The sequence below is a fragment of the Streptomyces hazeniae genome, assembly GCF_031845485.1.
GTDB lineage: Bacteria > Actinomycetota > Actinomycetes > Streptomycetales > Streptomycetaceae > Streptomyces > Streptomyces hazeniae.
This window is the reverse complement of the sequence record NZ_JAVREQ010000002.1, coordinates 1-57,094: the sequence shown is the minus strand read 5'-3', so window position 1 is coordinate 57,094 and position 57,094 is coordinate 1. Positions and strand designations below refer to the sequence as shown.

Below are 57,094 nucleotides of genomic sequence, written 5' to 3'. Positions count from 1 at the left end.
CGGCGGAACGCCCGCAGGCACCGTCCTGCTCGACCCCCGTTCGCAGGGTCCTTGATGTCTCCTAACCAGGCAGCGGGAGCTCGAACCAGACTGTTTTGCCCAGCGGGCCGTGGCGGGTCCCCCACCTGCGGGATTCCCGGGCGACCAACTGGATGCCGCGGCCGCCCTCGTCCTCCTCGGTGGCGCTGCGCGGCTGCGGCGGGTCGGGCAGCGGGTCGGACACCTCGACCAGCAGCGAACCCCCGCGGACCATGCGCACACCGATCGGTCCATGCGCGTAGCGAAGCGAGTTGGTGACCAGTTCGCTGACCAACAGCTCGGTGCTGTCGATGAGTTCGTGCAGGTTCCAGTCCCGCAGTGTGTCGCGGACGACCGAGCGGGCACGGCGCACCGCGTAACTCTCGGCGGAGAACGTCCAGGAGGCGGCGCTGCCTTCGGGGAGGCCGCCGAGCTGCGCCATGAGCAGCGCCGCGTCGTCGGCCGGCACCGATGGCGAGGCGGACCGGGAACGGTGCGGCTCGTCCCCGAGGCGGACACTTCCGGCGAACGCACCGCGGGAGCCGTCGCCGCGGGCGCCGCTGGAGGCGCGGGTGGCGACGACGGCGTCGCAGGCGTCGTCGAGTGAGGGCGCGGGCGTACGGGCGCAGAGCAGGTCCCGGAGGCGTTCGATGCCGTCGGTGATGTCCTCGCCGCGGTTCTCGATCAGGCCGTCGGTGTAGAGGACGAGCACCGCGCCGTCCTCCACCTCCAGTTCGGTGGTCTCGAAGTGGACGCCGCCGACGCCCAGCGGCGCCCCGGACGGCAGGTCGAGGACCCGGGACCGCCAGCCTCCCTCCGGTCCGGGCATCAGCAGCAGGGGTGGCACGTGGCCGGCCTTGGCGAGGTGGCAGCGGCGGGTGGAGGGGTCGTAGACGGCGTAGAGGGCGGTGGCCAGCAGGGGGTCGTCGGGCCCGGGCGCGAGGTCGTCGGCCAGGTCGTTGACGCGGCGCAGCAGTTCGTCCGGCGGCAGGTCCAGGCCGGCCAGCGTGCGGACGGCGGTGCGGAGCCGGCCCATGGTCGCGGCGGCCCGCAGGCCGTGCCCGGTGACGTCGCCGACGACGAGCGCGACCCGGCCGCCCGCCAGCGGGATGACGTCGAACCAGTCCCCGCCGACCTCGGTGCCGCTGCTGCCGGGCACGTACCGGTAGGCGACCTGCACGCCGGGCGGCGAGGGCACGGACTGCGGCAGCAGGGTCCGTTGCAGCATCAGGGCGCCCTCGCGCTCGCGGGCGTAGAGGCGCGCGTTGTCCAGGGAGGTGCCGGCCCGGTCTGCCAGCTCCATGGCGAGCGCGAGGTCGTCGTGGTCGAAGGGGTCGCTCTCGGTGGCGCGGCTGACGACCAGCAGGCCCAGCACGATGCCGCGGGCGCGGAGCGGGACCACCATCAGCGAGTGGATGCCCAGGTCCAGCGCGGCGACGACCTTGGGGTCGTCCGCGTAGGTCGCGGCGCGCAGCTCCTCCTGGGAGGTGATCAGGTGGGGGGCGCCGGTGGAGAGGGTGCGGCCGAAGTAGGAGCCGGACTCGAAGGCGATGTCCTGGCCGACGCGGAGCATCCGGCGCACCGACGGGCCGCGGTCGCGGGCGGCGACGCCGAGCTGGAGCAGGGGGGTGCCGGAGGTGGGTGTACGACCGGGCAGGTCGCCGCCGTGCGCCAGGTTGCCGACGAGCATCACGCCCGCGTAGTCGGCGAAGCGCGGGACCAGGGCGGTGGCCAGGGCCTGGGCGATGTTGCGGACGTCGAGGAAGTCGCCGAGGGCGACGCCGACGTGGTCGAGGAGAGCGAGACGCTGCCGGGCCCGTTCGATCTTCTCCAGGGCGTCGCGGCGCTCGGAGACGTCCATCACGGCGCAGCTGAGGCCGAGGACGTGACCGAAGTCGTCGGTGAGGCGGCTGTAGGACACCGACCGTGCGCCGATGCCGTCGGGGGCGTTGGTGACCAGGTCGATGACCGAGCGGCCGGTGCGGAGCACGGTGGACTGCACCTGGGTGATCTCCTCGGCCATGCCGGGCGGCAGCACGTCGTGCACGGTCTTGCCGAGGTGTTCCCCGGCGGGAACGCCGTTGAGCCGGGCCAGGGCCTCGTTGACGCGGACGTAGCGCAGTTCGGTGTCGAAGAGTCCGATGCCGAGCGGGGAGGAGCCGAAGAGGGCGTGCAGAGCGGCGAGGTCGTGGTCGATGGCGCGGAGCTGGCCGACGTCGGCCAGGCTGAGTGCGACGTAGGGGGCCGCGGCGCCGTCGGAGAGCAGGAACGCACGGCTCTCCACGGTGACCGGGTGGCCCTCGGCGTGATGGACGCGGAGGATGCCGCGCCAGCGGCGTTCGCGGCGCAGGCAGGCGAAGATGTCCTCGGCCTGCTGCTCGGGGCTCATGCCCTCGAAGGGACGCAGGAACGTTTCGACGGGCTTGCCGACGAGGCGGCCCGGGAGCCAGCCGAGGATCTCCTCCGCCGTGCCGCTCCACAGCATGACGCGGCGGCGGGTGTCGAGGATGACGACCCCGAGCCGCAGTGTGTCCAGCAGGGAGGACATCGCTTCGTTGGGTGAGACGCCGCGCGGGCGCCCCGGAGCCGCACCGAGCGCGTCACCCCCGTCCGCGGGCGCGGCGCGGACACCGTCGCGCGTCGTTTCGCTGTTCACGCCCTCCGGTCCCGCGGTCTCTGCCACGCCGCCCACGTCCCTGATCGGGTATCCGCCCTGGCCGGACATCCTGGCCAAGTGAGACTAATCTCTACATACCCGATTCTGCACGTGCTCAGCCTCGCGCACCGCTCCCGCCGTCGCGCGATTCCACCAGGTAGGCGCCCGCGTCCGCGCCGGAGGTCACCGTGCCGGATTCCAGCCGGTCGGCGACCTGCTCGGCCTCGTCACGGGTGGCGTAGCTTCCCACGCGGTACCGGTTGCCGAGGCCGTCCTGGCGTATGAGCAGCCAGGGCAGCACGGCACCGCCGTCACCGTTCGCATTCCGCATATGCCAAAGCCTATAACCCGCCCCTCACGCACCGCATTCATCATGGCACCAAGGGCGAACGTTTTCGGCCGCTCGTTCGGACTTCTCCCCGTTTCCCCCTCCTCCTCCTGCGTGTCTCCTGAGCCGGTCTCCCTGCCCTGCGGCAAGCCCTCGGCTCCGCGCCTCGCGGACCTCAGCCCACGGGCATCCGGTAGGCGAGCCGGAAACGGCCGGAGGGCACCACGACGTCCGCCGTCTCGACCGGGCGCCCACCCGCGTAGAACGTGCGGTGCGCGACCAGCACGATCTGGCCGGGAACGCCGCCCAGCGCCACCGCTTCGTCGGCGAGACAGGGCCGCGCGCCGACCTCCTCCGCGATGTTGTCCACGACCAGGTCGACACCCGCCATGCGTTCGACCACTCCGCGCCCGCCCAGCGGCCCCTCCTCGGGCAGCATCACCGGAGTGCGACCCGTGACCGTGAGCGGCTCCCAGGAGGTGGAGAGCATCACCGGCTCCCCCTCCTCGCGGAAGAGGTAGCGGGTGCGCATGACCCGCGCCCCGGGCTGCACGCCGAGCCGCTCCGCCGTACCCGGGGACGCCTCCTCCTGCTCGCTGTACGCCTCCCAGGTGCCCTTGACCTCGTCGTCCCCCTGCTCCTGCCGGAACGGACCGGACTCACTCCCCGGCACCCGGTAGCCGGTGCGGACGACGCGGCGCGGCACCGGGTGCTCCCGCACGTACGTCCCCGAGCCGGAACGGCCCTCCACCAGACCCTCCGCCATCAGCACCTTCCGTGCCTCCAGCGCCACCGTGTCGGAGACGCCGTACTGCTCCCGGATGCGGGCCTGGGACGGCAGGCGGGTGTGCGCCGGAAGGCTCCCGTCGACGATCTGCTGCCGGAGATCGCCGGCGACGCGCAGGTATGCGGGCTGCTCACCGAATGCCACGTACCCTCCCGGGGTTTGACCGTGAGCAACAGCTTGGCAACCGTGGGTCGCAGCGCGCAATATCCGGCCAAGGATTCACCCGAAGTGATGAACTGCAGCTCAGAGGCCCGGAGAAGTCGGCGGAGCGGCCGGAAAGCGGGCGGTGGCCCGGGGCCGGTGGGCCGGAGGGCCGGAGGGCCGGAGGGCCGGGGCGTCAGGAGGCCGGGGGTCAGCGGGCCCGGTCGAAGTCGACCGCGCTGTAGGCGCGGAGCTTCGCCAGCCGGTGGGTGGAGTCGATCTGCCGGATGGTGCCCGACTTGGACCGCATCACCAGCGACTGCGTGTAGGCGGTCTCCGCGCGGTAGCGCACCCCGCGCAGCAGGTCCCCGTCGGTGATGCCGGTGGCGACGAAGAACACGTTGTCACCACGGACCAGGTCGTCGGTCTCCAGCACCCGGTCCAGGTCGTGGCCGGCGTCCAGCGCATGCTGCTTCTCCGCCTCGTCCTTCGGCCACAGCTTGCCCTGGAGCGTGCCGCCGAGGCACTTGATCGCGCAGGCCGCGATGATGCCCTCGGGGGTGCCGCCGACACCCAACAGCATGTCCACACCGGTGCCCTCGCGCACCGCCATGATGGCGCCGGCCACGTCACCGTCCGAGATGAACTTGATCCGCGCGCCCGACTCGCGGATCTCCTTGACGATGCCCTCGTGCCGCGGCCGGTCCAGGACCACGACCGTGACGTCCTCCGGCGCCAGCCCCTTGGCCTTGGCCACCCGGCGCACGTTGACCGAGGCCGGCGCGTTGATGTCGACGAACTCCGCCGCCTCCGGACCGGTGACCAGCTTGTCCATGTAGAAGACGGCCGACGGGTCGAACATCGCGCCGCGCTCGGCGACCGCCAGCACGGACACGGCGTTCCCCATGCCCTTGGCCGTCAGCGTCGTGCCGTCCACCGGGTCCACGGCGACGTCGCACTCCGCACCGTGCCCGTCGCCGACGCGCTCGCCGTTGAACAGCATCGGCGCCTCGTCCTTCTCACCCTCGCCGATGACCACCACGCCGTTCATCGCCACGGTCGAGACCAGGGTCCGCATGGCCTTCACCGCGGCGCCGTCCGCGCCGTTCTTGTCGCCGCGCCCCACCCAGCGACCCGAGGCCATCGCCCCGGCCTCGGTGACACGGACCAGTTCCAGGGCCAGGTTGCGGTCCGGCGCCTCGGGGCCGGGCTCGAGCTGTTCGGGCAGGTGGTGGTGTTCCGTCATCGGAGCGCACCTTTCTGTACGGCGACGGCCGTGGACGAGGGTTCCCCCGACTCTATACAGCACTCGAAAGAGTGAGCGGCATGGCCCACGTTTGAGCGCTCTCCGGGCGGGCGGCGTCCGAGTGCCCCCGCCTCGGGTGTTCTCCCCCGCCGGAATGCCCCTCTCGTCCCGGGGCGCCCCACCCTGCCGGCCGGGGGCACCTCGTCAGCCCGGGACGGGGCGCCGCCGGTCCCGGGCCGCCCCGGTCTCGGGCCGCCGAAGGCCGTGAGAGACCATGGCGGGGTGGCAGCAGAGAAGAAGCGCGGCACCCAGACGATCCGGGACATGGTGTTCTCGGTCGCCGTGGTCGCCCTCGCCGCCGGGGTGATCTACCTGTTCATCCCGCACGACGGGAGCAAGGACCCGGTCCGGGTGGTCGACTACTCGGTCGAGGTGAAGACGGCCTCCCGCGCGGCGCCGTACCCGATCGCCACCCCGGAGGGGCTTCCGCAGGAGTGGCGCGCCACCTCGGTCCGGTACGAGGGGGCGGGCGGCGACGGAGCCGCGTGGCACCTCGGCTTCATGGCACCGGGCAACGAGTACGCCGCCGTGGAGCAGAGCGACGCGGACCCCCGCGGATTCGTCGACGACGTGACGTACGGCGCCGAGAAGACCGGCCGGAGCGTGCACATCGAGGGCGAGACGTGGACGCGGTACGCGGGCGAGAAGTACGACGCGCTGGTGCGCGTCCAGCCGGACGTGACGACCGTGGTCACCGGCACGGCACCCGCGAAGCAGCTCGAACGGCTGGCCGCAGCGCTCGAGCCCCGCACCGCGAAGAGCTGACGCCCGGACGCGCCGTCGCCGCCGCGGCGGCTCAGACCGTCGTAACGGCGGCTCAGACCGTCGTGACGGCCTCGGCCGCCGCGAGGCGCGGGTTGCGCGGGCGATAGGCGTCCGGCCCGGGGCGGCCGATGTTCACCACCAGCAGCGCCTTCTGCCGCCCGTCGCCGAAGAACTCCTTGTCGACGCCGTCCGCGTCGAAGCCGGTCATCGGGCCGGCGGCGAGACCCGCCGCGCGGACTCCGAGCAGGAAGTAACCGGCCTGGAGGGTGGCGTTGAAGGTTCCCGCCGCCTCCCGCGGCCCCTGCTCGGAGAAGTGGGCGTCCTTGATGTGCGGCGCCGACGGGAGCAGTTCCGGCAGGCGCTCGTGGAAGCGCAGGTCCACGGAGAGGATCGCGGTCATCGGGGCGGTGGCCGTCCTCGGCCGGTTGCCCTCCGCCATCTGCGCCACCAGGCGCTTCCGGGCCTCCGCGCTCTGTACCAGCGTGATCCGCAGCGGCGACTGGTTGAAGGCCGTCGGCGCCAGCTTGATCAGGTCGTAGACCGCCGCGATCTGCTCCTCGTCCACCGGTTCGCCGGTGAACGTGTGGGCGGTGTGGGCCTCACGGAACAGCAGGTCCTGAGCGGTCGGGTCGAGGGCGAGTGCCATGGTGCGAAGCCTCACGTGCGGGGGTCGTCGGTTCGGACGCTCCCGTCACCGTAGGAAACCTTGAAACTTCAATCAAACGTTCTCGGTGTCCTCTTCGTCACCCTCGCCCGGTCCGGCCCCGTCGTCGGAGGCGCCCGCCGCGTCCTCGTCCTCGGCGTCCTCGGCCTCCCCGTCGGCGCCGCCCAGCACCGCGTCCAGCCGCGCCCGCGCACCCTCCAGCCACTCCCGGCAGATCCGGGCCAGCTCCTCGCCCCGCTCCCACAGGGCCAGCGACTCCTCCAGCGTCGAGCCGCCCGCCTCCAGCCGCTGGACCACCTCCACCAGCTCACCGCGGGCCTGCTCGTAGCTCAGCGGGGATTCCTGCGTCTGCGTCATGCCGACAGGCTAAGCGCCGTCACCGACACCGCCCGCGCCGCCCGCGTCCGCACCGCCGGCCGCGTCCACGGTGACCCCGAACGCGCCCTTCGCGACGCGCGCCCGCAGCGCCTCCCCCGGCGCCACCTCGGCGGGCTTGCGCACCACGCCGCCGTCCGCCCGCTGGAGCACGGCGTACCCGCGCTCCAGCGTCGCGGCCGGCGACAGCGCGACCACCCGCGCCCGGGTGTGCGTGAGGTCGTCCTCCGCCCGGTCCAGCCGGTGCCCGAAGCAGCGGCGGGCGCGCCCGAGCAGCATCGCCACGTCCTCCGCCCGGTCCTCCAGCAGCACGTGCGGGTCGGCCATCGCGGGACGGCTGCACACGTCGGCCAGCCCGCGTTCCTCCCGCTCCAGGAACCCGGCCATCACCCGCCACGCCCGCTCGCGCAACGCCCGTACGCGCTCCCGTTCCTCGCCCACGTCCGGCACCGTGCGCTTGGCCGCGTCCGTGGGCGTGGACGCCCGCAGGTCCGCCACCAGGTCCAGCAGCGGCGCGTCCCGCTCGTGCCCGATCGCGGACACCACCGGCGTACGGCAGGCCGCGACCGCGCGGACCAGGCCCTCGTCCGAGAAGGGCAACAGGTCCTCCAGGCTGCCGCCGCCGCGCGCGACGATGATCAGGTCCACCTCCGGGTCGGCGTCCAGCGCCCGCACCGCCTCGGTGACCTGCGGCACCGCGTGCACGCCCTGCACTGCCACCTGCCGCACGTCGAAGCGCACCGCCGGCCAGCGGAGCGCGGCGTTCCGGAGCACGTCCCGCTCGGCGTCCGAAGCGCGGCCGGTCACCAGGCCGATCCGCTGCGGCAGGAACGGCAGCGGCCGCTTGCGGTCCGCGTCGAACAGGCCCTCCGCGCCGAGCGCCCTCCGCAACTGCTCCAGCCGGACCAGCAGCTCGCCCACGCCCACCGGCCGTATGTCGGTCGCCCGCAGCGACAGCGAGCCGCGCGGCGCGTACCACGACGGCTTGGCGTACACCACGACGCGCGCGCCCTGCGTGACGGTGTCCCCCACACGGTCGAAGACGTCCGGCGGGCACACCACGGACAGCGAGACCTCCTGCGACGGGTCACGCAGCGTCAGATACACCCAGCTCTGCCGCGAACGGCGATTGAGCTGCGTGATCTGGCCCTCCACCCACACCGCGCCCAGCCGGTGGACCCACTGCCCGATGAGCTGCGAGATCTTCCCGACCGTCACCGGAGTCTCGGCCGTCGTCTGGAGTGCCATGCGGACGAGGCTACGGGGTCCCGCCGACAGGCCGCCCGTACGATGGGGGTCATGACTGCAACGCCTGCCCGCGACCGCCGCGTCCTGCTCGCCGCCCCCCGTGGGTACTGCGCCGGCGTGGACCGCGCCGTCATCGCCGTCGAGAAGGCCCTCGAGCAGTACGGCGCCCCGATCTACGTGCGGCACGAGATCGTCCACAACAAGTACGTCGTGCAGACCCTGGAGAAGAAGGGCGCCGTCTTCGTCGAGGAGACCGAGGAGGTCCCCGAGGGCGAGATCGTCATCTTCTCCGCGCACGGTGTCGCCCCCGTCGTCCACGAGGAGGCCGAGCGCGGCAAGCTGGCCACCATCGACGCCACGTGCCCGCTGGTCACCAAGGTGCACAAGGAGGCCGTCCGGTACGCCAATGAGGACTACGACATCCTCCTCATCGGCCACGACGGCCACGAGGAGGTCATCGGCACCAGCGGCGAGGCCCCCGACCACATCACCCTCGTCGACGGCCCCGACGACGTGCAGAACGTGGAGGTGCGCGACCCCGACAAGGTCGTCTGGCTGTCCCAGACCACTCTTTCGGTGGACGAGACGATGGAGACGGTCGACGCGATCAAGGGCCGCTACCCGAACCTGCTGAGCCCGCCCAGCGACGACATCTGCTACGCCACGCAGAACCGGCAGACCGCGATCAAGAAGGTCGCCGCCGAGGCCGACCTGGTCCTCGTCGTCGGCTCGAAGAACTCCTCCAACTCGGTGCGCCTGGTCGAGACGGCCCTCGCGCACGGCGCCAAGGACGGCCACCTGGTCGACAACGCCTCCGAGATCGACGAGACCTGGCTCGAGGGCGTCACCACGGTCGGCCTCTCCTCCGGCGCCTCCGTGCCGGACGTGCTGGTCGACGGCGTGCTGGAGTGGCTCCAGGAGCGCGGCTGGGAGGACGTCGAGCTGGTGCAGCCGGTCGAGGAGCACATGCAGTTCTCCCTCCCCAAGGAGCTGCGTCGCGACCTGCGATCCGAGGCGGCCGACAAGGTCCGCTGACGCGGACCGCGCACGCGGCGGGCGGACGCCGACGGACGGGCCCCGGCCCACGCAGTCCGCACACCGCCCCGCCGTCGAACGCCCGCCCCGGCCGTCAGCCCGCCTGGGGGCGGCGGGCGGGCCGGCCGCGACGGACGGCGCGTCCCACTCCCGCGGGCGCCCCGGCGGGCGCTTGTGCGCCCAGCGCCGTGGCGCCCGCCGGCAGCGCGCCGAAGCCCGCGCCGCTCTCGACACGCTCCGCACGCCGGCGCGCGGCGTCCAGCCCGCGCCGCACCAGCACGATCAGCCCGGCCAGCAGCGTGCCCCCGTACACCCAGGCGGCCTCCGTCGACAGGCCGGTGAACAGCCCCATCATCACCCCGGCGAAGCCGCCCGACCCCGGACTGACGAACAGCAGCCCGGCCGTGAACGCGAGCGGCGCCGCCACGGGCGCGGCGTACAGCTCCGCGGGCCGCACCCAGCACGCGCCGGCGGCGGACACCATCACGAAGCACACGCCGTAGCTCGGCCTGTGCCCCTCCAGCAGCAGCGCGTCCAGCGCCCCGAGCAGCAGCATCAGCACGACCACGAGCACGCCGACGCCCAGCGCCGTCAGCCTCGGCCGGGGCAGCCGCTCCACGGCCTCCGCCAGGCGTCCACGGCGGACGAACCGCCCGGTGGGCCCGCCTCCGGGCGGCCTGCGCAGCTCTCGCATGAACCTCGCCTCTCCGCTCAGGCTCCGCTGATCCAATCCATCACGGTAGGCACGTTCTCCCCCGCCACGCCCGCATGGACACGCACGGGCGCACCTTCATCCCCCAGTTCGATGGCCGTGACCACGGGCCCGTGGCATCGTTGAGGCGGGGTGGAGGTGTTTGACCATATGACTGCAACGCTTCCGGAGGCAGCAGTGGCGACGACGAGCCTGCGCGAGGTCGCCCACGGACTCCCGGTACCCGAGGGCTACCGGGTGGAGATCATCGGGGGGGTCATCGTCGTGACGCCTGCACCCGCCGGCAAGCACGGTCGGATCGTCCGCCAACTGGGCAGGGCTCTGGAGCGGGATCTTCCCGAGGGGTACGACTTCGAGGTCAACCTCGGCGTCGACAAGGCCCCCGGGAGCGACGACTACGCGATCCCCGATCTCTTCGTCGCTCCCGTCGCGACGCTCGACACATGGGCGTCCACCGTGCCGTCCCTCGAGGTGGTCTTCACCGCCGAGGTCGTCTCGAAGTCCAGCCAGACGATCGACCGCGTCGCGAAGCGCAAGCAGTACGCCGTGGCCGGTATCCCGCTCTACCTGTTGGTCGACCCGTTCGCCGAGGAGATCACTCTTTTCTCCGACCCCTCGCACGGGGAGTACCGGGCGCGGCACACCGTCCCCTGGGGCGACAAGCTCCAGCTCCCGGAGCCGCTGCCCGCGCTGCTCGACAGCTCGCTCTTCCCGTCCCTGGACGGGCGTCCGCAGCCGTAGCAGGGCGCCCGTAGACTGGTGGACTGGCCCGCACCTCACCGGGCCGTCGAAGCCACCCACACCGCTACGGGAAGTCGCCACGTGTCGCTCACGATCGGAATCGTCGGCCTGCCGAACGTCGGCAAGTCGACCCTGTTCAACGCCCTGACCAAGAACGACGTGCTGGCGGCCAACTACCCGTTCGCCACCATCGACCCGCACGTGGGCGTCGTCGGCCTCCCGGACGCGCGGCTGGACAAGCTGGCCGAGCTGTTCTCCTCCCAGAAGGTCATCCCGGCCAACGTCGACTTCGTCGACATCGCCGGCATCGTGCGCGGCGCCAGCAAGGGCGAAGGGCTGGGCAACCAGTTCCTGCACAACATCCGCGAGTCGGACGCGATCTGCCACGTCATCCGCGCCTTCAAGGACGACAACGTCGTCCACGTCGACGGCAAGGTCTCCCCCGCGGACGACATCGAGACGATCAACACCGAGCTGATCCTCGCCGACCTCCAGACCGTCGAGAAGGTCCTTCCCCGGCTGGAGAAGGAGGCACGGATCAAGAAGGACAAGCAGGCGCAGGTCAAGGCCGTGCAGGAGGCCCAGGCGATCCTGGAGGACGGCCGCACGCTGTTCTCCGCCGGCATCCGCCAGGGCACCGAGGCCGCCGAGCCGCTGCACGAGCTGCACCTGCTGACGACGAAGCCGTTCATCTACGTCTTCAACGTCGACGAGGACGAGCTGACCGACGACGCCTTCAAGGACGAGCAGCGCGCCCTGGTCGCCCCGGCCGAGGCCGTCTTCCTCAACGCCAAGCTGGAGGCCGACCTCGCCGAGCTGGACGAGGAGGACGCCGTGGAGCTCCTCCAGTCCGTCGGCCAGCACGAGCCCGGCCTCGCCACCCTCGCCCGCGTCGGCTTCGACACCCTCGGCCTCCAGACCTACCTCACGGCCGGCCCCAAGGAGTCCCGCGCCTGGACCATCGCGAAGGGCGCCACCGCCCCCGAGGCGGCCGGCGTGATCCACACCGACTTCCAGAAGGGCTTCATCAAGGCCGAGGTCATCTCCTTCGAGGACCTGGTCGAGACCGGCTCCGTCGCCGAGGCCCGCGCCAAGGGCAAGGCCCGCATGGAGGGCAAGGACTACACCATGCAGGACGGCGACGTCGTGGAGTTCCGCTTCAACGTCTGAACTCCACGACGTCGCGGCGGCGTGCCCGCGGGGGTGGGACGGCTGCCGGGGCTGCGCGCGGGGTGAGGGGCTTGCGCGGCGCGGGTACGGTGGTGCCAGCCACGCCCTCGACGAGCTCGGACGCCGAAGGAGAAAAGGTCTATGCCACAGCGCGAAACGGCCAGCTGGAACCCGGACAAAGGCTATGTGGCGCTTCTCGGCTGGAGTCTCAACGCGGTGGAGGCCCTCGACCGGTTCGACCGGCGCTATGTCGTCGTGGCGCCGGAATGGGCCGAGGAGTACTGCATCGAGCACGACATACCATACGTGCCGTGGAATTTCGACCGGCTCAACGACCGCTCGATGGAGATCGCCGAGACGCTGCAGAAGGAGGGCGTCGACGTCGCCATCCCGCTGTTCGAGGAAACAGTGGAATGGGCCGGGGCGATCAATTCTGTCCTGCTGGACAATCCGCGTCTGTACGGTCAGGCCATGCTGCTGCGTGACAAGGCGCTGATGAAGCGCCGCGCGCAGCTCGGCGGCATCCGGGTCGGCATCTTCGAGGAGGCCCACGACCGGGACGACGTGATCCGCTTCCTCAAGCGCGTCAACCAGACCCTGCTCAAGCTGGACGGCGACCCGAACGACCCGATCCACCTCAAGGCGTTCGACAAGGCCGGGTGCCTCGGGCACCGCGTCATCCGCACCCCGGACGAGGTCGACACGATTCCGGACGAGGAGTTCCCGGTCCTCATGGAGTCCCACCTCGACGGCTGGGAGTTCGCGGTCGAGGCGTGGGTGCACAACGGGAAGATCAAGTTCCTCAACATCTCCGAATACGTCACGCTCGGCTATTCGGTGTTCGTTCCGGCGACGCCGGAACTGGAGAAACACCGCGCGCAGATCACGGCGCAGATCGAGAAGCTGATCAAGACGTTCGACATCGAATTCGGCTTCGTGCATCCGGAGTATTTCGTCACCAGTGACGGCGAGATGTACTTCGGGGAGGTCGCGTACCGGCCGCCGGGCTTCAAGGTGTTCGAACTGCTGGAACGGGCCTACGGGTTCAACGCCTACCATGGGCTGGTGCTGGCCTTCGACCCGAAGACGACGGAGGAGGAGATCGACGCCTTCTTCCCGCGCGAGGTCGTCGACGCGTCCGGGGTGGCCGGCTGCTTCGGCGTCTACCCGCGCCGTCGCGTCGTCAGCGAACTGCAGATCCCCGAGGAGACCGAGGACGACGACTACTACGAGTCGCACGACCTCTCGACGCCGCTCGAGGAGACCGTCACCAAGCGGACCGCGTTCGGCACGCACTGGGGTCTGGTGTACTTCTTCGGCGATGACCCGTACCGGATGCGCGACCTGTTGAAGAAGCAGGAAGAGCTCGACTTCTACGTCTGACGGCCCCATGGACGCAGGAGACCTACCCGAGGACGACCTAGTGGAACCGACCGTCGACGTCAGCGGTGCGGCCACGACGCTGGACAAGCGCGTGACCTCACTCGACGACGCCCTCCAGGCCATGGCCGAGACCCGCGACTTCGGCAAGCACACCAAGCTGCGGCGGGTCCTGGAAGCACTGCGGCGCGTGCTCCTCCAGCCGGGCGGCGCCGCGGCGGTCCAGGCCAGGGCACAGGCAATCGAGGAGGCCGGGCTCTTCCTGGAGACGGACTGGGCGTCCCCGGAGATCCTCATCCCGGCGCTCGTCGGCCCGAGCCTGCACAGCGGAGACGCGGACACCGTCGTCATGGAGGCGACCAGCGAGCTGCGGATGCTCGCGGTGGCCCGCGGCGACTACGCGCACCCGACGCTGCCCGCCGAGGACGCCCGCCAGTTCCTGTCTCAGGTGCTGGCGACGAACCTGGAGCTGCTGTTCACCCCGCCCGGTGAGGCGGAGCGGACCCGGCAGGGCCGGACCGCGCAGCTCGTCCGGGACCTCTTCCACCACCTCGCCGACGAGATCGGCTACGACAGCGTCCTGGACAACCTGGTCGACGAGATCTGGCGGATCCTGCGCCAGCGCCCGATCCAGGTCGAGGCCGTGCAGTCGCTGATCACCCGGATCGCGGGCTACCGCGAGGACCCCGACGTGGATCTCGGCACGACGTCGGGGCAGGGCATCGACCGGCTCATCACGAGCCTGTTCGGGACCACCGAGGCGTGCCGGGAGGACCCGGGCGTCGACGTCTTCCGCTCGCGGCTCGAGGCGATGGACAACGGCGGCCTGCAGTACGAGGCAACCGGGTTCGCGCGGGCGATGCACGACACCGGCCTGGTATCGCCCTACCACGCCGAACTGCTCCGCTTCCTCCTGCGCGAGAGCGACTACCTCGTCGGGGAGGCGCTCGGGCTGTCCGACACCGGCCGCAACTGCCTGATGCGCTACAGCCCCCTGGTGCACCGGCTGATCGAGGTGGCCGTGCACCCGCAGACCGCGCAGTGCATCTACGGGCTGGCGCTGCTGCTCGACCGCGGCATCCTCTACGAGCCGCCGATCGTGCCCGCGCTGTGGCGTCAGCTGGCGCTGGAACTCTCCCCGGTCGCGCGGGAACGGTTGACGACGGTGTTCGGCGACGTGCCGGGGCCGGAGGCTCGGCTGGTCGCGGGGGTGCTCTCGATGCTGGGCCAGCCGCTCGGCGTCGGCCAGGGCGACAATCCGACCTGCCAGTCGGCCCGCGCGCTGTCGATGTGGTCCTACAACGACCCGGACTACCTGCTGCAGATGGTCGTCTGGGCGGCCCGCGACGACGAGATCATCATGCACTTCGAGGGGCAGCCGATCTCGTCGAAGGAGAGCACGGCCGGAGTCGCGACGACGCTGCCGATGGACCTGGACCCCGTGTCGCTGATCGCGGTACCGCACCTGGACCGGATCTACGCAGAGATGGGGCGGCGCTGCGCCGCGCGGCCGGGGGACCCGCACCGGTGGGTCAACCCCGAGTTCCACGGCTGGTGGTCGGCCCGCGGGTTCCACATCAACGTCGACGTCGCGACCGGGAACCTGGTCGACCTCGACGAGTTCCTGCGGCAGTTCCACGCCGGCTACCACCCGTCCTTCAACGGCGACCAGCCGCTGATCCATCCGCAGCCCGCCGGCGTCGCCGTCACCGACAGCGCGGCCCGTTACGTCGGCTGGCACGCGATCACGATCCTGCGGGTCGCGCCGGACCCGCAGGACGTCATGCGGGTGTACTTCTACAACCCGAACAACGACAGCGGCCAGGACTGGGGCGACGGCGTCGTCGTCTCCACCGCGGGCAACGGCGAGCGGTTCGGCGAGGCCTCGCTGCCGTTCGACCAGTTCGCGTCGCGGCTCTACATCTTCCACGCGGACCCGCTCGAGCACGGCGAACCGGAGCGGGTGCCCGCCGAGGACGTCGCGCGGATCGTCGGCTACGTCGAGCGCAGCTGGGGCGGCGACCGGCTCCCCGCGGGCACCCTGCAAGCTCTCGAAGGCCCCCCGACGCTGGAGGCCTGAGACCCCACACCTCCACGAGGTCTCGTCGGCGTGGGGGTCGATCAAGCCTGATCGAGGGCCACCGCGGGCATCCACGGAACTGCCGACACGACCCCTAAGCCGACATCTCACTAACATTCACGTGAGTAACATTGACGTTAGTGACATGACGTCGTCCGCCGACCGGGCCCCCGTCGCCAAGCGACTCCTCTTCGTCGGCTCGGTGAAGTGGCTGGAACAGTCGCCGTTCGACCGGCACGACCTGGCCGCTCTCCATCGACACCGGGCCGCCCTCACCGACGCCCCCGTGCCCGTCGTGGCGGTCTCGCGCTCCGGAGTCGACTGTGCAGGGCTCGACGCGGCCTACGGTCCCGGTGACCTCCTCGCCGCCTGGCAGACGTGAGTCCGGGCCCCGGGTGAGGCCCGGCGCTGGGGGGGCGGTTTCAGCAGGCGCGTCAAAGGGGGAGGAGGGTGGTCTCGGTGGCCTTGACGACGGCCCAGACGCGGGTGCCGTCGGCGAGGTCGAGTTCGGCGGCGGCCTGCGGGGTGATCTCGGCGACGAGGTCGGGGGTCTCGTCGGTGGTGAGGAGGACGCGGGTGCGGCTTCCGGACGCGGTGAGCTCGCGGACGGTGCCGTGCCAGGCGTTGCGGGGGCTGCCGTGCGGCCGTTCGCGGTGGAGGGCGACGGCTTCGGGCGGGATGATGGCGAGGGCCTCCTCGCCCGCGGGGAGCGGGTCGGCGACGTGCAGGCGTCCGCCGTCCCGGGTGGCGAGGCCGGTGGCGGTGGTGGTTCCGGTCCAGGCGTTGCGGCCGAGCATGCGGGCGACCCAGGGCGAGCGCGGCGAGCGCGTGAGCTCGGTGGGCGGCGCGTCCTGGATCAGTCGTCCGTCCTCCAGGACGAGGACGCGGTCGGCGAGGGACACGGCTTCGACGGGGTCGTGGGTGACGATCAGGCAGACGCCGCCGAACGCCGCGAGGTGACTGCGCAGGGCGTGCCGGACGCGGGCCCGGGTGGTCTGGTCCAGGGCGGCGAGGGGTTCGTCGAGCAGCAGCAGGCGGGGCCGGGCGGCGAGGGCGCGGGCGAGGGCGACGCGGCCGGCCTGGCCGCCGGAGAGACGGCCGGGCCTGCGGTGCGCGAGGTCGCCGACGCCCAGGTGGTCGAGCCACTGCCGGGCGTGGCGCCGGGCCCCGGTCCGCGGGACGCCGTGCGCACGAAGCCCGTAGGCGGTGTTGCCCAGCGCGGTGAGGTGGGGGAAGAGGGCGCCGTCCTGCGGGACCCAGGCGATGTCACGGCGGTGGGGTGCCGTGCCGGTGACGTCGCGGTCGCCGAGGCGGATGTCGGCGTGGGAGCGGGAGGTGAGACCGAGCAGGGCGCGCAGGAGGGTGGTCTTCCCGGCTCCGTTGGGGCCGACGACGGCCAGGGTCGTGCCGCCGGGGGCGTCCAGCGTCACATGGTTGAAGCCGGTGACGCGGGCCTGGAGGGAGCAGTCCCGGCGCGGGTCGGAGGGCGGTGCGCCCCGGGCGACCGAGGGAAGAGCGGGGTCGGGTTCGCCCGTGGTCGGGGGCGGCTGCTGGACGCGGGCCCGGGGGGTTCCGGTCCAGCGGCCGCGGAGCGCGACGAGCACCCCCATGGCGATGACCAGCAGCAGCAGGGAGACCGAGGTGGCGGTCTCGGGCTGTCCCTGGAGCAGCAGGTAGACCTTGAGCGGCAGGGTCTGGGTCGTGCCGGGGAGGTTGCCGGCGAAGGTGATCGTCGCGCCGAACTCGCCCAGTGCGCGGGCCCAGGTCAGGGCCGCTCCGGCCAGCAGCCCGGGGGCGACCATGGGGAGGGTGACGGTGAGGAACACCCGGACCGGGGTGGCGCCGAGCGAGGCGGCGGTCTCCTCGTAGCGGGGGCGGAGCCCGCCGATCGCGCCTTCCAGGCTGATGACGAGGAAGGGCATGGCGACGAACGTCGCGGCGACCACGGCCCCGGCGGTGGAGAAGGGCAGCGTGACGCCGAAGGTGTCGTACAGCCACGGGCCGAGCAGGCCGCGGCGGCCGAAGGCCAGCAGCAGTGCCACTCCGCCGACGGTGGGGGGCAGCACCATGGGCAGCAGGACGAGCGACCGGACGACGGCCTTGCCGGGGAACCGTGCGCGCGCCAGCAGCCAGGCGAGGGGAACGCCGAGAAGCAGCGACAGCCCGAGGGCCGAGAAGGAGACCAGTAGCGACAGGCGCAGCGCCTGCGTGGTCGCGGGGGCGGTGAGGTTCGCGGCGAGGTCCGGCCACGGGGTGCGGGCCAGGATGCCGACGAGCGGCAGGGCCAGGAATCCCACGGCCAGCACGGCGGGTACGGCGAGCAGGGCGGGGGCTCCGGTGCCGGGCGGGCGGTGCCTCGCGCCCCCGGTCCACCGCCGTGCGGGCCGGTCGGTCCCGCCCGGCTCCGGGCGCCGCGCGCGCCCGCCCGTCCCCCCGGAACGGACGGGCGCGGCGGCGCGGTGGGGGCGTTTCACGGCTTCTGGAAGCCTGCTTCGCGGAGGATCCGCTGAGCCTCCGGACCGGTCAGCCAGTCGACGAACTCCTGTGCGGCTTCGGCGTGTTCGGAGGAATTCAGGGTGGCGACGGGATACGTCGCGATCTCGTTCCGGGCGTCCGGCACCGTCACCGCGTCGACCGTGTCGGGGGAGGTCGCGGCGTCGGTCTGGTAGACGAGTCCGGCGTCGGCCTCGCCGAGTTCGACCTTGGACAGGACCGCGCGCACGTCGGTCTCCCGGGAAACGGGCTCCACCCGCAGGTCCTGCCGCCGGAGGATCTGCTCGCTGTAGTCGCCCACCGGGACCTCCGGTGCGGCCAGGACGACCTTCAGTCCCGGGTTCGCCAGGTCCTCCAGCGCGTCGAGGTCCTCCGGGTTGCCCTCCCGGGTCACGATCACCAGTCGGTTCCGGGCGAAGACCACCGGTTCCGCGGTGTCGTCCCGCACGCGGTCCATGGTCTCGGTGTTGGCGGTCGCCAGCACGTCCGCGGGTGCCCCTTGCGAGACCTGCGCGGCGAGGACCTGCGAGCCGGCGAAGGAGAAGGTGACGTCCGTGCCGGGGTGCGTCTTCTCGTACGTCGCCCCGGCGGCCTGGAACACGTCGGTCAGCGACGCGGCCGCCAGTACCGTGATCTTCTTCTTCGCCGGGGTGCCGTCGCCGGTGCCGGAGCCCCCGGTGCCGCCGCCGCACGCGGTCAGCGGCACCAGCAGGGAGGCTGTCAGCAGCGCGGCGGCGGTGCGCCGCCCGGAGGGGGAAGGGGGCATCGATCGGCTCCTTCGCGGGGAGGGCGCGAGGCCCGGGGCGGGCCGCGTGCGTGTCGGTGGGGTACGGGGAGCCGGTTCGGGGACGGCCGAGCGCGACCGGGGACGCGCTGCGGGTTCAGCCGCGGTCGATGTGCACGCTGGTCGACTTGACGCGGGCGGTGGCCCGCATCCCGACCTCCAGGCCCAGTTCCTCGACGGCCTCCCGGGTCACCAGGGAGACGAGCCGGTGTGGGCCGGCCTGGATCTCCACCTGCGCCGCCACGTCGCCGAGCCGGACGGAGGTGATGATGCCGGGGAAGGCGTTGCGCGTGGAGGTGAAGGGCTCCTCCTCGTCGTGGCCGCCCTGACCCCCTTGACCGCCGCCGCTCTGGGCGACCTCGACCGCGAAGGCCGCCAGGGCGCGGCCGTCGACGAGACGGCGTCCGGACGCGTCGCGGTGGGTCGCGACCCGACCGGCGTCCGCCCAGCGGCGTGCGGTGTCGGGACTGACACCCAGCAGCCGCGCCGCCTGACCAATGGTGTAGGACTGCATATGCGCCACGCTAGGCCCGGCATCCTCGCATCTGCAAGACCATCTCTGTTTTTTCATGGCAGGTGCACAGAGGGTGGAGAGCGGAGCTGGAGGAACCGCCAAAGCCCTGACCGGCATCCGGGTGGCCCTTCGGGCGTGCCTGCCACTCTGCCGCGACGGGACTGGGGATGCTGGCCCGGTCCGACCCGCAGGGCGCGCCCACCCCGGGATTCAGGGAGGTCTCCGTCGTGAACCTGAGCATCCGCAACCGGCTGGCGGGTACGGTCACCGCCGTCACCACGGGCGAGGCGATGGCCTCGGTGGGAGTCCGCCTGGAGAGTGGGCCGCAGCTCACGGCCGCCGTGACGGCGGACGCGGTCAGGGACCTGGGCCTCACCGTCGGCTCCGCGGTCCACGTACTGGCCAAGTCGACCGAAGTGGCCCTCGCCACCGGACCGGTCGACGGCCTCAGCATCCGCAACAGACTGCCCGGCACCGTCACCCGGCTCACGGCCGGCGAGGCGATGACCGGCGTGACGGTCGATGTCGGGGGCGGGCACCTCACGGCCGTGGTCACCAACGAAGCCGTCGCCGATCTCGGCCTGGCCCCCGGCACCGCCGTCACGGCACTCGTCAAGGCCACGGAGCTGTCACTCGCGACGACCGGGTGACCGGCACCCCGGGCACCCCGGCCCGGTGAGCCGAGACCACGACCTGACGAGCCGGACGAGCCGATCACTTGCCTCGCCTATCGAAACTCGATAGATTCCCATCGTGGTTCGATTGAAGGAGTGGCGATGGGCAAGCTGACGGTGCTGGCGCTGCGGGTGGTGATCGTGGCGCTGCTGGCCGGTTCGGTGGGCGTGCAGACCGTGATGGCCACGCTGCTGGCCGCCGACATGGACGAGGCCGGCCTGGCGGACCGGCGCGTTCCGGTGGTCGTGATCGTGGTGCTCGGCGTCGTGGCGGCACAGACCGTCCTGGTCTGCGTGTGGCGACTGGTGACGATGATGCGCCGCGGGACGGTGTTCTCCCCCGCCTCCTTCCGGTACGTCGACGTGGTGATCGGCGCCTTCACGGCCGCCGCCCTGCTGGTGTGCGTGCTGGGGGCCGTTCTCGCGCCGGGCGAGGAGGTGGCGCCGGGCGTCGTGCTGCTGCTGGGCGGTGTCGCCCTCGGGGTCTTCGCGGTGGCACTGATCGTGCTGGTGCTGCGGATGCTGCTGGCGCAGGCGGTCGCGCGCGACGTCGAGGCGTCACAGATGCAGGCCGAACTCGACGAGGTGATCTGATGCCGATCGTCGTCGACGTCGACGTGATGCTCGCACGCCGCAAGATGTCCGTCGGAGAGCTCGCGGAGCGCGTCGGGATCACCCCGGCCAACCTGGCGGTACTGAAGAACGGCCGCGCGAAGGCGGTGCGCTTCTCGACGCTCGCGGCGCTCTGCGAGGTACTGGCCTGCCAGCCGGGCGACCTGCTCCGCTGGGAGGCGGACCGGACCGACCAGGCCGACCAGGCCGACCAGGCCGACGCAGCCGACGCAGCCGATGCGGCCGAAGCAGCCGACGACGGAGCGGCGGGCCTGACGGACGCGCCTGCCGGGGACGCGCACCGATGAGCGCCCCCGGAGCCGGCCTCGGGGCCCGCGCCTCCGCCGACGTCCTGGTGGTCGGTGCGGGGCTGGCCGGGCTGCACACGGCGACGCTCCTCGCCCGCCGGGGCCACGACGTGGTGCTGGCCGAACGGCGTACGCGTCTGACGACCGGCGTCCGCACCACCGGGATCTTCGTACGGAAGACGCTCGACGACTTCCCGCTCCCGCCGGACCGCCTCGGCCCACCGATACGCCGGGTCGTGCTCTACCCGCCGAACCTGCGCCGACCGGTCGAACTGGTCAGCGCCCGTGACGAGTTCCGGGTGGGCGACATGGGACCGCTCTACGCCGGGGCGGCCGACGCCGCAGCCGTGGCCGGCGTGCGCGTGGCCCTGGGCACGCGCTACGCCGGCCGCCTGGGCGGCGGCACCTTCCACCTGGCCGGGCGCGACGGTTCCACCGTGCTCCGGGCGCGGTTCGTCGTGGGGGCCGACGGAGCCCGCTCCCGCGTCGCCCGCGACCTCGGCCTCGACCGCAACCGGCACCTGCTGGTCGGCGCCGAGGAGGTCTTCGCGCTGCCCGGAGGCGGCGGCGGGCCACCGACGTTCCACTGCGTGCTCGACCCTTCGCTGGCCCCCGGCTACCTGGCCTGGGTGGTGGACGACGGACGGCACGCCCATGTCGGCGTGGCCGGGTACGCCGACCGCTTCCCGGACGGGTTGCGCGGGGCGGTGAAGCGGTTCCGCGCGTCGGCGCCCGGACTCTCCGGCGTGCGGCGGGCGGAGGCGGTGGAACGGCGCGGCGGCCCCATCCCCGTCGGCGGCGTGCTGCGCAGGATCAGTTGCGCCGAGGGACTCCTGGTCGGCGACGCGGCGGGCGCGGTCTCGCCCCTCACCGCCGGCGGCCTGGACCCGTGCCTGCGGCTGTCGGAGCACGCGGCCGCCGTGCTCGACACCGCGCTGCGGACCGGCGACCGCCACGCGCCGGCGGCCTACGACGGCGCCGCGCTGCGCGCCGCGTTCCGGGGACGGCTCACGCTCCGCAGAGGGCTGGCGCAGCTGCGCAGCCCTGCGATGGCCACCGCCGCGTTCCCCCTCCTCCGCACCCCGCTCGGACGTGCCGCAGCCGGCCGCGTCCTCTTCGGCGACCGTTCCTTCCCCGAGGCCCCCGCCCCCGGGCGGCCCCGTCCGGGCCGTTCCCTCCGCGGCGGCCGGACACCCGCCTGACGACGCCCCGGGCCCCGGACAGGTCCTAGGCGGACGACCGGAGGTGGGGTCGAAGCACTGTTCGGGCGGGGCGCGCGACAGTACCCTGTGCGCCAGTGACGGAGTGTCACCAAGGGTCACGGAGGCGCGCGCATGGGGGAGCCGGCGTTCGGCGTGCTGGGCCCGCTGCGGGTGCGGGTGGGCGGCGCCCCGGTGCGCCTCGGCGGGCCGAAGCCGCGAGCGGTGCTGGCCACGCTCCTGCTGCAGCCCGGCGGGTTCGTGTCGCTGGACGTGCTGACCGAGGTGCTGTGGCCCGAGGGTGCGCCCCGGTCCGCGGTGGCCAACGTGCGGACGTACGTGCGCGCGCTGCGCAGCGCGCTCGCCGCGGCGGGGGTGGACACGGAAGGGCTGACCACGCGGCCCTCGGGCTACGCCCTGGACGTCGCGCCGGACGACCTCGACATGCTGCTGTTCGAGCGGCGGCTGGAGCAGGCGCGGGCGGCGCGGGACCGGGGCGAGGACGCGGCGGCGTTGCGCGGCTACGAGGCTGCGCTCGGGCTGTGGCGGGGCGGTGTGCTGCAGGACGTGCCGTCGAGCGTGGTGTGGGACCCGGCGGTCACCCGGATCGAGGAGCTGCGTGCGGTCGCGGTCGACGAGTGCCTGAAGGTGCGGCTGCGGCTGGGCGACTACGCCCCGCTGGTCGCGGAGTTGCGGGGCAGGCTGGCCGAGGACCCGGTGCGGGAGGACCTGTGGCAGATGCTCGTGCGGGCGTTGCACGGCGCGGGCCGCACCACCGAGGCGCGGGAGGCGTACGCGGAGGCCGAGCGGGTGCTCGCGGTCGAGCTGGGCGTCGAGCCGAGTGCGCCGCTACGTGCGGTCGGGGTGGACCACGGGTACGCGGGCCGGCGGCGTACGGCCGACCCCGGGCCGGTGTGCCAACTGCCCATGGACGTTCCCGACTTCACCGGCCGGGAGGACCAGATCGGCGTTCTGGAGGGGTGGCTGTCGGCGGCCGGACGGCAGCCGGTGGTCGCGGTGCTGTCGGGGCCGCCGGGGTCGGGGAAGTCGACGCTGGCGGTGCATGTGGCGCACCGGGTGCGGGACGCGTTCCCGGACGGCCAGCTCTTCGTCGACCTGGGTGGCTTGAGTGATCAGCCGCGTGAACCCGTCGACGTGCTGGCGGAGTTGCTGCGCAGCCTGGGGGTGATCGACGCGGCGATCCCCGGGGACCCGGCGGAGCGTGCCGCGCTGTTCCGGTCGCGGCTGGCGCAGCGGCGGTTCCTGGTGGTGCTGGACGACGCGGCGTCCGGGGCGCAGGTGCGGCCGCTGCTGCCGGGCACCGGGGGTTCCGCGGTGCTGGTGACCTCCCGCCGCCGGCTCCCCGGGCTGCCGGCGTACCACTGCGCGCTCGGCGTGATGGAGCGGGAGGAGGCGCGCGAGCTGCTGGGCACGATCGTCGGCACGGACCGTCTGCGCGCGGAGGGCGCGGAGGCGGACCGGGTGCTCGCGGGATGCGGTTCGCTGCCACTGGCGGTGCGCATCGCCGGATCGCGGCTGGCGAACCGGCCGGGGTGGACCGTCGGGGCGCTCGCCGACTTCCTGCACGACGAGCGCGGCCGGCTGGACCAGCTCCAGACCGGCGAGCTGGAGGTGCGGGCGAGCGCGGAACTGAGCTACCGCCACCTGCCCGAGCCGGCCGCGACGGCGTTCCGGGTCTTCGGGCAGCTCCCGGACGAGGCGACGGCGGGCTGGCTGGTCGCGGCGGCGACGGGTGTGGCCGACGCGAACGCGGGCGGGCTGGAGACCCTGCTGGACGAGCACCTGGTCGAGGTGGTGGGCACCGACGCGCTGGGGATGCAGCGCTACCGCATGCACGACCTGCTGCGCTGCTACGCCCGGGAACTCGCCGAGGCCGACGGCGACGAGGTGCGGACGCGCCGCCGGCTGCGGGTGGTGGACGACCTGGTCGCGCTGGCGCGCTGCGCGAACTCCGCGATGCCGACCCGCTTCCTGGGCGTGCTGGGGGAACCGGTGCAACCGGAGGGAGCGGCCGCCGCGGTCGTCCCGGCGGTGCGGGCGCGGCCGGTGGAGTGGTTCGAGTCCGAACGGCGCGTGCTGGTGGCCTCCGTGGAGTCGGCGCTGCGGCGGGGGCACGTCGCGCAGGCGGCCGACCTCGCCGTCGAACTGGCCGGGTTCTTCGACATGCGCGGCTACTACGGCGACTGGCTGCGCACGCACCGGCTGGTGCTGGACGCGATGCCGGAACCGACCGACGCGCGGGCCGCGACGCTGCTGCGGAACCTCGGCCAGCTGCACCTCTACCAGGACCGGTACGCCGACGCGCTCGCCGCGTTCGACCTCTCGCGCTCGCTGTTCGCGCGCTTGGGGCACGGCTACGGCGAAGCCGTCGCCGCGGTGGGCGCCGGGTCCGTGCACCGCGTGCTGAACGACCTGGACGCCGCGCTGGCGGCGTTCGGCGAGGCGCTGCGCGGCTTCGGCGTTGTGGGCGACCGGCACGGCGAGGCGGTCGCCCACAACGCGATCGCCTCGGTGTGGCTGGAGCGGCGCGAACCGGAGGCGGCCACGCCCTGGCTGGCCGCCGCGCTGGAGCTGTCCGGCGGCGTGGGCGACCGGCACCGGGAGGCGCAGGTGCGGCGCCGGATGGCCGTCGCGCACGAGCAGCGCGGGGAACTGAGGCAGGCGCGGCAGGAGCTGGAGCGGGCGCTGGGCATCTTCGACGAGCTGGGGGACGCGCACTGCGCGGCGTACGTGCAGCAGAGCGTCGGCGAACTGTGCCTGCGCCAGGGCCGGGCGGGTGAGGCGTCGGCGCTGCTGGTCGACGCGCTCAACGTGCAGCGGCAGCTCGGCGACCGCCGGGCGGAGGCACGGGTCGCGTGTCTGCTGGGCGAGCTGCATCACGCGACCGGCCGCAAGCAGACGGCGCGCCGCTACTTCCACCGTTCGCTGTCGACGTGGCGGCGGCTGGAGGTGCGGGAGCAGGCGGAGCTGGTGCACGCGAAGCTGCGGGCCCTGCGCTGACGCCCCGGGGGCGCCCAGGGCGCGGCCGGTCGTGCGCGGGCCCCCGGGCGGTTGTGCGCGGGCCGCCGGGCGGAACGGCCGGTCACGCCGTCCCGCCCCGTGCGACACCGGCAGCGGGTCAGCAGTTGTTGCTGCGCTGGCTGCGCTTGGTGTAGTCGCCCCACCGGACGCCCTGGACGACCGCGACCACGACGTTGCCGTTGTGGATCTGCTCGTAGTGCAGGTGGGGGGTGATGTTGTAGAGCGCGGAGGTGGCGCCGACGCGGCCGATCTTCTGGCCCAGCTTGACCCTGTCGCCCTTCTGGACGGCGCGGGTCTTCAGGTGGGCGTAGCGCGTCTGCCAGCCGTTTCCGTGGCCGATGACGATGGTGTTGCCGTAACCGGTGCCCGTGGAGTAGTAGGAGGACAGCACCGTGCCGCCGGCGCTGGCGAAGACACGCCGGCCGAGGTCGTCGGGGCTTCCGCTGGCGCTGTAGTGGTTCCAGTCGATGGAGTGCGCCGGGCTGTGGCCGTTCCAGTTGTTGCCGACCCAGGTCTGGTTGCACAGGAACGGCATCTTGAAGTTCGGCCGGGCGAGCGGTTCGGCGGACGAGGCGGCCTGCGGCGACGCGACGGCGACGGGCGCCGCGACCGTGACGGCTGCCGCGGCGCTCACGGCGGCCAGGAGGCTGCGGGTACGTCTGCGCATGGATTCTCCCCTTGTCTTCGGTGACCAGGGGATTCAAGGAGCCGGGCATACAAAGCGGATACAAGCCCGGATACAAGAGTCCGGCGGGGAGGGCGAGCGCGCCGCACCGGCCGGGCTGACATGCCTGCGACAGCGATGGGTAGCCTCCGCGGGTGCCCCACAACACCGTGAACTCATCGCAGACATCCGCCCCGGCGCCTCGTCGGGCCGCCCGGAGGGCGGGCCTCGCGACGACTGCCGCGACCGTCCTCGCCGCCCTGGCCGCGGCATCGGCCCCGGCTGCCGCGGCCGGGAACACCGCCACGGTCGGACAGCGGAGCCCGGAGGGTGGACGCGGCTGCGCCGTCGTGTACTTCGACCTCGGCGAGACGCTGATCCACACCGAGGACGACGGCTCGCTCCACTACCTGCCGGAAGCCGCCCGCCACCTGCGGGAGCTGCGCGAGGCGGACGTCGAGGTCGGCCTGATCACCAACGTCCCGCCCGAGTGGGGCGAGACGGACGCCGAACGGGCCGCGAAGCTGCGCGAGATCGTGGACGCCGACTGGACCGGCACCGGCCCGTTCGCGTGGGAGGACTTCGAGGGCCGCATCCTCACGCCGCGCACCGTCGAGGAGCGCAAGCCGTCCCCCGCGCTGTTCGAGCGGGGCTCCGGCGCCGCCGACGGCTGCCACGTCGTCTACCAGGGCGAGACGGCTGAGGAGCTGGAAGTGGCCCGCGACGAGGGCTACTTCACCTATGCGGTGGGGCGGGAGGGTGCGTGGCCGGCGTACCTGCCGGTGCCGGTGATCGAGGCCATCGCCCAACTGCCCTGACGTCGCCGCCCGCCGGGTGCGTCAGGCGCATCCGCCGCGGGCGTACGCGGGCCGCGGGGCCGGCGACCACGGGGTCGTCGGCCACGCGGCCCGTTCGTACTGCGTCAGGCGATGCGGCGGACGGGGGCGGCGCTCTCCGCGGCCGCCGCGGCGGACCGGCGCCGGCGTGCCAGCACCACGCGGCGCTCGGCCGCGGTCAGCCCGCCCCACACGCCGTACGGCTCCGGCTGGAGCAGCGCGTGCTCCCGGCACTCGACGAGGACGGGGCAGCGCGCGCACACCCGCTTGGCGGCCTGCTCACGGGCGAGACGGGCGGCGGTGGGCTCCTTCGACGGGGCGAAGAACAGCCCGGCCTCGTCCCGGTGGCAGACCGCATCGGCGTGCCAGGGGCCGGCATCGTCGTCGCGGGCGGGCGCCCGTGGGGTGGGGACGGCGGCCTGCAGGGACTGATGCGGCGTTTGCAGCACGGTCTGACTCCTACACGAGACGGCTACGGCGGTCGGTCTGGCCGATGTGTGCACCTTCACCCGTCTTGCTGCGCACGGCAGTTCGCGCTGCTCGCCGTACGAGAGACGATGCACCAGCCTTACCCGCTGTGCGCACGCTTATGCACACGGTGCCATGCGGCCGTGCGGTACGGCACCCCGTGCCGCGGACCGCTCACCGCCCGCCCCGGGCGGTCAGTGCCCGTGCCCGTGGCCCTTGTGCAGGTTCTTCAGCCGCTTGCCGCGCTTCGGCCTCGCCGAGACGCCGCCGAACAGCGCCAGGCCCTTGACGACGACCACCGGCGCGTCCGGGTCGGGCGAGTCGTGGGAGCGGACGTCGAAGCCGCCGAAGATGCCGGTCCCGCGGCCGCGCAGGGTGACGTTCTCGGGGACCCGGATGTCCACGCCGCCGAAGACGGCGGTGGCGTTGATGACGATCTCCCGCTGCGTGAACACGGCCTGGGTGAGGTCGATGTCGACGCCGCCGAAGCAGGCGAAGGCGTTCGTCTTCCGGCCGATCCGCCAACTGCCGCGCCGGGTGGCACCGCTGAAGATCGCGACGGCGTTGTCCGCGGCGCCCTCGTCCCCGTGCGGCGCGACGTCGAACGCGGGGGCGGGCCGCGGAGCGGTCCTGCCCCCCGGCTGCGGCAGGTCGCGGACCAGGGGCTCGAGCTGCCCGAGGGTCTTGGCGGCGTAGACCGCGTCCAGCCGCTCGGAGTGCTCGTCCGCGTCGAGCCGGCCTTCGGCCAGCGCCTCGCGGAGGATGTCCGCGACGCGGTCACGGTCGGCGTCCGACGCCCGTACGTCGGCCTCCGCAGCCGGTCGCACGGCGGGCTTCTCGTTCGGCGAGGGACGCTTCTCCAGCGGCGAATCAGTCACCACGCCAGCCTACCCAGACGCGATAGATCGCGACCAGTGTCCGCGACGGGGAACCGTGCGCGCGTCACCGCGTGGCCGGCACGCACCCGCCGGACGCGGTGAGGCGACGGCCCTCCGCTCCGGGAGTGGACGGCCGCCGCCGGGCTCCTTCCGTCACCGCGCCGCCGCCCAGGAGTGGGCGACGTCGACCACGACCCGGTCCCCCAGCGGGAACACGCGGAACGGCAGCCGCGCCCGGACTCCGAGGCCGAGCTGGGTCGTCCCCTCGTAGCTCGCGCCGTACCGCGCGTCGCGGAACGTGCGGTAGCCGTCGAGGTCCACGCCGGGAAGCGGTCGGCCGGGCCGCCCGGCGTAGGTGGGCTCGAAGGTCTCCGGGTCGTACGACGGCGCGCCGACCACGATCTCCAGCACCGCGCCGCCGGATATCGGCAGCGGCCGCCCGGATCCGTCCTGGTGGAAGCGGGACACGTAGCGGACGTGGTAGCCGGCCGCGGTCGCCGGAGCGTCGCCCCGGATGTCGAGCACCATCCGGTCGAAGCACGCGTGCCGGCCGGTACGGACGTCCACCAGCGGGCGGTTGGACGCGAACGGCGCGGACTTGGGCAGGCTGCCCCAGGTCACGGCGCACGACGCCGCGGCGCTCCGGGCCGTGGCGGCGGCGCTCGCGGCACCGCCGTCCGCTGCCGCACTCGCCTGGACGGGGCCGACCCCGGCGACGGCGGCGGTGACGAACAGAGTGGTCATTCTTCGCATGGCTGCCCCCTGTGGTGCAATGCGTGCGGTTTCTCCTGTAATAAGGTCAGACAGCGGAAAGCGGAGAAAAGTTGCAGCGCCGGGAGACTCCCTGGAAATCCGCGAAAGCACGGCCCTTCGGCTGCCCGGGCCCGGGGGCGCCGGAAGACCGGAGTCCCCGCGTCTTCCGGCCCCCGGGAAGCGTTCTACGCTGTGAGACGCGCTCACCGTCGAGAGGAAGATGCCCCATGGCCGCCACCCCGGAGTTCAGCTACACGGACCTGCTGCCGCGGGGTGAGGACACCACGCCGTACCGCCTGGTCACCGCCGAAGGCGTCAGCACCTTCGAGGCGGACGGCCGTACCTTCCTCTCCGTGGAGCCGGAGGCGCTGCGGACGCTCGCCGCCGAGGCGATGAAGGACATCGCGCACTACCTGCGGCCCGAGCACCTGGCCCAGCTGCGCCGCATCCTGGACGACCCGGAGGCCAGCGCGAACGACCGCTTCGTCGCGCTGGACCTGCTGAAGAACGCCAACATCGCCGCCGCCGGCGTCCTCCCGATGTGCCAGGACACCGGCACCGCCATCGTGATGGGCAAGCGCGGCCAGCACGTCCTGACGCGCGGCCGGGACGAGGAGGCCCTCTCCCGCGGCATCCACGACGCCTACACGCAGCTCAACCTGCGGTACTCCCAGATGGCGCCGCTGACCATGTGGGAGGAGAAGAACACGGGCACCAACCTGCCCGCGCAGATCGAGCTCTACGCGACGGACGGCGGCGCCTACACGTTCCTCTTCATGGCCAAGGGCGGCGGCAGCGCCAACAAGTCCTTCCTCTTCCAGGAGACGAAGGCGGTGCTGAACGAGGACTCGATGATGGCGTTCCTCGAGGAGAAGATCCGCTCGCTGGGCACGGCCGCCTGCCCGCCGTACCACCTGGCGGTCGTCGTGGGCGGCACCAGCGCCGAGTACGCGCTCAAGACCGCCAAGTACGCCTCCGCGCACTACCTGGACGAGATCCCGGCCGAGGGCTCCCCGGCGGGGCACGGCTTCCGCGACAAGGAGCTGGAGGAGAAGGTCTTCGAGCTCACCCAGAAGATCGGCATCGGCGCCCAGTTCGGCGGCAAGTACTTCTGCCACGACGTGCGGGTCGTACGGCTGCCGCGGCACGGGGCGTCCTGCCCGGTCGCGCTCGCGGTGTCCTGCTCGGCGGACCGGCAGGCGGTCGCGAAGATCACCGCCGAGGGCGTGTTCCTGGAGCAGCTGGAGACCGACCCCGCACGGTTCCTGCCGGAGACCACGGACGACGAGCTGGACGGCGAGGACGAGGTCGTGAAGATCGACCTCGAGCGGCCCATGGACGAGATCCGCGCCGAGCTGACCCGCCACCCGGTGAAGACCCGGCTGTCGCTGACCGGCCCGCTGGTCGTCGCCCGCGACATCGCGCACGCGAAGATCAAGGAACGGCTGGACGCGGGCGAGGAGATGCCGCAGTACCTGCGGGACCACGCGGTGTACTACGCCGGGCCGGCGAAGACGCCGGAGGGCTACGCGTCCGGCTCGTTCGGGCCGACCACGGCCGGGCGCATGGACGCGTACGTGGAGCAGTTCCAGGCGGCCGGCGGCTCCCTGGTGATGCTCGCCAAGGGGAACCGCAGCAAGCAGGTCACCGACGCGTGCGCCGCGCACGGCGGCTTCTACCTCGGCTCGATCGGCGGACCGGCGGCCCGGCTGGCGCAGGACTGCATCCGGAAGGTGGAGGTCCTGGAGTACGAGGAGCTGGGCATGGAGGCGGTCTGGCGGATCGAGGTGGAGGACTTCCCCGCGTTCGTCGTCGTCGACGACAAGGGGAACGACTTCTTCACGGACCCCGGTCCCGCGCAGCCCTTCGTCACCTCCATCCCCGTCGGCGGCCCCGCCCGCTGACGGCTCCGGGCTCCGCCCGGGGGCGGAAAGCGCGCGTTATGTTCGGGGACATGAGCGAGAACGCCGAGTACCGGATCGAACGCGACTCGATGGGCGAGGTGCGGGTGCCCGCGCACGCGAAGTGGCGGGCGCAGACGCAGCGCGCGGTCGGGAACTTCCCGCTGAGCGGGCGGCGCCTGGAGCGCGCGCACATCGAGGCGCTGGCCCACATCAAGGCGGCCGCCGCCACCGTGAACGCGGACCTCGGCGTGCTGGACGCCGGGGTCGCCGACGCGATCCGCGCCGCCGCGGAGGAGGTCGCCGACGGCCGCTGGGACGACCACTTCCCGGTGGACGTCTTCCAGACCGGTTCCGGCACCTCCTCCAACATGAACATGAACGAGGTCGTCGCCACGCTCGCGACCGAGCGGCTGCCCGGCGACGCCACCGTGCACCCGAACGACCACGTCAACGCCAGCCAGTCGTCCAACGACGTCTTCCCGTCCTCCCTCCACATCGCCGCCACCGCCGCCGTCACGCGCGACCTGGTGCCCGCGCTGGAGCACCTCGCGGCGGCGCTGTCCCGCAAGGGCGAGGAGTTCGCGGAGGTGGTCAAGTCCGGGCGCACCCACCTGATGGACGCGACCCCGGTCACGCTGGGCCAGGAGTTCGACGGCTACGCGGCGCAGATGCGGCACGGCGTGGAGCGGCTGCACGCCTCGCTGCCCCGGCTCGCCGAACTGCCGCTCGGCGGCACCGCGGTGGGCACCGGCATCAACACGCCGCCGGGCTTCTCGGGAGCCGTGATCGCGGAGGTCGCCCGCCTCACCGGACTGCCGCTGACCGAGGCGCGGGACCACTTCGAGGCGCAGGGCGCGCGGGACGGACTCGTCGAGACGTCCGGGCAGCTCCGTACGATCGCGGTCGGCCTGACCAAGATCTGCAACGACCTGCGCTGGATGGCGTCCGGCCCGCGCACCGGGCTGGCCGAGATCGCCCTGCCCGACCTGCAGCCGGGCTCCTCGATCATGCCGGGCAAGGTGAACCCGGTGATCCCGGAGGCGGTGCTGATGGTGTGCGCCCAGGTCACCGGCAACGACGCGACCGTCGCGACCGCCGGAGCCGCCGGAAACTTCGAGCTCAACGTGATGCTGCCGGTGATGGCGAGGAACCTGCTCGAATCGGTGCGGCTGCTGAGCCGTGCCGCCCGCCTGCTGGCGGACCGCACGGTCGACGGCATCACCGCGAACACGGAGCGCGCCCGCCTGTACGCGGAGTCGTCACCCTCCGTCGTCACGCCGCTCAACCGCTACATCGGCTACGAGAACGCCGCCGCGGTGGCGAAGAAGGCGCTGGCCGAGGAGAAGACGATCCGGGAGGCGGTACTGGAGGCCGGGTACGTGGACCGGGGCGAGCTGACCCTGGCACAGCTCGACGAGGCGCTGGACGTGCTGCGCATGACCCGGCCGTAGCGCCTGCCCGTGCGGTGAGTGCCGCAGCCCCGGGCGGCACCGCCGAACGGGTGTCGTGCGGCACAGGTCACGGCGCGGCCTGTAAGAGGTTGACTACCCTTTGCCCATGACAGCGCACACGGTGGGCCCGCAGCCGGGCGGGGCGGACGACCCGTACTCCCGCCCCGCCCGGGGCCCGGAGCAGCGCTGGGCCTCCGGTGAGCACATCCTCTGGCGGTACCGCGCCAACGGCCACGACCATCCGCACATCTGCCGCCCGGTGACGGTCGTGCAGGACACCGAGGACCTGCTCGCGGTCTGGATGGCCCCGGACACCGTGTGTGTGAAACCGCAGCTCGTGGACGGCACGCCGGTGCATCGGGAGCCGCTGGCCACCCGCTACACCAAGCCGCGCACCACGACCCTCTCCCGCTGGTTCGGCACCGGCGTGCTGAAGCTGGCCGCGCCCGGCGAGCCCTGGTCGGTGTGGCTGTTCTGGGAGCGGGGGTGGCAATTCAAGAACTGGTACGTGAACCTTGAAGAACCGCGTCACCGGTGGGCGGGCGGGATCGACTCCGAGGACCACTTCCTGGACATCGCCGTCTACCCCGACCGCACCTGGGAGTGGCGGGACGAGGACGAGTTCGCCCAGGCGCAGCAGGCGGGGCTGATGGACAGCGAGAAGGCCGGAAGGGTACGGGAGGCGGGCCGCGCGGCCGTCGAAGGCATCCGCGCCTGGGGTCCGCCGTACAGCGACGGCTGGGAACGCTGGCGCCCGGACCCGCGCTGGACGGTGCCCGCGCTGCCGGCCGACTGGGACCGGTCACCGGTGCCGCGCTCGGAGCCGCCCACCCGCCCGCGGCGCCTCGACGGCACCCCGCGCGGGCCCCGATCCTGAGAGCTGGTCGATCACATGCCTGCCACAACCTGCCGCCACCTCTTGCTGCGCCCCCAGTCCGCAACCGTAGGATCAGCGTCCGGTAGACCGTGCGCTTCCGAGCAACTCCCCTCTTGGGTGGGGGACTTGCCGGTGAGCTGGAGAGGAGCGAGCAGGTGAACGGTGCTGACGGCACCTCCCACGCAAGGGCGGAGGACCACGGCGCCTACGCCGCCCTCGGCCGCGCGGGCCTCGACCGTTCCGGCCAGGCGGAGGCGTTCGACGCGATCGGGGACCGCTACGACGAGGCCTTCCCGCACAAGGAGGGCCAGATCGCGGCCGGCGTCTGGCTCGCGGAGCAGCTTCCGCCCGGCGCCCGGGTGCTCGACCTGGCCTGCGGCACCGGCACGCCGACCGCCCGGCAGCTCACCGAGTCCGGCCTGAAGGTGACGGGCGTCGACCTGTCCCCCGGCATGATCGAGCTGGCCCGGGAGAACGTGCCGGAGGCCGAGTTCCACACCCTCGACATCGCCGATGTGGAGAGCGCGGGCCTCGGCCCGTTCGACGGCGCGGCGGCCTTCTTCGCCCTGCTGATGCTGCCCCGTGCCGAGATCCCGGTCGCACTGCGGATGCTGCACGGCCTGCTCCGCCCCGGCGCGCCGCTGGTGCTGTCGATGGTCGAGGCGGACGTCGACAATTTCTCGATCCCGTTCCTGGGCAACACGATCCGGGTATCCGGCTATCTGCGGGAGGACCTGCACCGGGTCGTCACGGATGCGGGATTCGAGATCGCCGGGGAGGATTCCTATGCCTACGCACCGGCCACCACGGACGTACCGCCCGAGATCCAGATCTTCCTGCACTGTAGAAAGCGCTCGTAAGGGGTGGCCCGCGGGCCGGGCGGGGTCCGGTCCACGAGGCACCCCCGGGCCGGGCCGGCGCCCCGCCGACCCGGCCGCGAGCATGGAGCGCTGGGCGCGCAGGACGCGCAGCCCCGACGGATGGAAACCGAACGCGTGACGGAGCACGAACCGCCTGCGGCGAGCAGGTCCGAGAGCGAGACGGCGCCCGGCGCGGCCGCCCCTGAGGGCGCGCACGCCCAGGTGCCGGACCCCCGCGAGCGGGCCGCCGGGACGCGCCGCGGCCAGGCCGTACACGCGGATCGCGGCCCCGGCGACGCCACCAGCCGCCGCCGGCCGGACGACGCGGCCGCACCGGCGCCCGACCGGAACGCGGCGCGCGGCGCGGCACGGCGGCGCCCGCCCACCACGTCCGCTCCGCCCGGGCCGCCCGGACAGGCGGGGGACGGCGGCTCCGGCGCGCGGCAGCGCCCCCAGCACGACGCGGTGGACTCTCCCGGCACCCCGGACGACGCCAATCCGCCTGCTCCCCAGGCGCCGCCCGCGGGGGCGGCCCCGGACGCGGACGAGGCGGAACGGGCGGAACGGGAGCGGCGCGGCGGGGACAGGTTGCGGTTCGTGGGCGCGGCGACACGCCGGATCGCCCGCGGCGTGGACCTGGACGAGACGGTGCTCGGCCTGTGCCGGGCCAGCGTGCCCGCCTACGCGGACGCGATCCTGGTCTACCTGCGCGACCCGCTGCCGGTGGGCGACGAGCGCCCGGCGAGCCCTGTGGTGCTGCGGCTGCGGCGCAGCGACCGCATTCCGGAGGAGCAGCGGCCCGGCGCGAAGCTGCCGCTGCTGGGCGCGGCCGCGCAGGACGGCAGCGCGGAGGGCGCGGCCGAGCACACGGAGGTACGGCCCGGCGGACCGCTGGCCGAGGTGCTGCGCGGCGTACGCCCGGTGTTCGGCAACTCCGCGGCCGGTGCCGAGGCGCTGCCGGAACTGCTGGGCCGGGGCTGCGAGGTACCGGAAGGCGGTCGGGCGATCCTGGCTCCGCTGCGCGGCCGCCGCCGCGTCATCGGCGCCGCGGTGTTCCTGCGGCGGCCGGAACGTCCGCAGTTCGAGGCGGACGACCTGCTGATCGCGGCCCAGCTGGCGACACACACCGCGCTGGGCGTGGACAAGGCGGTGCTGTACGGCCGCGAGGTGTACATCGCCGACGAGCTCCAGCGCACGATGCTCCCGGACGAGCTGCCGCAGCCGACGGGCTGCACCCTGGCCAGCCGCTATCTGCCGGCCGCCGAGACGGCGCGGGTGGGCGGCGACTGGTACGACGCGATCCCGCTGCCCGGCAGCCGGGTGGCGCTGGTGGTGGGCGACGTGATGGGGCACTCCATGACGTCGGCCGCGATCATGGGCCAGCTGCGGACGACCGCGCAGACCCTGGCGCAGCTCGACCTGCCGCCGCAGGAGGTGCTGCACCACCTGGACGAGCAGGCCCAGCGGCTGGGCAGCGACCGCATGGCGACCTGCCTGTACGCCGTCTACGACCCGGTCGCGCACCGCATCGTGGTGGCGAACGCCGGCCATCCGCCACCCGTGCTGCTGCACCGCGGCGGCGGCGCCGAGGTGCTGCGGATACCCGCGGGCGCCCCGATCGGCGTGGGCGGGGTGGACTTCGAGGCCGTGGAGCTGGATGCGCCCGCCGGGGCGACACTGCTGCTGTACACCGACGGCCTGGTGGAGTCGCGGCAGCGGGACGTGTGGACCGGCATCGAGTTCCTGCGGGAGAAGCTGGCGGAGACGGCGCGGCTGACCCGGCCGGGGACGGCGCCGCCGCTGGAGCCGCTCTGCGACGAGGTGCTGGACATCCTGGGGCCGGGCGACCGGGACGACGACATCGCGCTGCTCGCGGCCCGCTTCGACGGGATCGCGCCGAGCGACGTGGCGTACTGGTATCTGGACCCGCGGGCGCAGACCGCCGGCCAGGCGCGGCGCCTGGTACGGCGGGCGTTGTCCCGCTGGGGGCTGGACGATCTCCAGGACTCGGTGGAGCTGCTGGTCAGCGAGGTGGTCACGAACGCCGTCCGGTACGCGGAGCGCCCGGTGACGCTGCGGCTGCTGTGCACGGACCGGCTGCGGGTCGAGGTCGGCGACGACGTGCCGCAGCTTCCGCGGCTGCGGCAGGCGCGTGCGACGGACGAGGGCGGGCGCGGGCTGTACCTGGTGAACCGCATCGCCCGGCGCTGGGGCGCGACCCGGCTGTCCACCGGCAAGGTGGTGTGGTTCGAGCTGCCGCTGACCGGCGGCGGGCAGCTCACGCCGCCACCGATGCCGCTCGTGATCCCGGAGGACGATCTCGGCCTGACCTGACGGTCCGCCCGCCGCGCAGGCCGAAGCGCCGCGCCCGCCCGCCGCGCACGCAGGGAGCCCCGCACCGCAGGAAGGCGGTGCGGGGCTCGTCGTCGCGTGCCGGCGGGTGCGTCAGGCGGTGGCCAGCGCGGCCTCGGCGTCGACCGTGGTGCTCACGGCCTGGATCACCGAGGCGATCTTGAAGGCCTCCTGGACGGTCTCCCGGTCCACGTCGGCCTTGCGCAGCACCTGCTCGTGCGAGTCGAGGCACATGCCGCAGCCGTTGAGCGCGGAGACCGCGAGCGACCACAGTTCGAAGTCGACCTTCTCCACGCCCGGGTTGCCGATGACGTTCATCCGCAGGCCGGCGCGCAGGGTGCCGTACTCGGGGTCGGAGAGGAGGTGCCGGGTGCGGTAGAAGACGTTGTTCATCGCCATCACCGCGGCGGCGGACTTCGCGGCCGTGTAGGCCTCGGGGCTGAGGTTCTCCCGGGCCTCGGGCTCCAGCTCGCGCAGCACGATCGGCGAGCGGGCCGCGATCGCGCAGGCCAGCACCGTGCCCCACAGCTGCTGCTGCGGGAGGTCGGAGTTGCCGATGACGGAGCCCAGGTTGAGCTTGAGGTCCTTGGCGTAGTCGGGCAGCGCCGACTTCAGGTCAGCGAGCGACATACCGGTCACTCACCGGCCAGCAGCTTGACGGGGTCGAGGGTGTCCTCGCCCTGGGTCCAGTTGCAGGGGCACAGCTCGTCGGTCTGCAGCGCGTCGAGGACCCGGAGGACCTCCTTGGGGTTACGGCCGACGGAACCGGCGGTCACCATGGAGAACTGGATCTCGTTGTTCTGGTCCACGATGAAGACGGCACGCTGGGCGAAGCCGTCCTCGCCCTCGACCCCGCAGTCACGCATCAGCTCGTGCTTGGAGTCGGCGAGCATGGGGAACGGCAGGTCGCGCAGGTCGTCGTGGTCCTTGCGCCACGCGTGGTGCACGAACTCGCTGTCGCCGGAGACGCCCAGGACCTGCGCGTCGCGGTCGGCGAACTCCTCGTTCAGCTTGCCGAAGGCCGCGATCTCCGTCGGGCACACGAAGGTGAAGTCCTTCGGCCAGAAGAAGACGATCTTCCACTTGCCCTCGTAGGTCTTGTGGTCGATCTGCTGGAACTCCTGCCCCTTCTCCAGGGACACACAGGCGGTCAGGTCGAAGGTGGGGAACTTGTCACCGACAGTGAGCACGCGCTCTCCTTGCACAGCGGAAAGCCCCTGGTGCGGGCCTTCCATGGGTTGGACGATCTTCACCCTGCCACAGCCGGTATTGATCAGTTAAATCGACACGATCGAAGAACTTGATTAGATCTCCCTATTTATGCAGGTGGCGGGGGTCTGCGGCGTGCGACCGCGTGGTGTTCCCCACACCGGCGCCGGGGCGGCGGCGCGCGCGCGCCGGCGCACTCCCCTCTTCGCCTCCCGACGCGCACCTCCGGCATTCCTCACGCGGTTTCTCGCATGCATTCCGGGTCGCACCGGAAGGGACGCGGAAAACGCGGGATCGCAGGGAACCCGCGGGAAGGGAGCGCCCCGGATCCGGCCCCGTTCCGGTCGGTACTCCGCTCCGGCGACCGTTTCCGGGCACGAAAGAGCTGCCGTTTTCCCCGAGCCGGGAGGCTCGGGGAAAACGGCAGCCGGACCCCTTCCGGGGCGGGAAGGTTGCTGTTCAGCCGGTCTTGCGCCGGGTGAAGCGCTTCTGTCCCATGGGGCCGCCCATGCCCTTGACCTTCATGCGGCCCTCTTCGTGCGCCCTCCTCGCCCCCGAGGACTTCTTCTTGCGGTCGAGCGCCTCACGGAATTTCGCGCGGGCGTCTTCCCTACCGTCACTGCTGTCCTGCACGTCGGGCATAGGACCTCCTCGATGCGATGCGCAGCGCGCGCTCAGCCTGGCACAGAATGCTGCGGCAGGCGATCGATTATCCCTTCCCGGCACCCGTCACCCTGTGCGGTATCGACGGACACCGGCCCTTGCCGAGCGGCGTCGGCCCCGAGCACCGTGCCGCGGTCGACAGCGTGGGAGGATGCCCGGTGAGCGCGGGAGGCCGCCCGCGACCACGGACCGAGGGGAAGCCCTCATGGAACTGCGCCTGTTCGTCTTCCACCACGCCGGTGGCTCGCACCTCCCCTACCGCGGCTGGCCCGCGTTGCTGCCGTCCTCGTGGGACGTGCGGCTGGTGGACGCGCCGGGCCGCGGTCTGGGGGCGGACCTGGAGCCCATCCCGGACGCCGAGCGCCTGGTGGACCACTTCCTGAAGCACCTCGACCCTGAACTCGACGGCGACTACGCCTTCTTCGGCCACAGCATGGGCGGGCTGATCGCGTACGAGCTGACCCGCCGCATTCTGGACGCCGGCCGTGTACCGCCTCGCTGGCTGGGGCTGTCCGCCCGGAGTACGCCCCGCCCGGAGGGCGAGGGCACCCAGCGGCACCTGCTCTCCGACGGCGAGCTCCGCCGCGAACTCGTGGCCATGGGGGGCACGCCGGGCGCCGTCCTGGAGAACCGCGACATCTGGGAGCTGTTCGCTCCCGTCATCCGCAACGACCTGCGCCTGGTGGAGACCTGGCGGCCGCGCCCGGAGAGCACGCCGATGCCCGTACCGCTGTCGGTGTTCGGGGGCAGGGACGACGCCGTGGCCCCACCCGAGCGGCTGGCGGGCTGGGCCGACCGGGCGGACCGCTTCCTCGGGCTGCGGCTGTTCGAGGGCGGCCACTTCTACTTCCAGCCCGACCCCGCCGCGGTGCTCCGGCAGCTCGTCGAGGACGTCCACCGGGCGCTGTCCCCCGCCGAGGGTCCCCGGAGGACCGCACCGGTCACCGGCTGACGCCGGACACCCGCCGGTGCCGCCGGCGTGCCGGACGTGGATGTGCGGGGGCTGCGCGGTGGATGTTCCGCGCACGTCAGCCGCGGTCGCGGGTCCTCCTGAGACGCCTCCCCTCCGGCCGCACTCCGCCGCAGCGGGAAAGTGGCGCGCCACTCCGTCGAAGGTCTCCGGCATGCGAGGCCGCCGCATCTAGGCTGTGATGCTCTGTGACCGCACCACTACACACAGGAGTCACCATGCGCGTTCGTACCTCGCTCGCCGCCGTCGCCCTCGCCACCGTTGGCGTCCTGGGCGCCGCGGGCACCGCCTCCGCCGACAGCATCGCGCGCGGCGCGGCCGCCAACTCGCCGGGCCTGCTCTCCGGCAACGTCGTCCAGGTGCCGATCCACGTGCCGGTCAACGCGTGCGGGAACAGCCTCAACCTGGTCGGCGCCCTCAACCCGACGTTCGGCAACGGCTGCGTCAACGACTGACGCCGTACCGGGGTGGAAGCCGGAGGGGCGGGCCGGAGCCCGCCCCTCCGGCCCGTCCGGCAGCCCGGAGGACGCACGGACCGGCCCCGGTTAGCATCGGCTCCAGACCGACCGGAAGCCGTGTACCGGAGGCCCGAGATCACTTCGCCCAGGCGCGGCGCCCCCCGCCGGCCCACCCTGTCCCAGCTCCGCGCGTTCGCCGCCGTCGCGGAGCATCTGCACTTCCGCGACGCCGCGGCCGCCATCGGCATGAGCCAGCCGGCCCTCTCCGGCGCCGTCGCCGCGCTGGAGGAGTCCCTGGGCGTGCAGCTGCTGGAGCGCACCACCCGGAAGGTCCTCCTCTCCCCCGCCGGTGAGCGGCTCGCCGCACGCACCCACCGGGTGCTGGAGTGCTTCGCCGAACTGCTGGACGAGGCGGAGGCCGCCCGCGCACCGTTCACCGGCGTGCTGCGGCTGGGGGTCATCCCCACCTGCGCCCCCTACCTGCTGCCCACCGTGCTGCGCCTGGTGCACGAGCGGTACCCGGCGCTGGACCTCCAGGTGCACGAGGAGCAGACCGCCTCGCTGCTGGACGGACTCGTCGGGGGGCGGCTGGACGTGCTGCTGCTCGCCGCGCCGCTCACCACCGCCGGCGTGACCGAGATCCCGCTCTTCGACGAGGACTTCGTGTTGGTCACCCCGCAGACGCACGCGTACGCCGGGCAGCGCGACGTGCCGCGCAGCGCGCTGCGCGAGCTGGATCTGCTGCTGCTGGACGAGGGTCACTGCCTGCGGGACCAGACCCTCGACGTCTGCCGCGAGGCCGGCCGGTCGCCCGGCGGTTCGCTGACCACCAGCGCGGCCGGCCTGTCCACGCTGGTGCAGCTGGTCGCCGGCGGCATGGGTGTCACCCTGCTGCCGCGCACGGCCGTCCGCCTGGAGACCGGGCGCAGCGAGCAGCTGGCGACGGGCGACTTCGCCGAGCCGGCCCCGTACCGGCGGATCGTGCTGGCCATGCGCGGCGGCGCGGCCCGCGGCGAGGAGTTCGCCGCCTTCGCGGACGCGCTGCGCGAGGCGCTGTCCGAGCTGCCGGTGCGCCCGGCCCACGGCTGACGGACGCCCGACCGGCGCAGCCGCGACGCCTCCACGCGCCGCCCCGCGCCGTCACACCCACCGGAGCCGGACGGGAGGTGACCCGTGCGCGGTGACGGGGTACCCGGCGACACGCCGGTCCCGCACCCTCCGCGTCCGGTGCCCGGACCGCCGCCGAACGGCGGACGGACGGGTTGCCCGAGGCGCCCGGGTGGAAGGGCCGGATCCGCATGGAGAACCGCACAGTCACGCGGGACGGGAGAAGTTTCATGACCGGCTACACGACCAACAACGCGGGTATCCCGGTGGAGAGCGACGAGCACTCGCTGACCGTCGGCCCCGACGGACCGATCCTGCTCCAGGACCACTACCTGATCGAGAAGATGGCCCAGTTCAACCGGGAGCGGGTCCCCGAGCGGGTGGTGCACGCCAAGGGCGGCGGCGCGTACGGCGTCTTCGAGGTGACCAACGACGTCAGCCAGTACACCAAGGCGGACCTGTTCCAGCCGGGCCGGAGGACCGGGATGCTGGCCCGGTTCTCCACCGTCGCGGGCGAGCAGGGCAGTCCCGACACCTGGCGGGACCCGCGCGGCTTCGCGCTGAAGTTCTACACCGAGCACGGCAACTACGACATGGTCGGCAACAACACCCCGGTGTTCTTCGTGCGCGACCCGTCGAAGTTCCAGGACTTCATCCGCAGCCAGAAGCGCCGTCCGGACAACGGGCTGCGCGACCACGACATGCAGTGGGACTTCTGGACGCTCTCCCCCGAGTCGGCGCACCAGGTCACCTGGCTGATGGGCGACCGGGGCATTCCCCGCTCCTGGCGCCACATGAACGGGTACAGCTCGCACACCTACATGTGGGTCAACGGCGGCGGCGAGCGCTTCTGGGTCAAATATCACTTCAAGACCGACCAGGGCATCGACTTCCTGCCCCAGGAGGAGGCGGACCGGCTCGCCGGCGAGGACGGCGACTTCCACCGGCGGGACCTCTTCGACGCCATCGAGCGGGGTGAGGCCCCGACCTGGACGATGTACGTGCAGGTCATGCCGTTCGACGACGCGCCGGACTACCGGTTCAACCCGTTCGACCTGACCAAGGTCTGGCCGCACGGCGACTACCCGCTGATCGAGGTCGGCCGGATGACGCTGAACCGGAACCCGGAGGACTTCTTCGTCCACATCGAGCAGGCGGCGTTCGAGCCGTCGAACCTGGTACCGGGCATCGGCCCGTCGCCGGACAAGATGCTGCTGGGCCGGCTCTTCTCCTACCCCGACACGCACCGGTACCGGATCGGGCCGAACTACGTCCAGCTGCCGCCCAACCGCCCGCAGGCGCCGGTGCGGTCGTACGCGAAGGACGGCCCGATGCGCTACGAGCCGCCGAACACCGCCCGGCCGTACGCACCCAACTCCTACGGCGGCCCGGAGGCCGACACCGCGCGGTTCGGCGAGCCGGACGGCTGGGCCACGGCGGGCGAGATGGTCCGCGAGGCGTACGCGCTGCGCAGCGAGGACGACGACTGGGGACAGCCCGGGACCATGGTCCGGCAGGTGCTGGACGACGCCGCCCGGGACCGCCTGGTGGGCAACGTCACCGGACACCTGCTCGACGGGGTGAGCCGCCCGGTGCTGGACCGCGCGCTGCAGTACTGGCGCAACATCGACAAGAACGTCGGCGACCGGATCGCCACCGCCGTCAACGGCGGCTGACCCGCACCGGCGCGACCCCCCACCGCCGCGGCCCCCGTCCACCGTTCCGTCCGGACGGGGGTCGCTGCTCTCCCGGGTATACATCGCGTGTATACACATGGTGTACAGTCCCGGTCATGTCCATCAGTCACACTCTGCTCGGCCTTCTGGAGTCCGGGCCACGTCACGGTTACGACCTCAAGCGCGCCTTCGACGAGCGCTTCGGTCACGACCGGCAGCTGCACTACGGGCAGGTCTACTCGACCATGTCCCGGCTGCTCAAGAACGGCCTCGTCGAGGTCGAGGGGATAGAGGCCGGCGAGGGCCCGGACCGCAAGCGCTACGCCATCACCGACGCCGGGGTCACCGACGTCGACACCTGGCTCGGCCGCCCGGAGAAGCCCGAGCCGTACCTCCAGAGCGTGCTCTACAGCAAGGTCGTGCTCTCGCTGCTCACCGGCCGGGACGCCGCCCACCTCCTGGACGTCCAGCGCACCGAGCACCTGCGGCTGATGCGGGAGCTCACCCGCCGCAAGCGCGACGGCGACCTCGCGGACCAGCTGATCTGCGACCACGCCCTGTTCCATCTGGAGGCCGACCTGCGCTGGCTCGAACTCGCCGCCGCCCGGCTCGACAAGCTCGCCGCGGAGGTGCGGTCATGACCGAGCACGCCACGACGGCGCACGCCCTGCTCACCGCCACCGGCCTGCACAAGACCTACGGCGCCACGCCCGCCCTGGCCGGCGCGGACTTCTCGCTGCACGCCGGCGAGGTCGTCGCCGTGATGGGGCCCTCCGGCTCCGGCAAGTCCACTCTGCTGCACTGCCTGGCCGGCATCGTGCCGCCGGACGCGGGCTCGGTCCGCTACCGCGGCCAGGACCTCTCCGGGCTGTCCGACGCCCGCCGCAGCGCCCTGCGCCGCTCCGACTTCGGCTTCGTCTTCCAGTTCGGCCAGCTCGTGCCGGAGCTGACCTGCGCGGAGAACGTCGCCCTGCCGCTGCGGCTGACCGGAACCGGCCGCAAGCAGGCGGAGGCGCGCGCCGTCGAGTGGCTGGAGCGGCTGGAGGTCGCGGACGTCCGCCACCACCGGCCGGGCCAGGTCTCCGGCGGCCAGGGTCAGCGCGTGGCCATCGCCCGCGCACTGGTCGGCACCCCCCGGGTGGTGTTCGCCGACGAGCCGACCGGCGCGCTCGACTCACTCAACGGGGAGCACGTCATGGAGCTGCTCACCGACGCCGCACGGGACACGAACGCCGCCGTCGTGCTGGTCACCCACGAGTCACGGGTCGCCGCCTACGCCGACCGCGAGGTCGTCGTGCGGGACGGACGGGCGCAGGACCTGGCGGGTGCGACCCGATGACCCGGACGACACTCGCCCCGCCCCCGCCCGCCCCCCAAGCGGACCGGGACCGTCCACAGCCCGGCACGCTGCGCCGCTGGGCCGCGGACCTCGCCATGGGCGCCCGCTTCGCGGTCGGCGGCGGACGCGAGGGCTGGGCGCGCACGGTGCTCACGGCGTTCGGCGTCGGCCTCGGGGTGACGGTGCTGCTGGTGGCGGCGTCCGTGCCGAACATGATCGGCGCCCGCGAGGCACGCACCGACGCCCGCGAGAACTACGGCTTCACCTCGGGCGGGGCGGCGATCCAGAAGTCCGACCGGTCGGCGCTCCAGCTCACCACCGACACCACCTACCACGGCGAACGGGTGCGCGGGCGCATCCTCCAGCCGGAGGGCGACCGGCCGCCGGTGCCGCCCGGCATCGACGCATTGCCCGGCCCCGGCGAGATGCTGGCCTCCCCCGCGCTGCACGACCTGCTCGACGCGCCCGACGGCGCGCTGCTCCAGGAGCGGCTGCCGTACGAGATCGTCGGCACCATCACCAAGGAGGGCCTGGCCGGCCCCGGCGAACTCACCTACTACGCGGGCAGCGACGAACTGGCCGAGGTGGACAACGCCTCCCGCATCGACCGGTTCGACGTCGTGGGCCCGCCCGAACCGCTGCACCCGGTCCTGCTGCTGCTCATCGTCGTGATCTGCGTGGTGCTGCTGCTGCCGGTGGGCGCCTTCATGGCGGCCGCCGTACGGTTCGGCACCGAACGGCGCGACCGGAGACTCGCCGCGCTGCGCCTGGTCGGCACCGACGGCCGGGCGACCCGCCGTATCGCTGCGGGCGAGGCGGGAGCGGCCGCGCTGCTCGGCCTCGCCGTCGGCACCGCGGGCTTCCTGGCCCTGCGCCCCGCCCTCAGCGGGCTGCGGATGCGGGAGCTGAGCGTCTTCACCTCGGACGTGGTGCCCGACCCGTTGATCACCGTGCTCATCGCGCTGGCCGTCCCCGGCTGCGCCGTGCTGGTGACGCTGCTGGCGCTGCGCGGCGTGGTGATCGAGCCGCTGGGCGTGGTGCGCAGGTCGGAGCCGCGGCGACGCCGCCTGTGGTGGCGGCTGATCCCGCCGGTGCTCGGACTCGGCCTGCTCGTCCCGCTGTTCGGTGACTTCGCCGAGGAGGGCGGACAGTTCGAGACCGCGATGGTGGCGGGCGGCATCGTGCTGATTCTGGTGGGCGTCACGGCGCTGCTGCCGTGGCTCGTGGAGTTCGCGGTACGGCGCCTGCACGGCGGCCGCCTGCCGTTCCAGCTCGCGGTGCGCCGGCTCCAGCTCGACAGCGGCACGGCGGCCCGCGCGGTCAGCGGCATCACCGTCGCGGTGGCCGGTTCGATCGCCCTGGCCGGTCTTCTCGGCTCCGTCGCCGAACAGGAGACGCGGCAGACCGGGCAGGACCCCACGCGCGCCCAGATGGCCGTGCACGCGGACCCCTCCGCCGTGGGCGGTGCGGACGCGTTCGCCGCCCGGCTGGCGGACGCCCGGGGCGTGCGGGACGCCTGGGGCGTCACCCGCGGCTACGTGTTCGAGGCGGGCGAGAACCCGGACGACTCACCCTGGGTCGGCGTCAACGTCGCCGACTGCGCCACCCTGCGACGGCTGGCACCGCTGCCCTCCTGCGAGAACGGAGACGTGTTCCTCGCTCCTGCCCGCGAGCAGCACTCCTCGTACGCCCTGGACGTCGAGCCGGGCACGCGGCTCGACCTCGACAACCCTGCTCAGGAGGACGGCCGGAAGCGCACGGAGCCGGACCCCGGCATCTGGACCGTGCCCGAGGACGCCCGCACGGTGAAGACCCTCGAGGACCCGTCGGGGTGGCTCACCGAAGGGGTGCTGGCGACGCCCGGGGCCTTGGACGCCGGGCGGTTCCCGTCCGCCAGGGCCGCGCTGTTCGTCCGCCTGGACCCGGGCGAACCCGAGGCCCGGGAGTACGTGCGCAACGCGGTCGCCGCGGTGGGGCCCGACCCGTACGTCATGGACCTCACCTCGGAGAACACCAGCCGCGAACTCCAGATGATCCAGCGCGGCCTGTACGTGGGCGCGGTGGGGATCCTGGTCCTGATCGGCGCCAGCATGATCGTCTCGGTGCTGGAACAGCTCCGGGAGCGCAAGCGGCTGTTGTCGGTGCTGGTCGCCTTCGGCACCCGGCGCTCGACGCTCGCCTGGTCGGTGCTCTGGCAGACCGCGCTCCCCGTCCTGCTGGGCCTCGCGCTCGCGGCCCTCACCGGTGCCGGGCTCGGCGCGGTGCTGCTGCGGATCGCCGGCCTGCCGATGGGCGTCGACGGGGCGGCACTCGGGGCGATGACCGGGCTCGGCGGTGCGCTGATCGTCGTGGTGACCCTGCTGAGCCTGCCGGTGCTGTGGCGGCTGATGCGGCCGGACGGCCTGCGCACGGAGTGAACGGGCGGCGGTCCGGGCCGGCACGGGGGGCTGGACCGGACCGCCGCCACCCCTTAAAGTGATATCACTTTGCTAGACCAGCACCGTACGCGAAACGGGGGAACCACCATGCCCGACCACGACATGACCGCCCAGCCCGACGAACTGCCCGACATGCCGGCACCCCAGGTGCGGGAGAAGGCCGCACACAGCATCGGCGGCGGCCTCGCGCTCCTCTTCGGCCTCGTCGGCTTCCTGCTCGGCGCGGGCGGCATCGCCCTCGGCGGCACCCTCATCGGCAACGGGACCGCGGGCGTCGGCGCGCCGCTGCTGATCATCGGCATCGTGCTGCTGATCGGCTCCGTCTTCGCCATGGCCGGCCTCAACATGGTCGCCCCCGGCGAAGCGCGCGTGGTCCAGTTCTTCGGCCGCTACACCGGCACCATCCGCGCCGACGGCCTGCGCTGGGTCAACCCGCTGACCACCCGCACCAAGATCTCCACCCGCGTCCGCAACCACGAGACCGCCGTGCTCAAGGTCAACGACGCCTACGGCAACCCGATCGAGCTGGCCGCGGTCGTCGTGTGGCAGGTCGCGGACACCGCGCAGGCCACCTTCGAGGTGGACGACTACGTCGAGTTCGTCTCCACCCAGACCGAGGCCGCCGTCCGGCACATCGCCATCGAGTACCCGTACGACGCCCACGACGAGGACGCACTGTCGCTGCGCGGCAACGCCGAGGAGATCACCGAGAAGCTCGCCGTCGAACTGACGGCGCGCGTGCAGGCGGCCGGCGTCACCATCATCGAGTCCCGCTTCACCCACCTCGCCTACGCGCCGGAGATCGCCTCCGCGATGCTCCAGCGACAGCAGGCCGGCGCGGTGGTCGCGGCACGGAAGACCATCGTCGACGGCGCATGCGGCATGGTCGAGGACGCGGTGAGCCGGATCGCGGCGCAGGACTTCGTGGAACTCGACGAGGAGCGCAAGGCGGCCATGGTGAGCAACCTGCTGGTCGTGCTGTGCGGCGACCGGTCCCCGCAGCCCGTGCTGAACACCGGGACGCTCCACCAGTGACCGCCGACGGCGGCGCCGCCGCCGCCGACGACGACGAGGGTGCACCGCCCCCGAAGCGGCGGGCGCAGCAGCGCAAGCAGGTGCTGCTGCGCCTGGACCCGGCGATGCACGACGCGCTGGCGCGCTGGGCGGCACACGAACTGCGCTCCACGAACGCGCAGATCGACTACCTGCTGCGGGAGGCGCTGCGCGCGGCGGGGCGGCTGCCCCGCGACGCCCGGCCCCACCCCCGCCGCGGCCGCCCGCCCTCCGACTCCTGACCCGCGAGGCCCGCCGCGACGGCGGCACCGGGTGCCGGTGCGGCCCGGAGGCGGGAGGGTCAGCGGTGCGGCGGCTGTTCGCTGCCGGTGCCGGGGCCGTTCCCGCTGCCGCCGGGGCCGTTCCCCTCGTCGGGGGCGCCGGGAGCGGCGTCCGCCGCATCGTCGGCGATGTCCCGCTGCTCCGGCGCGGGAGGAGCGGTCGTCGGCTCGGCCGGCCTCGCAGCGCTCGTCGAAGCCGACGGCGCGGACGTGGGCGCGACCGCCGCGACCGTCGCGCCGTACGGTCCCGGGCCCCGTCCCTCCGTGGAGCGCCGTACCGCCTGCTCGTGCGCGTACGCCCGCAGGTAGCCGACGGCCGTGTTGGTCACCGCGACCAGCGGCACGGCCACCACGGCGCCGGGGATGCCGGCGATGAGGCCGCCCGCGGTGACGGACAGGACCACGCCCAGTGGGTGCACCCGCACCAGCCGCCCCAGGATGAAGGGCTGCAGGATGTGGCTCTCGATCTGCTGGACGGCCAGCACCACCGCGAGCACGAGCAGCGAGGTGAACAGGCCGTTCGTGACCAGCGCGACCAGAACCGCCAGCGCACCGGAGGTCACGGCACCCACGATGGGCACGAAGGAGAAGAGGAAGATCAGCACGGCGAGCGGCACCGCCATCGGCACGTCGAGGAAGTAGAGGCCGATGCCGATGAAGAGACCGTCGATCAGGGCGACGATCACCGTGCCGCGCACGTACCCGGTGAGGGTGACCCACGCCCGCGGGCCGGCTCCGGCGACGCCCTCCCGCGCGGCGGCGGGGACGAAGTTGAGGGTCCAGTCCCACACCCGGCGGCCGTCGTACAGCAGGAACAGCGTCACGAACATGGCCAGCAGCGCGCCGGAGAAGAACTCCAGCACCACGGTCACACCGGTGAGGCTCGCGCTGGTGATGGTCTTGCTGTTGTCGCCGATCCAGTCGCTGACCGTGCCGGCGATGTTGTTGACCTGGTCCTCGGAGACGTGGAAGGGGCCGTTGACGGCCCACCTCTTGAGCTCCTCGATGCCGTCCTGGATGCGCTCGGTCAGGGTCGGCAGGTTCTCCATGATCTGCCAGGCGACGAACCAGCCGATGAGACCGATGAAGACGGTGCCCATGATGAACGTGAGCAGGGTCGCCAGACCCCGGGCGACGCCCAGCCGGCGCAGCCGGGCCACCGTGGGCTGGAGCAGCGCGGTGATCAGCAGGCCTGCGGAGAACGCGATGATCAGCAGGCTGACGGTGCTGACGACCTTGGTGAGCACCCAGATGACGCCGGCCAGGACGAGCAGCCGCCAGCCGGCCTCGGCCGCCACCCGCATGCCCCACGGGATCGCGGCGGCCGGCTCGGGCTTGGCCACGACGGCCGGCGCGTAGGAGGGGGGTGCCGGGTAGCCGCGCGGGTCCTGCTCGCCGTCGTCCCCGGAACCGAAGCCCGAACCCGAACCGCCGCCCGGCCCGGAACCGGACCCGCCGGGTCCGGAGAGCGCCGCATCGTCCATGGTGGCCCGCGCCCGGCGTTCGGCGGCGCGGGCGGCCCACTTCTGCACGCCGTCCAGGAACCTGTCGACCCTGCGTTCCCGTTCCATCCCGTTCCTCCGCCCCCCGTGGGTCCCGTGTCCCGTGTGCTGTGCGGTCGCCCGCGCTGCGCGCCTGCTCGTCGTGTGGGGGACGACGTTACCGGCGCGGAAGGTTGCCTTCCGCCCCCCACGCCACCGTGGTCACTCCCCGCACATGCAGCTGCCCCTGACCAGTATCCCGGTCAGGGGCAGTCATGCGTGCTGCGGCGGCCCGGAACGCTCCTCGGCGGGAGCGGGTGCTCAGGGCTGCGGCCGGCTCAGTACCAGTTGTTGGCCTGCCAGAAGTCCCATGCGCCGCACGGGCTGCCGTAGCGGTCGTTCATGTAGTTCACGCCCCACTTGATCTGGGTCGCCGGATTGGTCCGCCAGTCGGCGCCGGCGGAAGCCATCTTCGTCCCGGGCAGGGCCTGCATCAGGCCGTACGCGCCGGAGGACGGGTTGGTGGCGGTGTAGTCCCAGCCCGACTCGTGGTCGACGATGTTGGAGAAGCACTGGAACTGGCCTGCTCCGACGATCTGCCGTGCCATCGCCTGGACCTCGGCGGTGGTGTACGAGGACTGGACGGCGAAGTCCGTACGCTCGGCGTTGCGGCTGGCGGCCTCGGCCTCCTCGCGCTCCTTCGCCTCGCGTGCCGCTTCCTCGGCCGCCTCCTTCTTGGCGGCGGCGTCCTCGGCGGCCTGCTTGCGCGCGGCCTCCTGGGCCGACTTCTTGGCTTCGGAGTGCGCAGCGGTCGTCTGGGCGTCCGCCTGCTGCGTCAGGGAGACGGTCTGAACCTGGGCGTTGCCACCCGCAGGTATGTCGGCGAGGAGCGTCGCGTCGGCGGCAGTGGCCTCGATGTCGTTCGAGGGTGCCTGCTCGCTCCCCGAAGCCACACCGACGACGGCGCCGACAGTGGTGACCGCGGTGGCTGACGCCACGGCGAATCCCCGGACCGAAATCCGGCTCACACGGTTTCCTTCCCACATCGCCCACGGGAGGGACCCGCGGGCGCAATCGTGCCCCTGGCGCTGGACCCCCACACCGTTGCGGGAGTCGCGGGCCCGGGCGGTCTCCCGATGGCGGGAGCCCGCGTGGTTCCTCGGGCGGCATACGGCTGACGGCTGTTGACTTGTGTGGTGCTGCACCGCTGGGGTGCTGGAGTGCCGTATGCGGGGCCTGACAGAACCCACACCCTGCCGGACGCGGCGGGGTTGAGGCAATTCTGCACCGAGTGGGAAAGTTCACAGGGGGTTTGGCGGGTGTGTTTGCCGGAAACACGGGTGCGGCCGAGCCCCGGATGAGTAAGCTGCTTCGCCCACTCGTACGAGACTCGGCCGCCAACTGGCGGGGCAGGGTATTAAATCCGACCTTCCTCCAGCATTTCGGTCACCAGCGCGGCGATCGGCGAACGCTCCGAACGCGTGAGCGTGATGTGCGAGAAGAGCGGGTGGCCCTTGAGCCGTTCCACGACCGCCACCACTCCGTCGTACCGGCCGACGCGCAGATTGTCCCGCTGTGCCACGTCATGGGTGAGAACGACGCGCGAGTCCTGCCCGATGCGCGAGAGCACCGTCAACAGCACGTTCCGTTCCAGGGACTGGGCCTCGTCCACGATGACGAACGCGTCGTGCAGCGAACGGCCCCGGATGTGCGTCAGCGGCAGCACCTCGAGCATGCCGCGGGCGACGACCTCCTCGATGACGTCCCGGCTGGTCACCGCCGACAGCGTGTCGAAGACGGCCTGCGCCCAGGGGTTCATCTTCTCGTCGTGGGTGCCCGGCAGGTAGCCGAGGTCCTGCCCGCCCACCGCGTACAGCGGGCGGAAGACCATCACCTTCCGGTGCTGCCGTCTTTCCAGCACGGCCTCCAGGCCGGCGCACAGCGCCAGCGCGCTCTTGCCCGTGCCCGCCCGGCCGCCCATGGAGAGGATGCCGATCTCCGGGTCGAGCAGCAGGTCCAGCGCGATCCGCTGCTCGGCGCTGCGGCCCTTGATGCCGAACACCTCACGGTCGCCGCGCACCAGCTTGATTCGGCCCTCCGCCGTCACCCTCCCGAGCGCCTTGCCCTTCTCCGACTGGAGCACCAGGCCGGTGTGCACGGGCAGGTCGGCGGCCTGCGGCAGGAGCACGGACTCCTGCGCGAAGAGCTCGTCGATGTCCTCCCCGGGCAGCGTCAGTTCCGCCATGCCGGTCCAGCCGGAGTCCGTGATGGCGAGTTCCGCGCGGTACTCCTCGGCGAGCAGGCCGACCGACGACGCCTTGATGCGCAGCGGCAGGTCCTTCGAGACGACCGTGACGTCGTAGCCCTCGGCCTGGAGGTTGCGGGCCACCGCGAGGATGCGGGTGTCGTTGTCCTCCATTCTCCCGTGCCCCTTGGAAAGGGCAGCGGGGAGCACGGCGACGTCCGTGTTGTTGAGCTCGACGCGCAGCGTCCCGCCGAGTTCGCCGACCGGCAACGGCACGTCCAGCCTGCCGTGCCGGATCCGGTACTCGTCGAGGAGGCGCAGGGCCTGCCGCGCGAAGTAGCCCAGCTCCGGGTGGTGGCGCTTGGCCTCCAGCTCCGTGACCACGACCACCGGGAGCACGACCTCGTGCTCGTCGAAGCGGGTCATGGCCGCCGGATCGGCGAGCAGGACGCTGGTGTCGATCACATAGGTGCGCCGGTCGGGTGTGAGGCGCTTCTTGCTGTTCGCCACGGGTGGACGTACCCCCTCGGATGAGGTCGGAAGCGACGGCGTCGCGGGGGAAGAGACCGGGTCGGGCCACGTAGAACGGGCCGGACTCCGGCCCTCTCCCGACGGTCGCCGCGCTTGGGGCGCGGTCTTCCGTGGTCGCTCAACGGGCCTCCCGGCGGCCGCTCCGTGGACGGCGCGGCCATGTGAGATATTCCCGCCGGAGCGAAGGAGCATGCAACGGGGGGCGACACCACGCGAACGGGCACGTTTCGGTTCGGTGACGAGCGCCCCGGCGCGAGGTGGCGCGGGCGAGGGGGGCGCGTGCGGGGGTCAGCCCCCGTAGCGGCGGTGGCGGGCGGCGTAGTCGCGCATCGCCCGCAGGAAGTCGACCTTGCGGAAGGCCGGCCAGAACACGTCGCAGAAGTAGTACTCCGAGTGGGCGCTCTGCCAGAGCATGAAGCCGGACAGCCGCTGCTCCCCGCTGGTGCGGATCACCAGGTCCGGGTCGGGCTGGCCGCTGGTGTAGAGGTGTTCGGCGATGTCCTCGACGGTGAGGTTCTCGGCCAGCTCGTGGAGGCCGGTGCCGCGGCCGGCGTGGTCGGCGAGCAGCGAGCGCACGGCGTCGGCGATCTCCTGCCGGCCGCCGTACCCGACGGCGACGTTCACGACTATCCCGTCCACACTGCCGGCCCTCTCCTCGGCCTCCTTCAACACCCGCTGGGTGCGGCCGGGCAGCAGGTCGAGCTGGCCCACGTGGTGCACCCGCCAGCGGCCGTCGGCGGCCAGGTCGCGCACCGTGTCCTCAATGATGCCCAGGAGCGGCAGCAGCTCGTTGTCCGGGCGGCTCAGGTTGTCCGTGGAGAGCAGCCACAGCGTGACCACCTGGACGTCCGTCTCGGAGCACCAGCCCAGCAGTTCCTGGATCTTCCCGGCGCCGGCCCGGTGGCCCTGCTCGGTGGTCCCCCCGGAAGCGCGAGCCCAGCGGCGGTTGCCGTCCAGGATCACCCCGATGTGCTCCGGCACCCGCGCGAGGTCGAGGCGGTCCTCCACCCGCCGCGCGTAGAGCCTGTACACCAGGTCGCGAAGCTTCATGGGAATGGCCAGCCCTCCGTGCCGTGTCCGGGAATCACAGAACCCTACTGCCGGTCCCCCGTCCGGGCGAATCCGGGCAACCGGACTCCACCACCCGGGTAAGCACCCGTCACGCCCACGGATCACCGCGATCACCGGGGCCACGACCGTCACCCCGATCGCTGCGGTCACCCGCCCGGCGTGGCAGGAGGCGGGTTCGTCACCGCTTGATATGACGGTCTCATGAACGACGCACCCCACTACCGCGCCGCGGACAGCCGTTACGACACCATGACGTACCGGCGCTCCGGCCGCAGCGGGCTGAAACTCCCGGCGATCTCCCTCGGCCTGTGGCACAACTTCGGCGACGACCGCGCCCTCGGCGCCCAGCGCGCCATCCTGCGCCGCGCCTTCGACCTCGGTGTCACGCACTTCGACCTGGCCAACAACTACGGCCCACCGCCCGGCTCCGCCGAGCTGAACTTCGGCACGCTCCTCGCCCAGGACTTCCGCCCGTACCGCGACGAGCTGGTGATCTCCACCAAGGCCGGCTACGACATGCACCCCGGCCCGTACGGCGAATGGGGCTCCCGCAAGTACCTGCTCTCCTCGCTGGACGCCTCGCTGCGGCGGATGGGGCTCGACTACGTCGACATCTTCTACTCGCACCGCTTCGACCCGGACACCCCGCTCGAGGAGACCATGGGGGCCCTGGCCTCCGCCGTGCACCAGGGAAAGGCGCTGTACGTGGGCGTCTCCTCGTACAACGCGGCGCGCACGCGCGAGGCGGCGCGGCTGCTGCGCGACATGGGCGTACGGCCGCTGATCCACCAGCCGTCCTACTCGATGATCAACCGGTGGACGGAGGACGACGGCCTGCTCGACACGCTGGAGGAGGAGAGCATGGGCTGCATCTCCTTCGCCCCGCTCCAGCAGGGCATGCTCACCGACAAGTACCTGGGCGGCATCCCGGAGGGTTCCCGGGCCACACAGGGCAAGTCGTTCGACCCCGGCTGGCTGACGGACGAGGTACGCCGCCGGCTGGGCGGCCTGAACGACATCGCGCAGCAGCGGGGCCAGTCCCTCGCGCAGCTCGCCCTGTCCTGGGTGCTGCGCGACCCGCGGATGACCTCGGCGCTCATCGGCGCGAGCAGTGTGGCGCAACTGGAGGCGAACGTGGCGGCGCTGGACGGACCCGCGCTGACCGACGCGGAGCTGGCGGACATCGACGCGCTGGCCACCTCGGAGCCCGGCGTGAACATCTGGTCCCGCAGCAGCGAGAGCTGAGCGCCGGGGCCGGACGGGGGCCGGGGCGAGCGGGCCCCGCCACCTGCTACCGGGGGCGGGCACCCCGCACACGAAAAGCGGGCCGGTCCGAGGGGGGAGTCGGACCGGCCCGAGGGGGGGTTTCCACCATAGCCCCTCCAGGGCCGTGCTCGGAGCACACTCGCCGGGTTTCCCTTCCGGAACCCTTCCGGAACCCGTCCGGCGCACCCGGCCCCACGCCCCGGGACCGGCCTCGCCGGGGGTGCGTCAGGCCGCGAGCAGGAGACCCCCCAGCGTGCCCAGCACCATGAAGGGGCCGAAGGCGAGCGCGCTGCTCCGGGTGGCGCGTCCGCGCAGGACGAGGGCGGTTCCGTAGACCGCGCCGGAGAGGAAACCGAGGAACGCGCCGGTCAGCAGCGCACCCCAGCCGTACCAGCCCAGGGCCAGCCCCAGCGGCAGGGCGAGCTTCACGTCGCCGAAGCCCATCGCATTCGGTTGAATGAGAAACAACACACCATGGGCGGCGCTCAGCACCACCCCTCCGAGCAGGGCACGAGGCCAGCTCCCGCCCGCTCCGGGTAGCAGCGCGGCGACGCCCAGTAGCGCGGCCGTACCGAACGCCAGTGGCATGGTGAGGATGTCGGGCAGCCGGTTGACGGCCCGGTCCACCGCGGCGAGCAGCAGCGCCACCGGGACGCCGAGGAGCCACACCGCCAGCTCCGGTCGCGGCCCGACCACGAGGGCGAGCGCCGCACACACCAGGGCCGAGCCCGCGGAGAACGCCCGCGCCGAGCGGCCGTACGTCCCGCAGACCCCGCACCGAGCACGGCCCAGCCACCCGCCGCCCCGCCCGCGCAGCGGATGCCCGTCCGGGCACCGGCCCCGCCACGCCTCCCCCGGCTCCACCGACAAGCGGTACGCCGGCCGGGGCAGCAGCGCCCCGGCCCCCGCCCCGTAACCGGCCGCCACCAGCACCCTCAACCCCTCGGCCACGTCCACGCGGTGAGCGTACGCGCCACGGCACCGCACGGGTACGGTGCCGCGGGCCGGTGCGCGGCCCGCCGTCAGCCCACGTCGCGGCCGAGCCAGGCGGCGAGCCGGGTGTAGGGGTCGGCGTCCGGAGCGGTCGGGCGTACCGGGCCGAAGGGCACGGCACCGCCCCGGGGTTCGGCGGGGAGGACCTGTTCGGCGAAGGGCAGAGCCGCCTCGGCGAGCCGCGCGTCGAGACCGGCGGCCACGCCCAGTGCGCGGGCCAGGTCCCAGGCGTGCACCACGGTCTCCTGCACCTCGGCACCCACCACGCCGAGACCGGGCACCTCGCCCCACGGCACGGTGTAGGGGCCCGCCAGCCCGGCGTCGTCCGCCCACGCGGCGCGGAACCGGGCGCGCGCCTCCGCATAGGCCGCGGGCCAGCCGTCGTCCGGGACCCCGCGCGGCGTCTCCTCCTCCATGACCGCCCCCGGGCCCGCCTTACCCAGCGCCGCCGTGCGCTGCGTGCCGTCGACGACGTGCTCCAGCAGCGTGCGCACGTCCCACTCCCCGCAGGGAGTCGGAGCGCCCAGCCGGTCGGGGGACACGGAGGCGATCAGCGCCTCCATCTGGTCGGCCGCCGCCTCGTACCCGATGCGCGGGTCGGCGGCCGCGCGGGTCGGCGCCGTGCCGGGCGGCGGGGGCGTGCTGCTGCCGGGGGGCGAGGTCGTGCTGTTCATGGTCGTTCCCTCTCGTCGGTGCCCGTCTACGCGTCCGCACCCCGACGGCACCGGCCCGGTCTCCCGGCCCGTCCACCAGGGCGAGAGGGAGACTGCCCCGGATACCTGACAGCTTCCGTCAGGTTTTCGCGCGATGCTGAAGACATGAAGTCGGACCGGCTGCTCTCCATCCTGCTGCTGCTCCAGACGCGTGGTCGCGTGCCCGCCGCCGAACTCGCCGAGCGCCTGGAGGTGTCGGTGCGCACCATCTACCGCGACGTCGCCTCCCTCTCCACCGCCGGGGTCCCCGTGTACGCCGAGCGCGGGCGCCACGGCGGGATCGCGCTGCTGCCCGGTTTCCGCACCGACGTGACCGGGCTCACCTCGGACGAGGCCCGCGCCCTGTTCGTGCTGGCCGCGCAGGGAGCGCACTCGGCGCTGGGGCTGGAGGGGGCGCTGGGATCGGCGCTGCGGAAGATCATGGCCGCCCTGCCGCCGCCCCACCGTCCAGCCGCCGAACTCACCAGCCGCCGCATCCTGGTCGACCCCGAACGCTGGCAGCTCGGCCACGCCGGGCGGGAGCGGCGCGACCGTCCCGTCGTGGACCTCGACGTCCTGCACACCGCCGTGTTCGCCGACCGGCGGCTGCGGATGCGCTACCGGCACGGCGGGGACAGCGAACCGCAAACCTACACCGTCGACCCGTACGGCCTGGTCGCGAAGGCCGGCGTCTGGTACCTCGTCGCCGACCTGCGCGGCGGGCCCCGGCTGTTCCGCGCGGACCGGGTGGCCTCGGCGAGAGTGCTGGACACCCCGGTGCAACGGCGTGCCGGCATCGAACTGGCCGAGGCGTGGGAGGCGCTGCGCGACGCGGTCGAAGTGCGCCCGACCGTCGTGCGCGTCCACGCCCGCGTACGCCGCGAGCGGCTGGCCCTCTTCCTGCGCATCTGTGGCACCATGCTCGACCCCGGCTCCCCGCCCCCGGACGGCACCGGAAGAGAGGAGTGGGCGGAGGTCCGCATGGCCTACCCCGCCTTCGGCGCGGTCTGCCAGCTCCTCCAGTTCGGCGGCGACGTGGAGGTCCTCGACCCGCCCGCCGCCCGCGCCGAACTCCTGCGCGCCGCCCGCGAGATCACCGCCCTCTACCCGCCGCCCCCAAATCCGGACCCGGACCCGGACCCGGACACGCCCTGAGCCCTGCCGGTCCAGAGGAAGGACACCGCTGCCGCCCCGACGGGACCTGGCGCTGGGCCCTGGACCAGCCCGCCGCCACAGCGCCGAAGGGTGGGGGTGGGGGCAGCAACGGGCGCGGGGCGGGCGCGGACGCTGAGCGGATTCCACATGACGGTGTGTGGCGGAATGGCTGGTGTCGTGGTGGTGCGGGTGTAGAGGCGGGCTACGGGAGGGGGGTGGGGGGTGGCAGGCGCGTTCAGGGCGCTGGTGACGGGTGGGGTGGGTGGCTGGCGTCCACACCTCTCTGACGTGGCGGGCCAGCGCCGATCTTGGCGGTTGGTCTCTTTCCGGGGTGCCGTGTCGGGCTGCTGCCGCCCCGTGGCCGGGCTTTCGTCTTCTCGCTTCGCTCGTT

The 57,094-nt window shown here is 72.9% G+C and carries 52 protein-coding genes and 1 pseudogene; 29 read left to right on the top strand and 24 right to left on the bottom strand.

All coding sequences use genetic code 11. The features are described 5' to 3' along the window. Positions 1–61 precede the first annotated feature (61 nt). From RM572_RS04050 to glpX, 4 genes are all read right to left on the bottom strand, one after another. Positions 62–2,701 carry a SpoIIE family protein phosphatase gene (locus RM572_RS04050; protein ID WP_311671880.1) on the bottom strand — a complete coding sequence of 880 codons (2,640 nt, stop codon included), beginning with the start codon at positions 2,699–2,701 and terminating at the stop codon, positions 62–64. 88 nt (positions 2,702–2,789) lie between these two features. Continuing rightward, on the bottom strand, positions 2,790–3,005 hold the full coding sequence (locus RM572_RS04045) for a hypothetical protein (RefSeq protein WP_027764512.1): 216 nt from the start codon (positions 3,003–3,005) through the stop codon (positions 2,790–2,792). Between the two features lie 172 nt (positions 3,006–3,177). Continuing rightward, positions 3,178–3,933 carry a GntR family transcriptional regulator gene (locus RM572_RS04040; RefSeq protein WP_136182568.1) on the bottom strand — a complete coding sequence of 252 codons (756 nt, stop codon included), beginning with the start codon at positions 3,931–3,933 and terminating at the stop codon, positions 3,178–3,180. Between the two features lie 208 nt (positions 3,934–4,141). Continuing rightward, positions 4,142–5,176 carry a class II fructose-bisphosphatase gene (gene glpX / locus RM572_RS04035; protein WP_311671879.1) on the bottom strand — a complete coding sequence of 345 codons (1,035 nt, stop codon included), beginning with the start codon at positions 5,174–5,176 and terminating at the stop codon, positions 4,142–4,144. 282 nt (positions 5,177–5,458) lie between these two features. Here glpX and RM572_RS04030 point away from each other — a divergent pair, with 282 nt between their 5' ends. Continuing rightward, on the top strand, positions 5,459–6,001 hold the full coding sequence (locus RM572_RS04030; protein WP_311671878.1) for a DUF4245 domain-containing protein: 543 nt from the start codon (positions 5,459–5,461) through the stop codon (positions 5,999–6,001). A 52-nt stretch (positions 6,002–6,053) separates the two neighbouring features. On the opposite strand, the gene RM572_RS04025 is transcribed toward RM572_RS04030, so the two are convergent. The 3 genes from RM572_RS04025 to xseA all read right to left on the bottom strand — a co-directional run bounded on the left by RM572_RS04025 (position 6,054) and on the right by xseA (position 8,288). Next, on the bottom strand, positions 6,054–6,647 hold the full coding sequence (locus RM572_RS04025; RefSeq protein ID WP_311671877.1) for a malonic semialdehyde reductase: 594 nt from the start codon (positions 6,645–6,647) through the stop codon (positions 6,054–6,056). 72 nt (positions 6,648–6,719) lie between these two features. Next, the gene (locus RM572_RS04020; RefSeq protein ID WP_311671876.1) at positions 6,720–7,022 is read right to left on the bottom strand and encodes an exodeoxyribonuclease VII small subunit; all 303 of its coding nucleotides are present in this window, start codon (positions 7,020–7,022) and stop codon (positions 6,720–6,722) included. Between the two features lie 9 nt (positions 7,023–7,031). Beyond that, positions 7,032–8,288, bottom strand: a complete 1,257-nt coding sequence (xseA, locus tag RM572_RS04015) for an exodeoxyribonuclease VII large subunit (RefSeq protein ID WP_311671875.1) — start codon at positions 8,286–8,288, stop codon at positions 7,032–7,034. Between the two features lie 42 nt (positions 8,289–8,330). Here xseA and RM572_RS04010 point away from each other — a divergent pair, with 42 nt between their 5' ends. After that, positions 8,331–9,323 (top strand): 4-hydroxy-3-methylbut-2-enyl diphosphate reductase, encoded by a 993-nt coding sequence (locus tag RM572_RS04010; RefSeq protein ID WP_311671874.1) that lies wholly within the window; start codon positions 8,331–8,333, stop codon positions 9,321–9,323. 94 nt (positions 9,324–9,417) lie between these two features. On the opposite strand, the gene RM572_RS04005 is transcribed toward RM572_RS04010, so the two are convergent. After that, entirely contained in the window at positions 9,418–10,017 is a 600-nt protein-coding gene (locus RM572_RS04005; RefSeq protein WP_311671873.1) for a DUF6542 domain-containing protein, read from the bottom strand. A 168-nt stretch (positions 10,018–10,185) separates the two neighbouring features. Here RM572_RS04005 and RM572_RS04000 point away from each other — a divergent pair, with 168 nt between their 5' ends. The 5 genes and pseudogenes from RM572_RS04000 to RM572_RS03980 all read left to right on the top strand — a co-directional run. After that, entirely contained in the window at positions 10,186–10,776 is a 591-nt protein-coding gene (locus RM572_RS04000; RefSeq protein ID WP_311671872.1) for a Uma2 family endonuclease, read from the top strand. An 81-nt stretch (positions 10,777–10,857) separates the two neighbouring features. After that, on the top strand, positions 10,858–11,946 hold the full coding sequence (ychF, locus tag RM572_RS03995) for a redox-regulated ATPase YchF (RefSeq protein WP_311671871.1): 1,089 nt from the start codon (positions 10,858–10,860) through the stop codon (positions 11,944–11,946). 141 nt (positions 11,947–12,087) lie between these two features. Continuing rightward, complete coding sequence (locus RM572_RS03990) at positions 12,088–13,329, top strand: ATP-grasp domain-containing protein (RefSeq protein ID WP_027764980.1); 1,242 nt, start codon at positions 12,088–12,090, stop codon at positions 13,327–13,329. Between the two features lie 7 nt (positions 13,330–13,336). After that, positions 13,337–15,406: a hypothetical protein gene (locus RM572_RS03985; RefSeq protein ID WP_311671870.1), complete on the top strand. Its 2,070-nt coding sequence runs from the start codon at positions 13,337–13,339 to the stop codon at positions 15,404–15,406. A 154-nt stretch (positions 15,407–15,560) separates the two neighbouring features. Further along, positions 15,561–15,788: pseudogene (locus RM572_RS03980) on the top strand (ATP-binding protein); the annotation flags it as partial. A gap of 52 nt (positions 15,789–15,840) precedes the next feature. On the opposite strand, the gene RM572_RS03975 reads toward RM572_RS03980, so the two are convergent. From RM572_RS03975 to RM572_RS03965, 3 genes are all read right to left on the bottom strand, one after another. Further along, complete coding sequence (locus RM572_RS03975) at positions 15,841–17,730, bottom strand: ABC transporter permease (protein ID WP_311672077.1); 1,890 nt, start codon at positions 17,728–17,730, stop codon at positions 15,841–15,843. 146 nt (positions 17,731–17,876) lie between these two features. Further along, a complete protein-coding gene (modA, locus tag RM572_RS03970; RefSeq protein ID WP_311671869.1) occupies positions 17,877–18,665 on the bottom strand; it encodes a molybdate ABC transporter substrate-binding protein in 789 nt (262 codons plus the stop codon). Positions 18,666–18,780: 115 nt separating this feature from the next. After that, the gene (locus RM572_RS03965; protein ID WP_311671868.1) at positions 18,781–19,197 is read right to left on the bottom strand and encodes a TOBE domain-containing protein; all 417 of its coding nucleotides are present in this window, start codon (positions 19,195–19,197) and stop codon (positions 18,781–18,783) included. Between the two features lie 227 nt (positions 19,198–19,424). On the opposite strand from RM572_RS03965, the gene RM572_RS03960 reads away from it, so the two are divergent. From RM572_RS03960 to RM572_RS03940, 5 genes are all read left to right on the top strand, one after another. Beyond that, complete coding sequence (locus tag RM572_RS03960) at positions 19,425–19,847, top strand: TOBE domain-containing protein (protein ID WP_311671867.1); 423 nt, start codon at positions 19,425–19,427, stop codon at positions 19,845–19,847. A gap of 126 nt (positions 19,848–19,973) precedes the next feature. Next, positions 19,974–20,465: a DUF2975 domain-containing protein gene (locus RM572_RS03955; protein WP_311671865.1), complete on the top strand. Its 492-nt coding sequence runs from the start codon at positions 19,974–19,976 to the stop codon at positions 20,463–20,465. Next, positions 20,465–20,791: a helix-turn-helix domain-containing protein gene (locus RM572_RS03950; protein WP_311671864.1), complete on the top strand. Its 327-nt coding sequence runs from the start codon at positions 20,465–20,467 to the stop codon at positions 20,789–20,791. Before RM572_RS03955 ends, RM572_RS03950 begins: the two co-directional genes overlap by 1 nt. Beyond that, positions 20,788–21,993, top strand: coding sequence for an NAD(P)/FAD-dependent oxidoreductase (locus RM572_RS03945; protein WP_311671863.1), 1,206 nt, complete (start codon positions 20,788–20,790; stop codon positions 21,991–21,993). Before RM572_RS03950 ends, RM572_RS03945 begins: the two co-directional genes overlap by 4 nt. A gap of 132 nt (positions 21,994–22,125) precedes the next feature. Next, the gene (locus tag RM572_RS03940; protein WP_311671862.1) at positions 22,126–25,011 is read left to right on the top strand and encodes an AfsR/SARP family transcriptional regulator; all 2,886 of its coding nucleotides are present in this window, start codon (positions 22,126–22,128) and stop codon (positions 25,009–25,011) included. Positions 25,012–25,129: 118 nt separating this feature from the next. On the opposite strand, the gene RM572_RS03935 is transcribed toward RM572_RS03940, so the two are convergent. After that, positions 25,130–25,699 (bottom strand): M23 family metallopeptidase, encoded by a 570-nt coding sequence (locus RM572_RS03935; protein WP_311671861.1) that lies wholly within the window; start codon positions 25,697–25,699, stop codon positions 25,130–25,132. Positions 25,700–25,866: 167 nt separating this feature from the next. Between RM572_RS03935 and RM572_RS03930 the strand changes: the two genes are divergently transcribed. Then, positions 25,867–26,514 carry an HAD family hydrolase gene (locus tag RM572_RS03930; RefSeq protein ID WP_311671860.1) on the top strand — a complete coding sequence of 216 codons (648 nt, stop codon included), beginning with the start codon at positions 25,867–25,869 and terminating at the stop codon, positions 26,512–26,514. Positions 26,515–26,618: 104 nt separating this feature from the next. Here the strand turns inward: RM572_RS03930 and RM572_RS03925 are convergent, their stop codons facing one another. The 3 genes from RM572_RS03925 to RM572_RS03915 form a co-directional block, all read right to left on the bottom strand. Next, complete coding sequence (locus tag RM572_RS03925; RefSeq protein WP_027764987.1) at positions 26,619–26,981, bottom strand: WhiB family transcriptional regulator; 363 nt, start codon at positions 26,979–26,981, stop codon at positions 26,619–26,621. Positions 26,982–27,194: 213 nt separating this feature from the next. Then, on the bottom strand, positions 27,195–27,878 hold the full coding sequence (locus RM572_RS03920) for a DUF1707 SHOCT-like domain-containing protein (RefSeq protein ID WP_311671858.1): 684 nt from the start codon (positions 27,876–27,878) through the stop codon (positions 27,195–27,197). Between the two features lie 153 nt (positions 27,879–28,031). After that, on the bottom strand, positions 28,032–28,631 hold the full coding sequence (locus RM572_RS03915) for an AMIN-like domain-containing (lipo)protein (RefSeq protein ID WP_394813512.1): 600 nt from the start codon (positions 28,629–28,631) through the stop codon (positions 28,032–28,034). Between the two features lie 227 nt (positions 28,632–28,858). On the opposite strand from RM572_RS03915, the gene RM572_RS03910 reads away from it, so the two are divergent. The 5 genes from RM572_RS03910 (at position 28,859) to RM572_RS03890 (ending at position 36,057) form a co-directional block, all read left to right on the top strand. After that, positions 28,859–30,535, top strand: coding sequence for a fumarate hydratase (locus RM572_RS03910; protein WP_311671856.1), 1,677 nt, complete (start codon positions 28,859–28,861; stop codon positions 30,533–30,535). Positions 30,536–30,585: 50 nt separating this feature from the next. Beyond that, on the top strand, positions 30,586–31,986 hold the full coding sequence (locus RM572_RS03905; protein WP_311671855.1) for a class II fumarate hydratase: 1,401 nt from the start codon (positions 30,586–30,588) through the stop codon (positions 31,984–31,986). Between the two features lie 106 nt (positions 31,987–32,092). Continuing rightward, positions 32,093–32,863: a cytidylyl-2-hydroxypropylphosphonate hydrolase gene (gene fomD, locus RM572_RS03900; RefSeq protein WP_311671854.1), complete on the top strand. Its 771-nt coding sequence runs from the start codon at positions 32,093–32,095 to the stop codon at positions 32,861–32,863. Positions 32,864–33,018: 155 nt separating this feature from the next. Continuing rightward, positions 33,019–33,723, top strand: coding sequence for a class I SAM-dependent DNA methyltransferase (locus RM572_RS03895; RefSeq protein ID WP_311671853.1), 705 nt, complete (start codon positions 33,019–33,021; stop codon positions 33,721–33,723). Between the two features lie 120 nt (positions 33,724–33,843). After that, positions 33,844–36,057 carry an ATP-binding SpoIIE family protein phosphatase gene (locus RM572_RS03890; protein WP_311671852.1) on the top strand — a complete coding sequence of 738 codons (2,214 nt, stop codon included), beginning with the start codon at positions 33,844–33,846 and terminating at the stop codon, positions 36,055–36,057. Between the two features lie 111 nt (positions 36,058–36,168). Here RM572_RS03890 and RM572_RS03885 read toward each other — a convergent pair whose 3' ends face one another. From RM572_RS03885 to RM572_RS03875, 3 genes are all read right to left on the bottom strand, one after another. Further along, positions 36,169–36,705, bottom strand: a complete 537-nt coding sequence (locus RM572_RS03885) for an alkyl hydroperoxide reductase (protein WP_311671851.1) — start codon at positions 36,703–36,705, stop codon at positions 36,169–36,171. Between the two features lie 5 nt (positions 36,706–36,710). Continuing rightward, entirely contained in the window at positions 36,711–37,265 is a 555-nt protein-coding gene (locus RM572_RS03880; RefSeq protein ID WP_027764993.1) for a peroxiredoxin, read from the bottom strand. 478 nt (positions 37,266–37,743) lie between these two features. Next, positions 37,744–37,926 (bottom strand): DUF5302 domain-containing protein, encoded by a 183-nt coding sequence (locus RM572_RS03875; RefSeq protein ID WP_311671850.1) that lies wholly within the window; start codon positions 37,924–37,926, stop codon positions 37,744–37,746. A gap of 226 nt (positions 37,927–38,152) precedes the next feature. Between RM572_RS03875 and RM572_RS03870 the strand changes: the two genes are divergently transcribed. From RM572_RS03870 to RM572_RS03830, 9 genes are all read left to right on the top strand, one after another. Continuing rightward, on the top strand, positions 38,153–38,899 hold the full coding sequence (locus RM572_RS03870; protein ID WP_311671849.1) for a thioesterase II family protein: 747 nt from the start codon (positions 38,153–38,155) through the stop codon (positions 38,897–38,899). A gap of 236 nt (positions 38,900–39,135) precedes the next feature. Then, positions 39,136–39,372: a chaplin gene (locus RM572_RS03865; protein WP_311671848.1), complete on the top strand. Its 237-nt coding sequence runs from the start codon at positions 39,136–39,138 to the stop codon at positions 39,370–39,372. A gap of 120 nt (positions 39,373–39,492) precedes the next feature. Continuing rightward, on the top strand, positions 39,493–40,464 hold the full coding sequence (locus tag RM572_RS03860; RefSeq protein ID WP_311671847.1) for a hydrogen peroxide-inducible genes activator: 972 nt from the start codon (positions 39,493–39,495) through the stop codon (positions 40,462–40,464). 248 nt (positions 40,465–40,712) lie between these two features. After that, on the top strand, positions 40,713–42,158 hold the full coding sequence (locus RM572_RS03855; protein ID WP_311671846.1) for a catalase: 1,446 nt from the start codon (positions 40,713–40,715) through the stop codon (positions 42,156–42,158). A gap of 116 nt (positions 42,159–42,274) precedes the next feature. Then, on the top strand, positions 42,275–42,799 hold the full coding sequence (locus RM572_RS03850; RefSeq protein ID WP_311671845.1) for a PadR family transcriptional regulator: 525 nt from the start codon (positions 42,275–42,277) through the stop codon (positions 42,797–42,799). After that, a complete protein-coding gene (locus RM572_RS03845) occupies positions 42,796–43,497 on the top strand; it encodes an ABC transporter ATP-binding protein (protein WP_311671844.1) in 702 nt (233 codons plus the stop codon). Before RM572_RS03850 ends, RM572_RS03845 begins: the two co-directional genes overlap by 4 nt. After that, on the top strand, positions 43,494–45,914 hold the full coding sequence (locus RM572_RS03840) for an FtsX-like permease family protein (protein WP_311671843.1): 2,421 nt from the start codon (positions 43,494–43,496) through the stop codon (positions 45,912–45,914). Before RM572_RS03845 ends, RM572_RS03840 begins: the two co-directional genes overlap by 4 nt. A gap of 108 nt (positions 45,915–46,022) precedes the next feature. Beyond that, positions 46,023–46,970, top strand: coding sequence for an SPFH domain-containing protein (locus RM572_RS03835; protein WP_311671842.1), 948 nt, complete (start codon positions 46,023–46,025; stop codon positions 46,968–46,970). Continuing rightward, entirely contained in the window at positions 46,967–47,230 is a 264-nt protein-coding gene (locus tag RM572_RS03830; RefSeq protein WP_311671841.1) for a hypothetical protein, read from the top strand. Before RM572_RS03835 ends, RM572_RS03830 begins: the two co-directional genes overlap by 4 nt. 59 nt (positions 47,231–47,289) lie before the next feature. On the opposite strand, the gene RM572_RS03825 is transcribed toward RM572_RS03830, so the two are convergent. The 4 genes from RM572_RS03825 to RM572_RS03810 form a co-directional block, all read right to left on the bottom strand. Then, positions 47,290–48,840 (bottom strand): AI-2E family transporter, encoded by a 1,551-nt coding sequence (locus RM572_RS03825; RefSeq protein ID WP_311671840.1) that lies wholly within the window; start codon positions 48,838–48,840, stop codon positions 47,290–47,292. 248 nt (positions 48,841–49,088) lie between these two features. Continuing rightward, positions 49,089–49,778, bottom strand: coding sequence for a lytic transglycosylase domain-containing protein (locus RM572_RS03820; RefSeq protein WP_027764290.1), 690 nt, complete (start codon positions 49,776–49,778; stop codon positions 49,089–49,091). Positions 49,779–50,167: 389 nt separating this feature from the next. Beyond that, positions 50,168–51,505 carry a PhoH family protein gene (locus RM572_RS03815; RefSeq protein WP_311671839.1) on the bottom strand — a complete coding sequence of 446 codons (1,338 nt, stop codon included), beginning with the start codon at positions 51,503–51,505 and terminating at the stop codon, positions 50,168–50,170. 309 nt (positions 51,506–51,814) lie between these two features. Then, complete coding sequence (locus tag RM572_RS03810; RefSeq protein WP_311671838.1) at positions 51,815–52,576, bottom strand: isoprenyl transferase; 762 nt, start codon at positions 52,574–52,576, stop codon at positions 51,815–51,817. A 222-nt stretch (positions 52,577–52,798) separates the two neighbouring features. Between RM572_RS03810 and mgrA the strand changes: the two genes are divergently transcribed. Then, positions 52,799–53,842 carry an L-glyceraldehyde 3-phosphate reductase gene (gene mgrA, locus RM572_RS03805; RefSeq protein ID WP_311671837.1) on the top strand — a complete coding sequence of 348 codons (1,044 nt, stop codon included), beginning with the start codon at positions 52,799–52,801 and terminating at the stop codon, positions 53,840–53,842. Positions 53,843–54,088: 246 nt separating this feature from the next. Here mgrA and RM572_RS03800 read toward each other — a convergent pair whose 3' ends face one another. Together RM572_RS03800 and RM572_RS03795 are read right to left on the bottom strand one after the other, a co-directional pair. Further along, positions 54,089–54,820: an A24 family peptidase gene (locus RM572_RS03800; RefSeq protein WP_311671836.1), complete on the bottom strand. Its 732-nt coding sequence runs from the start codon at positions 54,818–54,820 to the stop codon at positions 54,089–54,091. Positions 54,821–54,885: 65 nt separating this feature from the next. Further along, the gene (locus RM572_RS03795; protein ID WP_311671835.1) at positions 54,886–55,530 is read right to left on the bottom strand and encodes a TIGR03086 family metal-binding protein; all 645 of its coding nucleotides are present in this window, start codon (positions 55,528–55,530) and stop codon (positions 54,886–54,888) included. A 144-nt stretch (positions 55,531–55,674) separates the two neighbouring features. Here RM572_RS03795 and RM572_RS03790 point away from each other — a divergent pair, with 144 nt between their 5' ends. Then, positions 55,675–56,703, top strand: coding sequence for a helix-turn-helix transcriptional regulator (locus RM572_RS03790; RefSeq protein WP_311671834.1), 1,029 nt, complete (start codon positions 55,675–55,677; stop codon positions 56,701–56,703). Positions 56,704–57,094: the final 391 nt, after the last annotated feature.

Coding starts and splice junctions, on each gene's coding strand:
- RM572_RS03840 (WP_311671843.1), top strand. CDS start 43,494: ATGACCCGGACGACACTCGCCCCGCCCCCGCCCGCCCCCCAAGCGGAC.
- RM572_RS03935 (WP_311671861.1), bottom strand. CDS start 25,699: ATGCGCAGACGTACCCGCAGCCTCCTGGCCGCCGTGAGCGCCGCGGCA.
- RM572_RS04010 (WP_311671874.1), top strand. CDS start 8,331: ATGGGGGTCATGACTGCAACGCCTGCCCGCGACCGCCGCGTCCTGCTC.
- RM572_RS03915 (WP_394813512.1), bottom strand. CDS start 28,631: ATGCGAAGAATGACCACTCTGTTCGTCACCGCCGCCGTCGCCGGGGTC.
- RM572_RS03790 (WP_311671834.1), top strand. CDS start 55,675: ATGAAGTCGGACCGGCTGCTCTCCATCCTGCTGCTGCTCCAGACGCGT.
- RM572_RS03945 (WP_311671863.1), top strand. CDS start 20,788: ATGAGCGCCCCCGGAGCCGGCCTCGGGGCCCGCGCCTCCGCCGACGTC.
- RM572_RS03875 (WP_311671850.1), bottom strand. CDS start 37,926: ATGCCCGACGTGCAGGACAGCAGTGACGGTAGGGAAGACGCCCGCGCG.
- RM572_RS03905 (WP_311671855.1), top strand. CDS start 30,586: ATGAGCGAGAACGCCGAGTACCGGATCGAACGCGACTCGATGGGCGAG.
- fomD (WP_311671854.1), top strand. CDS start 32,093: ATGACAGCGCACACGGTGGGCCCGCAGCCGGGCGGGGCGGACGACCCG.
- RM572_RS03835 (WP_311671842.1), top strand. CDS start 46,023: ATGCCCGACCACGACATGACCGCCCAGCCCGACGAACTGCCCGACATG.
- RM572_RS03890 (WP_311671852.1), top strand. CDS start 33,844: ATGGAAACCGAACGCGTGACGGAGCACGAACCGCCTGCGGCGAGCAGG.
- RM572_RS03855 (WP_311671846.1), top strand. CDS start 40,713: ATGACCGGCTACACGACCAACAACGCGGGTATCCCGGTGGAGAGCGAC.
- RM572_RS03990 (WP_027764980.1), top strand. CDS start 12,088: ATGCCACAGCGCGAAACGGCCAGCTGGAACCCGGACAAAGGCTATGTG.
- RM572_RS03955 (WP_311671865.1), top strand. CDS start 19,974: ATGGGCAAGCTGACGGTGCTGGCGCTGCGGGTGGTGATCGTGGCGCTG.
- RM572_RS03985 (WP_311671870.1), top strand. CDS start 13,337: ATGGACGCAGGAGACCTACCCGAGGACGACCTAGTGGAACCGACCGTC.
- mgrA (WP_311671837.1), top strand. CDS start 52,799: ATGAACGACGCACCCCACTACCGCGCCGCGGACAGCCGTTACGACACC.
- RM572_RS04000 (WP_311671872.1), top strand. CDS start 10,186: ATGACTGCAACGCTTCCGGAGGCAGCAGTGGCGACGACGAGCCTGCGC.
- RM572_RS03810 (WP_311671838.1), bottom strand. CDS start 52,576: ATGAAGCTTCGCGACCTGGTGTACAGGCTCTACGCGCGGCGGGTGGAG.
- RM572_RS03795 (WP_311671835.1), bottom strand. CDS start 55,530: ATGAACAGCACGACCTCGCCCCCCGGCAGCAGCACGCCCCCGCCGCCC.
- RM572_RS03965 (WP_311671868.1), bottom strand. CDS start 19,197: ATGCAGTCCTACACCATTGGTCAGGCGGCGCGGCTGCTGGGTGTCAGT.
- RM572_RS03850 (WP_311671845.1), top strand. CDS start 42,275: ATGTCCATCAGTCACACTCTGCTCGGCCTTCTGGAGTCCGGGCCACGT.
- RM572_RS03865 (WP_311671848.1), top strand. CDS start 39,136: ATGCGCGTTCGTACCTCGCTCGCCGCCGTCGCCCTCGCCACCGTTGGC.
- RM572_RS03940 (WP_311671862.1), top strand. CDS start 22,126: ATGGGGGAGCCGGCGTTCGGCGTGCTGGGCCCGCTGCGGGTGCGGGTG.
- RM572_RS03910 (WP_311671856.1), top strand. CDS start 28,859: ATGGCCGCCACCCCGGAGTTCAGCTACACGGACCTGCTGCCGCGGGGT.
- RM572_RS04025 (WP_311671877.1), bottom strand. CDS start 6,647: ATGGCACTCGCCCTCGACCCGACCGCTCAGGACCTGCTGTTCCGTGAG.
- RM572_RS03870 (WP_311671849.1), top strand. CDS start 38,153: ATGGAACTGCGCCTGTTCGTCTTCCACCACGCCGGTGGCTCGCACCTC.
- modA (WP_311671869.1), bottom strand. CDS start 18,665: ATGCCCCCTTCCCCCTCCGGGCGGCGCACCGCCGCCGCGCTGCTGACA.
- RM572_RS03950 (WP_311671864.1), top strand. CDS start 20,465: ATGCCGATCGTCGTCGACGTCGACGTGATGCTCGCACGCCGCAAGATG.
- xseA (WP_311671875.1), bottom strand. CDS start 8,288: ATGGCACTCCAGACGACGGCCGAGACTCCGGTGACGGTCGGGAAGATC.
- RM572_RS04045 (WP_027764512.1), bottom strand. CDS start 3,005: ATGCGGAATGCGAACGGTGACGGCGGTGCCGTGCTGCCCTGGCTGCTC.
- RM572_RS03885 (WP_311671851.1), bottom strand. CDS start 36,705: ATGTCGCTCGCTGACCTGAAGTCGGCGCTGCCCGACTACGCCAAGGAC.
- RM572_RS04020 (WP_311671876.1), bottom strand. CDS start 7,022: ATGACGCAGACGCAGGAATCCCCGCTGAGCTACGAGCAGGCCCGCGGT.
- RM572_RS03845 (WP_311671844.1), top strand. CDS start 42,796: ATGACCGAGCACGCCACGACGGCGCACGCCCTGCTCACCGCCACCGGC.
- RM572_RS03825 (WP_311671840.1), bottom strand. CDS start 48,840: ATGGAACGGGAACGCAGGGTCGACAGGTTCCTGGACGGCGTGCAGAAG.
- glpX (WP_311671879.1), bottom strand. CDS start 5,176: ATGACGGAACACCACCACCTGCCCGAACAGCTCGAGCCCGGCCCCGAG.
- RM572_RS04005 (WP_311671873.1), bottom strand. CDS start 10,017: ATGCGAGAGCTGCGCAGGCCGCCCGGAGGCGGGCCCACCGGGCGGTTC.